44 protein-coding genes and 2 tRNA genes (1 of these 46 running past the window's edge) are annotated in these 57,671 nt (G+C 60.9%); 12 read left to right on the plus strand and 34 right to left on the minus strand.

All coding sequences use genetic code 11. The features are described from left to right. Positions 1-369: 369 nt before the first annotated feature. Genes glgB through ABIB48_RS03385 form a run of 3 tightly spaced genes read right to left on the minus strand, consistent with a single transcriptional unit; the run spans position 370 to position 7,917 of the window. Complete coding sequence (gene glgB / locus ABIB48_RS03375; protein WP_354212059.1) at positions 370-4,071, minus strand: 1,4-alpha-glucan branching protein GlgB; 3,702 nt, start codon at positions 4,069-4,071, stop codon at positions 370-372. Continuing rightward, positions 4,071-5,858, minus strand: a complete 1,788-nt coding sequence (gene treS / locus ABIB48_RS03380; protein WP_315914106.1) for a maltose alpha-D-glucosyltransferase — start codon at positions 5,856-5,858, stop codon at positions 4,071-4,073. Before treS ends, glgB begins: the two co-directional genes overlap by 1 nt. A gap of 4 nt (positions 5,859-5,862) precedes the next feature. Further along, positions 5,863-7,917: an alpha-1,4-glucan--maltose-1-phosphate maltosyltransferase gene (locus ABIB48_RS03385; protein ID WP_354212374.1), complete on the minus strand. Its 2,055-nt coding sequence runs from the start codon at positions 7,915-7,917 to the stop codon at positions 5,863-5,865. A gap of 259 nt (positions 7,918-8,176) precedes the next feature. On the opposite strand from ABIB48_RS03385, the gene glgP reads away from it, so the two are divergent. Then, the gene (glgP, locus tag ABIB48_RS03390) at positions 8,177-10,792 is read left to right on the plus strand and encodes an alpha-glucan family phosphorylase (RefSeq protein WP_354212062.1); all 2,616 of its coding nucleotides are present in this window, start codon (positions 8,177-8,179) and stop codon (positions 10,790-10,792) included. A gap of 83 nt (positions 10,793-10,875) precedes the next feature. On the opposite strand, the gene glgX is transcribed toward glgP, so the two are convergent. From glgX to ABIB48_RS03420, 6 genes are all read right to left on the minus strand, one after another. Beyond that, positions 10,876-13,140, minus strand: a complete 2,265-nt coding sequence (gene glgX, locus ABIB48_RS03395; protein WP_354212064.1) for a glycogen debranching protein GlgX — start codon at positions 13,138-13,140, stop codon at positions 10,876-10,878. Positions 13,141-13,142: 2 nt separating this feature from the next. Further along, positions 13,143-14,138 (minus strand): 23S rRNA (guanosine(2251)-2'-O)-methyltransferase RlmB, encoded by a 996-nt coding sequence (rlmB, locus tag ABIB48_RS03400; RefSeq protein WP_354212066.1) that lies wholly within the window; start codon positions 14,136-14,138, stop codon positions 13,143-13,145. 316 nt (positions 14,139-14,454) lie between these two features. Next, positions 14,455-15,873, minus strand: coding sequence for a cysteine--tRNA ligase (gene cysS, locus ABIB48_RS03405; protein ID WP_354212067.1), 1,419 nt, complete (start codon positions 15,871-15,873; stop codon positions 14,455-14,457). Next, positions 15,870-16,391, minus strand: coding sequence for a 2-C-methyl-D-erythritol 2,4-cyclodiphosphate synthase (gene ispF / locus ABIB48_RS03410; protein ID WP_110104972.1), 522 nt, complete (start codon positions 16,389-16,391; stop codon positions 15,870-15,872). The genes cysS and ispF overlap by 4 nt, the downstream gene beginning before the upstream one ends. A 4-nt stretch (positions 16,392-16,395) precedes the next feature. Continuing rightward, the gene (gene ispD / locus ABIB48_RS03415; protein WP_315914102.1) at positions 16,396-17,175 is read right to left on the minus strand and encodes a 2-C-methyl-D-erythritol 4-phosphate cytidylyltransferase; all 780 of its coding nucleotides are present in this window, start codon (positions 17,173-17,175) and stop codon (positions 16,396-16,398) included. A 122-nt stretch (positions 17,176-17,297) separates the two neighbouring features. Next, positions 17,298-17,780, minus strand: a complete 483-nt coding sequence (locus ABIB48_RS03420) for a CarD family transcriptional regulator (protein WP_062285384.1) — start codon at positions 17,778-17,780, stop codon at positions 17,298-17,300. 276 nt (positions 17,781-18,056) lie between these two features. On the opposite strand from ABIB48_RS03420, the gene ABIB48_RS03425 reads away from it, so the two are divergent. Beyond that, complete coding sequence (locus ABIB48_RS03425) at positions 18,057-18,611, plus strand: hypothetical protein (RefSeq protein ID WP_354212071.1); 555 nt, start codon at positions 18,057-18,059, stop codon at positions 18,609-18,611. Positions 18,612-18,809: 198 nt separating this feature from the next. On the opposite strand, the gene ABIB48_RS03430 is transcribed toward ABIB48_RS03425, so the two are convergent. From ABIB48_RS03430 to ABIB48_RS03440, 3 genes are all read right to left on the minus strand, one after another. Continuing rightward, entirely contained in the window at positions 18,810-23,819 is a 5,010-nt protein-coding gene (locus ABIB48_RS03430) for a beta-galactosidase (protein ID WP_354212073.1), read from the minus strand. A 166-nt stretch (positions 23,820-23,985) separates the two neighbouring features. Then, complete coding sequence (locus tag ABIB48_RS03435) at positions 23,986-24,666, minus strand: response regulator (protein WP_315914099.1); 681 nt, start codon at positions 24,664-24,666, stop codon at positions 23,986-23,988. A 15-nt stretch (positions 24,667-24,681) separates the two neighbouring features. Continuing rightward, the gene (locus ABIB48_RS03440; RefSeq protein ID WP_354212075.1) at positions 24,682-25,989 is read right to left on the minus strand and encodes a sensor histidine kinase; all 1,308 of its coding nucleotides are present in this window, start codon (positions 25,987-25,989) and stop codon (positions 24,682-24,684) included. A gap of 162 nt (positions 25,990-26,151) precedes the next feature. On the opposite strand from ABIB48_RS03440, the gene phoU reads away from it, so the two are divergent. After that, entirely contained in the window at positions 26,152-26,814 is a 663-nt protein-coding gene (gene phoU / locus ABIB48_RS03445) for a phosphate signaling complex protein PhoU (RefSeq protein ID WP_354212077.1), read from the plus strand. A 212-nt stretch (positions 26,815-27,026) separates the two neighbouring features. Here phoU and ABIB48_RS03450 read toward each other — a convergent pair whose 3' ends face one another. Next, positions 27,027-27,773, minus strand: coding sequence for a phosphoglyceromutase (locus tag ABIB48_RS03450; RefSeq protein ID WP_354212080.1), 747 nt, complete (start codon positions 27,771-27,773; stop codon positions 27,027-27,029). A gap of 240 nt (positions 27,774-28,013) precedes the next feature. Between ABIB48_RS03450 and ABIB48_RS03455 the strand changes: the two genes are divergently transcribed. After that, on the plus strand, positions 28,014-28,859 hold the full coding sequence (locus tag ABIB48_RS03455; protein ID WP_110104980.1) for a class I SAM-dependent methyltransferase: 846 nt from the start codon (positions 28,014-28,016) through the stop codon (positions 28,857-28,859). A gap of 132 nt (positions 28,860-28,991) precedes the next feature. Here ABIB48_RS03455 and ABIB48_RS03460 read toward each other — a convergent pair whose 3' ends face one another. Together ABIB48_RS03460 and ABIB48_RS03465 are read right to left on the minus strand one after the other, a co-directional pair. Beyond that, positions 28,992-29,351 (minus strand): DUF2516 family protein, encoded by a 360-nt coding sequence (locus ABIB48_RS03460; protein WP_245932051.1) that lies wholly within the window; start codon positions 29,349-29,351, stop codon positions 28,992-28,994. Positions 29,352-29,360: 9 nt separating this feature from the next. Next, entirely contained in the window at positions 29,361-30,554 is a 1,194-nt protein-coding gene (locus ABIB48_RS03465; RefSeq protein ID WP_354212083.1) for a trans-sulfuration enzyme family protein, read from the minus strand. Positions 30,555-30,781: 227 nt separating this feature from the next. Between ABIB48_RS03465 and tmk the strand changes: the two genes are divergently transcribed. From tmk to ABIB48_RS03485, 4 genes are all read left to right on the plus strand, one after another. Further along, entirely contained in the window at positions 30,782-31,420 is a 639-nt protein-coding gene (tmk, locus tag ABIB48_RS03470; RefSeq protein WP_110105317.1) for a dTMP kinase, read from the plus strand. Next, positions 31,417-32,586 (plus strand): DNA polymerase III subunit delta', encoded by a 1,170-nt coding sequence (locus ABIB48_RS03475; RefSeq protein WP_110104983.1) that lies wholly within the window; start codon positions 31,417-31,419, stop codon positions 32,584-32,586. Before tmk ends, ABIB48_RS03475 begins: the two co-directional genes overlap by 4 nt. Before the next feature lie 18 nt (positions 32,587-32,604). After that, complete coding sequence (locus ABIB48_RS03480) at positions 32,605-34,152, plus strand: alpha/beta hydrolase (protein WP_354212085.1); 1,548 nt, start codon at positions 32,605-32,607, stop codon at positions 34,150-34,152. A gap of 141 nt (positions 34,153-34,293) precedes the next feature. After that, positions 34,294-34,369: transfer RNA gene (locus tag ABIB48_RS03485), tRNA-Thr, on the plus strand. A 94-nt stretch (positions 34,370-34,463) separates the two neighbouring features. Here ABIB48_RS03485 and ABIB48_RS03490 read toward each other — a convergent pair. Then, positions 34,464-34,628: a hypothetical protein gene (locus ABIB48_RS03490; protein ID WP_354212087.1), complete on the minus strand. Its 165-nt coding sequence runs from the start codon at positions 34,626-34,628 to the stop codon at positions 34,464-34,466. Between ABIB48_RS03490 and ABIB48_RS03495 the strand changes: the two genes are divergently transcribed. Then, positions 34,627-35,748: a low temperature requirement protein A gene (locus ABIB48_RS03495; RefSeq protein WP_354212089.1), complete on the plus strand. Its 1,122-nt coding sequence runs from the start codon at positions 34,627-34,629 to the stop codon at positions 35,746-35,748. The two genes, ABIB48_RS03490 and ABIB48_RS03495, sit on opposite strands and share 2 nt — an antisense overlap. A gap of 2 nt (positions 35,749-35,750) precedes the next feature. Here the strand turns inward: ABIB48_RS03495 and ABIB48_RS03500 are convergent, their stop codons facing one another. From ABIB48_RS03500 to ABIB48_RS03545, 10 genes are all read right to left on the minus strand, one after another. Further along, a complete protein-coding gene (locus ABIB48_RS03500; RefSeq protein ID WP_110104986.1) occupies positions 35,751-36,956 on the minus strand; it encodes an ABC transporter ATP-binding protein in 1,206 nt (401 codons plus the stop codon). Next, entirely contained in the window at positions 36,953-38,551 is a 1,599-nt protein-coding gene (locus tag ABIB48_RS03505; protein WP_502914098.1) for an ABC transporter permease, read from the minus strand. Before ABIB48_RS03505 ends, ABIB48_RS03500 begins: the two co-directional genes overlap by 4 nt. A 5-nt stretch (positions 38,552-38,556) precedes the next feature. Next, positions 38,557-39,621 carry an iron ABC transporter substrate-binding protein gene (locus tag ABIB48_RS03510; protein WP_315914091.1) on the minus strand — a complete coding sequence of 355 codons (1,065 nt, stop codon included), beginning with the start codon at positions 39,619-39,621 and terminating at the stop codon, positions 38,557-38,559. Positions 39,622-39,776: 155 nt separating this feature from the next. Next, a complete protein-coding gene (locus ABIB48_RS03515; protein WP_354212092.1) occupies positions 39,777-40,322 on the minus strand; it encodes a hypothetical protein in 546 nt (181 codons plus the stop codon). A 1-nt stretch (position 40,323) separates the two neighbouring features. Next, positions 40,324-40,992 carry a bacterial proteasome activator family protein gene (locus ABIB48_RS03520; protein ID WP_110104988.1) on the minus strand — a complete coding sequence of 223 codons (669 nt, stop codon included), beginning with the start codon at positions 40,990-40,992 and terminating at the stop codon, positions 40,324-40,326. A gap of 148 nt (positions 40,993-41,140) precedes the next feature. Further along, a complete protein-coding gene (locus ABIB48_RS03525; protein ID WP_354212094.1) occupies positions 41,141-41,341 on the minus strand; it encodes a YbdD/YjiX family protein in 201 nt (66 codons plus the stop codon). Between the two features lie 2 nt (positions 41,342-41,343). After that, positions 41,344-43,611: a carbon starvation CstA family protein gene (locus tag ABIB48_RS03530; RefSeq protein WP_110104990.1), complete on the minus strand. Its 2,268-nt coding sequence runs from the start codon at positions 43,609-43,611 to the stop codon at positions 41,344-41,346. 251 nt (positions 43,612-43,862) lie between these two features. Beyond that, a complete protein-coding gene (locus ABIB48_RS03535) occupies positions 43,863-46,787 on the minus strand; it encodes an FtsX-like permease family protein (protein ID WP_354212096.1) in 2,925 nt (974 codons plus the stop codon). Position 46,788: 1 nt separating this feature from the next. Further along, positions 46,789-47,514 (minus strand): ABC transporter ATP-binding protein, encoded by a 726-nt coding sequence (locus tag ABIB48_RS03540; RefSeq protein WP_110104992.1) that lies wholly within the window; start codon positions 47,512-47,514, stop codon positions 46,789-46,791. Further along, positions 47,511-48,167 (minus strand): PadR family transcriptional regulator, encoded by a 657-nt coding sequence (locus tag ABIB48_RS03545; RefSeq protein ID WP_110104993.1) that lies wholly within the window; start codon positions 48,165-48,167, stop codon positions 47,511-47,513. The genes ABIB48_RS03540 and ABIB48_RS03545 overlap by 4 nt, the downstream gene beginning before the upstream one ends. A gap of 176 nt (positions 48,168-48,343) precedes the next feature. Between ABIB48_RS03545 and ABIB48_RS03550 the strand changes: the two genes are divergently transcribed. Both ABIB48_RS03550 and ABIB48_RS03555 read left to right on the plus strand, forming a co-directional pair. Further along, a complete protein-coding gene (locus ABIB48_RS03550; protein ID WP_146212988.1) occupies positions 48,344-48,538 on the plus strand; it encodes a hypothetical protein in 195 nt (64 codons plus the stop codon). 343 nt (positions 48,539-48,881) lie between these two features. Further along, a complete protein-coding gene (locus ABIB48_RS03555; RefSeq protein ID WP_354212098.1) occupies positions 48,882-49,100 on the plus strand; it encodes a hypothetical protein in 219 nt (72 codons plus the stop codon). A 44-nt stretch (positions 49,101-49,144) separates the two neighbouring features. On the opposite strand, the gene ABIB48_RS03560 is transcribed toward ABIB48_RS03555, so the two are convergent. Continuing rightward, positions 49,145-50,128, minus strand: coding sequence for an NAD(P)H-quinone oxidoreductase (locus ABIB48_RS03560; RefSeq protein ID WP_354212100.1), 984 nt, complete (start codon positions 50,126-50,128; stop codon positions 49,145-49,147). Between the two features lie 95 nt (positions 50,129-50,223). On the opposite strand from ABIB48_RS03560, the gene ABIB48_RS03565 reads away from it, so the two are divergent. Further along, positions 50,224-50,311, plus strand: a tRNA-Ser gene (locus tag ABIB48_RS03565). Positions 50,312-50,379: 68 nt separating this feature from the next. On the opposite strand, the gene ABIB48_RS03570 is transcribed toward ABIB48_RS03565, so the two are convergent. The 7 genes from ABIB48_RS03570 to ABIB48_RS03600 all read right to left on the minus strand — a co-directional run. Beyond that, the gene (locus ABIB48_RS03570) at positions 50,380-51,321 is read right to left on the minus strand and encodes a cytochrome b/b6 domain-containing protein (protein WP_110104996.1); all 942 of its coding nucleotides are present in this window, start codon (positions 51,319-51,321) and stop codon (positions 50,380-50,382) included. A gap of 12 nt (positions 51,322-51,333) precedes the next feature. After that, positions 51,334-52,317: an electron transfer flavoprotein subunit alpha/FixB family protein gene (locus tag ABIB48_RS03575; RefSeq protein ID WP_354212102.1), complete on the minus strand. Its 984-nt coding sequence runs from the start codon at positions 52,315-52,317 to the stop codon at positions 51,334-51,336. 14 nt (positions 52,318-52,331) lie between these two features. After that, on the minus strand, positions 52,332-53,114 hold the full coding sequence (locus ABIB48_RS03580; protein ID WP_354212104.1) for an electron transfer flavoprotein subunit beta/FixA family protein: 783 nt from the start codon (positions 53,112-53,114) through the stop codon (positions 52,332-52,334). A 26-nt stretch (positions 53,115-53,140) separates the two neighbouring features. Next, on the minus strand, positions 53,141-54,034 hold the full coding sequence (locus ABIB48_RS03585) for a MaoC family dehydratase (RefSeq protein WP_354212106.1): 894 nt from the start codon (positions 54,032-54,034) through the stop codon (positions 53,141-53,143). Positions 54,035-54,309: 275 nt separating this feature from the next. Further along, the gene (locus tag ABIB48_RS03590) at positions 54,310-55,809 is read right to left on the minus strand and encodes an MFS transporter (RefSeq protein ID WP_354212108.1); all 1,500 of its coding nucleotides are present in this window, start codon (positions 55,807-55,809) and stop codon (positions 54,310-54,312) included. Between the two features lie 266 nt (positions 55,810-56,075). Continuing rightward, complete coding sequence (locus ABIB48_RS03595) at positions 56,076-57,572, minus strand: aldehyde dehydrogenase family protein (RefSeq protein WP_354212110.1); 1,497 nt, start codon at positions 57,570-57,572, stop codon at positions 56,076-56,078. A 1-nt stretch (position 57,573) separates the two neighbouring features. Beyond that, a protein-coding gene (locus ABIB48_RS03600; protein WP_110105001.1) for a Zn-ribbon domain-containing OB-fold protein crosses the window boundary here: on the minus strand, positions 57,574-57,671 show its end. Its footprint extends 334 nt past the window's final position; the window shows 98 of its 432 coding nt (coding positions 335-432); the start codon falls outside the window, past its right edge — the gene reads right to left on this strand; it ends in the stop codon at positions 57,574-57,576.

A 57,671-nucleotide genomic window follows, 5' to 3' on the forward strand; every position in this document is an offset into this window, starting at 1 on the left:
ACAGGGGCGGCAACACACAACCAAATAACCAATTCAATTACAATAAATTGGTATCAATAAAACTTGGCACACTATTGAGTTCTCAAACAACAACCACACCCAACCAACACATCCGAACCATCAAACAATCCGTAACGATCAGCGCCGGGGCAACTTTCTAACCTTACCCGCATGAATTTATGTATGTCAAATCCTTGATTTCGACTGAATTCAAACTTTCATTTGAACACGCACCATTAGGCCTATTTTCGAGGCCACGTGGTTTGGTCTAGTCCGGATCTGAACCATTCGTTCAGCGGAGTACTAACATTAGCACCTGCCCGCCGTGAACACAAAACGACGGGCAGGTGAACTTCGAGAGCCAAGTTCCTAGAGGCCAGAGGGCTCTGCCGGAAGTAGATACACGGCACTTAGCGGTGGAACTCGTAAACGAAGAGAGGCATCCCTTCCATCCCAGGGCAGTTCCTCTGCCTGCAAATCCCCAACATTGCGGACATCGGAGCCACCATAGATGGAAAGATCCGTGTTAAGGGATTCTCTCCACACCCCGGCTGAGGGTAGGCCCACGCGGTAGCCTTCATACGCAACGCCAGCGAAGTTGATGATGCACACCAGCGGATTACCTGCTTTGTCCCATCGGATAAAGGAAAGAACGTTATTTTCCGTATCTCCACCGTTGAGCCAGCTGAAGCCATCAGCAACGTTGTCCAGCTCATACAGTGCCGGGGTGTTCACATAACTGGCGTTTAGATCCTTGACCAACTCTTGGATCCCACTGTGGGCAGGGTTCTCTGCCAGCCACCAGTCAAGACCGTGCTGTTCACTCCACTCTGCTTCCTGGCCGAACTCCGTTCCCATAAAGATCAGCTGCTTACCCGGATGAGCCCATTGGAATGCCAAGTAGGCCCGAAGGTTTGCCAATTGCTGCCATCGATCTCCTGGCATCTTACGCAGCAGGGATCCCTTGCCATGGACCACCTCGTCATGGCTGATGGGCAGCAGGAAGCTTTCCGTAAACGCGTACGCCAGCGAAAAAGTGATCTGGTTGTGATGCCAGCCGCGGTTGATGGGGTCTTCCGCCATATAGGTCAGCGAATCATGCATCCAACCCATGTTCCACTTGATGCCAAATCCCAGTCCGCCTCCGCTAGTGGGTGCCGTAACTCCTGGGAACGCCGTGGACTCCTCAGCAATAGTGACAATACCGGGATTGCGGCGGTAGGCAGTTGCATTCATTTCCTGCAAGAAACTGATGGCTTCCAGATTTTCCCGGCCACCAAAGCGGTTGGGGCTCCATGCCCCGTCGTCGCGGGAATAATCCAAATACAACATGGAGGCAACGGCGTCCACCCGCAGTCCGTCAATGTGGAATTCTTCAAACCAGTAGAGTGCGTTGGCTACGAGGAAGTTGCGAACCTCGTTGCGGCCAAAGTCAAAAATCAGCGTACCCCAGTCAGGATGCTCACCTAGGCGAGGATCCGCGTGCTCGTACTGCGGGCCACCGTTGAATTTGGCCAGCGCCCATTCATCCTTGGGGAAGTGAGCCGGCACCCAATCCATGATGACGCCGATCCCGGCCTGGTGCAGGGCATCCACAAGATGCCGGAACTGGTCCGGGTGGCCAAACCGCGAGGTTGGAGCGAAGTAGGAGGTGACCTGGTATCCCCAGGAACCGCCAAAGGGGTGCTCGGCTACGGGCATGAGCTCAACATGGGTGAAGCCTAGCCACTGCACATACTCAACGAGTTCCTTAGCCAGTTCCACATAGCTCAGCCCTGGCCGCCATGATCCAAGATGAACCTCATAGACGCTCATGGGGGCGTTGTGCGGATCGGTTTTAGCCCGCTGCGCCATCCAATCGCCGTCTTGGAATGCGTACGTGGACTCCACCACGCACGACGCCGTCAGCGGTGGCACTTCGGTGCCATAGGCCATGGGGTCAGCTTTTTGCAGCCACGCTCCGGCCTCGGTGAGGATCTCAAACTTGTAGCACTCCCCCGCCGCAACATCGGGGATGAACAGCTCCCAAATACCGCTGCTGCCCAGGCTCCGCATGGCATGGGCACGGCCATCCCAGCTATTGAACTCACCAATGACGCGCACAGCCTGCACACCGGGAACCCAGACGGCGAAGCTGACGCCGGAAACCTCACCTAGTTCCGAGTGGTAACGCTTCACGTGTGCGCCGAGGACTGTCCACAGCGTCTCGTGCCGGCCCTCCCCAATCAGGTGCATATCCAGCTCGCCCACTGTTGGCATGTAGCGGTAGGGGTCATCGCAACGGTGCACGCCGTCCGCGTACTGTACATCCAGGCGATAATCAGGGACCCTACCTGAATCATCCACGGGAACCACCGCCACCCAGATGCCTCCTTGTTCGTGGCTCATGGGGTAGCTCTCGGTACTTGTGACCACGTGGGCTGACTGTGCCAAGTGGCGCAAGGTGCGGATGGTTGCAAAACCCTCGCTGCCCAGATGGCCACCTAGCACTGAGTGTGGCGCGTAGTACGTGCCTTCAGAAATTCTGGCCAAAACATCTGCATCTACTGCCATCGGGGCGAGTTCATTAAGTCCCACGTCCACACCACTTTCCCTTGATTCAAACAGTTCCCGCACGGCATTTACCGGCACCCAAACCCAAGTGGGCCGGTTTTGTAATTCATACACAACCTCATAAAGAGCTTTGTCTAGCCACAATGCCGTGAAAAGCGCAGAATTCTGGCCAGTTGTTGTGCCAGATCTACTCTCGTAGCCCGCAATGAACGCGGCGGAGGCACTCTTGGCCCATGCTGCTGCTGCAAGCTGGGAGGTCTCTGCGGTACTCGCGGCTTGCGCACCGGCGTATTCGAAGGACCGCAACATGCCCACCACATCCCGCAACACCACATCCGCTTGGCCGCGATCAGCAAGCGGACGCAACGGCTCCCCCTCGAAGTCCAAAACATGCCATTGCCCCGCACCGAGTACTTCCTGGTGAAGCAGTTGACCTAAGTGCAAGTCGCCGTGGATGCGCTGCAGTGGCGGAAGCTGGTTTATTTGATCCAGCTGTGCCAAAACATCCTGGAACTGGCCAGAGTAAGCTCCCACGGCGGAGCCAGCAAGCCCCCAGCCAGCGCGCAACCGCGCCGAAAGCCCGCCGATAAACTCAGTGACGCCCGCCGAATTCTGGCTGTGCGCACCCATACTTTCCGCCAGTCCGCGGTGAACCTCGGCCAAGGCCTCACCCATGGTCTGGGCTTGCTCGGAAAAATCCGCACCCTCGGCGGCAGCGGCCAAAGCGAAGGTCCATCCATCCACGGCGCCTGGCACAAAGTCATGCACCACAAACAACGTAGTGTCATTGCGCACGTTCTCCACCGAAAGCCTCAGCGCAGGAACCTGCGGGACGGCACTGCGTCCAGTCAGACCGGCAAGGGCCCTGCCGATTTCCTGTTCAGGGTGCACGCCCTGTTGCAGAACCCTGAAGAACTTGGCAATGAGGGGCTCTCCCGCCAGCTCAAAGATGACGGACGTGTTTGACTGCTCGGTCCCCACCACCCTGACGTGAGATACGCCGCTACGGGAGACGGAGTTGGTGCCCAGAAGATGGGCGAGCCGGTCATCACTCCAGCCGCGCACTCCCATCCCGGAAGTTCCTGCCCCCAACGTGCCAGACTTAGCCGATCCGCCCAGCAGTTCCAGCCACGCTCGCAGAAAGGCCGGATCAGTGAGTGCGTCGTACACGCGTGCACCTGCCACGTGGCCAATCTCAACACCAGGCACCTCAGCGTCACAGAGCTGTTCTGACACAGCTGAGCTAAAACCAGATGTGTGGTGAAAACTCAAGGGCACTTGCAGTAGGAAGCCACTGCTGGCGTGGTGCTGGGCTGGGGAAAGGTGCTCGCTTGGCGCCACCTCGGAGTCCGCTGGCCCAACCCGCACAAATACCACCCTAAAGGAGACGCCAGGGGTCAAAGACGGTAATTCCAGCTCTGACTCAATGACCATCTGTTCCCCGTCTACATCCTTACGGGGGTACCAACGTTGGTGGGGCAACCATGTTCCCAGCAGGTCAAGCAGTGACGCGGCCATCAGTAGCCTAGATCCGTGCCGTCAATGACCGGCATTGATTGGGTATGCACGGACAAGGCGTTGGACGCTTGTGAGCGCACCCTGAGCCAAAAGAAGTCGTACGAGCCCAGCGTCACGGTGAGTTGGCCGCCGTCGTCAATTCCGGGGAAAATATCGCCGCCAAACACGTCACGCAATCCGCGGTTGGCCAGCTTGGGTGCGCTCACCGTGGCGCAGGCGGGGTGCTGAGACAGGTTGTAAATGCACAAGATAGTTTCAGGCTGCTCCCCCTCCTCGTTGCCCACTGGCAGCACTCGCAGGAAGGCTAGCACCGACTCGTTGGACGTGGTGAGGGATTCGTAACGGCCCAGGCCAAAGGCTGGGTGGACCTTACGGACGCCAAGAATTTGTTTGTTCCAATGCAGGAAGGAACTAAAGTGCGCCACCTGCGCCTCCACGTTCACGTGGTTGTAGTGGTACACGAGCGACTGCACAACCGGCAGGAACAGCTTGCCCGGATCCGCGCTGGAAAAGCCCGCATTCCGGTCAGGGTTCCACTGCATCGGCGTGCGGGAGGCGTCCCTGTCATCGAGCCAGATGTTATCCCCCATGCCGATCTCGTCCCCGTAGTACAGAAACGGACTTCCGGGAAGGGCCAGCAGCAGGGCGTTGATCAGTTCCATCTCTGCCCTGGAGTTGTCCAGCAGGGGCGCCAGCCGCCGCCTGATGCCGACGTTGGCCTGCATGCGCGAGTCAGGTGCGTACCAGCCGAGCATGGCTTCACGCTCGCTAGGTGTCACCATCTCCAGGGTGAGCTCGTCATGGTTGCGCAGGAACGTCCCCCACTGGGCACCAAACGGGATGTCAGGAGTGTTGGCCATGGTTTCAATGATCGGTGCGGCCTTCTGATCCCGCAGCGCATAGTACAGCCGCGGCATGATGGGGAAGTGGAAGGCCATATGGCATTCGGGTTCCTCGGGCGTGCCGAAGTAGTCCACCACCTCATGGGGCATCTGGTTTGCCTCGGCGATGATGATCCGGCCGGGAAACTCCCTGTCCACCATGGCCCGCAGGTCCACCAGGAACTGGTGCGTTGCCGGCAGGTTCTCGCAGTTGGTGCCATCTTCGGCAAACAGGTAGGGAATGGCATCCGCCCGGAAACCATCGATTCCCTGAGCCAGCCAAAACCGCACCACGTCAAAAATGGCCTCGCACACGGCAGGGTTCTTGAAATTCAGATCCGGCTGGTGACTGAAAAACCGGTGCCAAAAATACTGGCGGCGGATGGGGTCAAAGCCCCAGTTGGACTCTTCCGTATCTACGAAGATGATACGTGCGTCTTTGTAGAGATCGGTGGTGTCACTCCACATGTAAAAATCACCGTAGGGCCCCTCCGGATCCTCTCTGGACGCCTTGAACCAGGGGTGCTGGTCAGAGGTGTGATTCAGTGGCAGGTCAATGATGATCCGCATGCCACGTTCGTGCACTTGGGTCACCAGCGACTTGAAGTTGGACATGGTGCCGTACGTCTCCATGACAGCCGTGAAATCACGGACGTCATAACCACCGTCCAACAGGGGCGAATCAAAGAACGGCGGTAGCCAGAGGCAGTCGATACCCAGCCACTGTAGATAGTCCAGCCGTGAAATCAGACCGTCAAAATCTCCCGTCCCGTCACCGTTGGAATCGGCAAAGCTCTGCACAAGTACTTCGTAGAAAACAGCCTTTCGGTACCAGTGCGGATCGTGTGAGACACCGGGGGCGTTCAGGTTGAAGTGCGGTGCGCTGTTGTTGAAGCCAAAAGCCATAGCGTTATCTCCTAACGTGCAGAATATGTGCCGGTTCCATGTGCGCGTCGAGGCGGAAGTAGTTCTTTTTGCCCCAATTCCAGGTGGCCCCGGTGAGCAGGTCGTTTACCAAGAACGTGCCGTCCGGGGACAGTCCATCCAATTCCAGCGCATCAAGATCGAGGGTCACTTGGCCCTCACGCATGCTGTGCGGGTCCACGTTGATGACCACAATGATGGTGTCCTTACGTGCCGGCTCGGTGGCCGTGGCGGCAATGTTTTTGTGCTTGCTAAACACCAAGGTGGCGTCATCCGAGCTCTCGTGCAGGCTCAGATTCTGCAAATCCAGCAAAGCCGGGTGTGCACGCCGAATCTCATTTAGGCGGCTCACAAACGGTGCCAGTGACTTACCATTCGCCTGCGCAGCGGCAAAGTCCCGGTCCTTGTACTCATATTTCTCGTTATCAATGTTTTCTTCGGAGCCGGGGCGTGCCACATGCTCATACAGCTCATAGCCGGCATACATGCCCCACAAGGGGCTGGACATGGCGGCGAGGATTGCACGGATCTTGAACGCTGCGGGCCCACCGTACTGCAGGTACTCAGTGAGAATGTCCGGGGTGTTCACAAAGAAGTTGGGGCGGAAGTAGCCTGCCGATTCGTGGCTCACATGGACTAAGTATTCCTCCAGCTCCTCCTTGGTGTTGCGCCAGGTGAAGTAGCTGTACGACTGCTGGAAACCAGCCCGGCCCAATGCTGCCATCATGGCCGGGCGGGTGAAGGCCTCGGCGAGGAAAACGACGTCGGGCCTCTCTGCATTGATGGTGCCAATGAGCCATTCCCAGAACCAGACGGGCTTGGTGTGCGGGTTATCAACCCGGAAAATCCGTACACCCCGCTCAATCCACAGCCGCACAATCCGCAAAATCTCTGCGCTGAGCCCGGCCGGATCATTATCAAAGTTCAGGGGGTAAATATCCTGGTACTTCTTGGGCGGATTCTCCGCGTAGGCAATGGTCCCGTCCACCCGCGTGGTGAACCATTGCGGATGCTCGGTGGCCCAAGGATGATCAGGGGCGCATTGCAAGGCAAGATCGAGCGCAACTTCCAGCTCCAGCTCTTCCGCGGCTGCAACAAAGGCAGCAAAATCTGCTTCCGTGCCCAAGTCCGGGTGGATGGCATCATGCCCGCCGGCTGCCGAGCCAATGGCCCACGGAGAACCCGGATCCGCCGGTGCCGCCACGAGCGAGTTGTTGGGTCCTTTGCGGTTGATGGTGCCGATGGGGTGGATGGGCGGCAGGTACACAACGTCGAATCCCATGGCTGCCACCGCTGGCAAGCGATGCGCGGCAGTGCGGAAATTCCCACTGGTCCACTCCCCCGTGTCAGGATTGCGGCGGGCACCCTCTGAACGCGGGAAAAATTCGTACCACGCGCCACGCCCGGCGGCATCCCTCTCAACCATCAGCGGATATTCAGCGCTGCGCGTCACGTGATCCCGCAGCGGGAAATGTGCCACGGCGGCACGGACCTCCCTGCCCGTTCCGCCAGCCAGACGGTCATTGGTGTTGAGGGAAGAATCTGCCAAGGTCCGCGCCGACGCCTTGAAAACTTTGGCGGCCTCGGGAGCAGTGGCCTTAGCATCTTTGGCAGCGGTACTCAGTAGCAGCGCCCCTTCTGCCAGCATGACCTCGACATCAACCTCGGCATTGATCTTGACCTGCGCGTTGTGCGCCCACGTGGCGTAGTTATCGGTCCAGCCTTCGATGGCAAAGCTCCACGCACCTTCGAAGGCGGGCGTCAGTACCCCATGCCAGCTATCCGAGCCCTTAGCCCCGGGTTTCATGGCGGTGCGCTGTGCCTCGCTTTTATCCGGCGCCAAGAGAATTGCGGTGGCACCCAAGGCGTCATGCCCTTCACGGAAAATCACTGCGCTGACCTGCACATCAGCACCGCGAATGGCCTTGGCGCTGAAGCTGCCAGCTTCTAAGACGGGCTGGACATTCGTGATGGGAATTCGGCCAAAGCGCAAGCCCTGCCGTGGATCAGCGGGCGCGCTGGAAGGCGCAGCAGCAGGCACCCCTTTGCCTGATTTTGAGAGGGCGGGGCCCGAGGAGGCGACGGGCACATTACGCGAAGGCTTGGAAATACTCACAAAATGAACGTTAGCGACTCGCGGCCCGGATTGCTAAGGTCCCCCGCCATTTTGGCCAGATGGCCGTCACACGAGCACTGATTCGGCAGAACACTTGACGGCGAGGGTGCTGGCGGACGTAACACGGCGCCAATTTCTCACATTTACTCTTCGGCCCCGGCAGGGTTGGGCTAGTGTGACCGGCATGAAGGCAATCCGCAGATTTACTGTCCGCACACTCGTTCCCGCACAAATTTCTGCCTTAACCCGGCTGGCCACCAACCTCCGCTGGTCCTGGCATGTGCCCACGCGTGCCCTGTTCGAATCGTTTAACCCGGAACTTTGGGAAAAATCCCGTCACAACCCGTTGGCCATGCTCGCTTCACTCTCCCGTGAGCAGTTGGCGGATTTGGCAGCTAACCCTGACGTGGTGGCGCGTGTGGCACAGGCGCAGGAAAGTCTTGAAAGCTACCTGACAGAGCCCCGCTGGTACCAGGAACTCGGCGCTGGAACACCTGAATGCATTGCTTACTTCTCCCCCGAATTTGGTATCACCGAGGTCTTGCCACAGTATTCCGGCGGACTGGGTATCTTAGCTGGTGACCATCTAAAATCCGCATCGGACCTAGGGGTGCCGCTGATCGGCGTCGGACTTCTCTACCAGGCCGGTTACTTCAAGCAGTCCCTGTCACGGGACGCCTGGCAGCAGGAAAGCTACCCTCTGCTGGACCCCGATGCTCTTCCGCTGACACTGATGCGCGAGGAGGACGGCACCCCTGTCCAAATTCAGCTTCCCCTGCCGGAGAATCGGGTATTGCGGGCTCACGTGTGGCGTGCAGACGTTGGCCGGGTACCCCTGCTATTGCTCGATTCCAACGTGGCCGAGAACGACGACGCCGCCCGCGGTGTCACCGACCGGCTGTACGGTGGCGGCGGGGAACACCGGCTCACACAAGAACTTCTGCTGGGCATGGGCGGGGTGAAGGCGTTGCGTGTGCACGCCCGGCTGAGCGGCACCGCGGCACCTGAGGTGTTCCATACGAATGAGGGACATGCAGGATTCTTGGGGATCGAGCGCATCCGCGAGCTCATGGACCCAGCCCTCACACCCGAGCCGCTCACGTGGGGCGAGGCCTTGGCTGCCGGCCGTGCCTCGACTGTTTTCACCACCCACACCCCCGTTCCTGCCGGCATTGACCGCTTCCCCCGCAGCATGATCGAAGACTTCTTCGCCGGGCCCTTGGCTCCTGGCGTTCCCGTTGCGGATATTTTGGCCCTGGGCGCGGAAAATTACGACGGCGGCGATGGTGAAATGTTCAACATGGCCGTCATGGGTCTGCGCCTAGCTCAACGCGCGAATGGTGTGGCGAAGCTGCACGGTGTGGTCTCGCGCGGCATGTTTTCCGGTATGTGGCCGGGTTTTGATACGGCCGATGTGCCCATCACCTCCGTCACGAACGGTGTGCACGTGCCCACGTGGGTTGACCCGGCGCTGGCCGAGCTGGCACGGGAACGTTTTGGCGCCGAGGTCCTTGACGGGCCTGACTGGTCCAAGGTGTACGAGGTGAGCGACGAGGAAGTGTGGGCCATGCGCCGCCGCCTGCGGTTGGCTTTGGTGAAGGACGCCCGACGCCGGCTGCGCTCCTCGTGGAAGAAGCGCGGCGCAGCCGATGCGCAGCTGGCCTGGACGGATGCCGCCCTGGACCCGGACGTGCTGACGATCGGTTTCGCCCGGCGCGTGCCCACCTATAAGCGACTGACGCTGATGTTGCGGGACCCCGCCCGGCTGAAGGCGCTCTTGTTGCATCCAGTGCATCCGATCCAGATCATCATTGCCGGAAAGTCGCACCCAGCGGACGACGCCGGCAAGAAAATGATCCAGGATCTGGTCCAATTCACCGACGACCCCGAGGTGCGGCACCGGATTGTGTTCCTGCCCAACTACGACATCGCCATGGCACGCACGCTCTTCCCCGGCTGCGACGTCTGGCTGAACAACCCGCTGCGCCCCCTCGAGGCGTGCGGCACCTCCGGCATGAAGGCCGCCATCAACGGTTCCTTGAACCTCTCCGTCATGGATGGCTGGTGGGATGAGATGTACGACGGCGAAAACGGCTGGGCGATCCCGACGGCAAATACCGGGGCCGGGGATTCCGAACGGGACGACATTGAGGCGTCAGCGCTGTACGAATTGTTGGAAACCCAGGTTGCGCCGCGCTTTTACGGTGAAGTGGTGGCTGCCGCAGCAGGAGCTGCCGGAGCGTCACAACCGCACCAGAGCGCACTTCCCGCACATTGGATCTCCATGATCAAGCACACCCTGGCTCATCTGGGACCCGCCGTCTCAGCGAACCGCATGGTGGCCGAATACGTTCAGCGTTTGTACCAACCGGCAGCTGAGGCCGGGCGGGCAGCCCGGGCAGAGAACTATGCTTCCGTGCGGGAGCTGGCGGCCTGGATTGAGCGGGTTAGGCCAGCATGGCAGGAGATTCATATTGACCATGTGGAATCCCACGGGCTCACTGACGAACCACAAATTGGTGAAACCTTGCAAGTCCGCGCCCACATCACGTTGGGTTCACTGAGCCCGGCCGATGTTCGGGTCAACGTTGTGTATGGCACAGCAGGAGATTCAGATGAGCTGAACAACACTGCGGATCTGGCCCTTGAATCCGTCCAGGACAACGGGGGCGGCAAGTACCAGTTCTCCGCTGATTTGCTGATAGACCGTTCCGGTGACTTCGGTTACTGCGTCCAAGTCCTGCCCCGCCATCCGGCACTGGCTAACCCCGCCGAGCTGGGGCTCATCACTACGGCGTAGGGGCGGGTCTCTAGCAGCGCGGCGGGCTTGGTGTTTCTGCCAGCCCGCCGGGCGTGGTATCAGCCAGCCCGCCAAGCGGGCTGCTACTGGACAATGAGGTCGTTGCGGAAGAGCAGAACCGTGTTGGCGTTGGCTCGTACGGCGTCTCCTGCTTGAACCGGCGGTACCGAACGGGACTGGCGGAAGGTGGGTCCGCCGTCGCGCGAGACAGTTGGTGACTCCGTACTCATGATCAGCCTATAGGGCAGCGATACGACGGTGCTCACGTCAGGGTTGGTACCGTCCGGATTGGCGGTGCCGAGATTAGCACTGTCGAGATTAGCGCTATCCGGGTTGGTGCTGTCCGAATTGGCACTGTCCTGATTGGGACTGTCCTGATTGGTGAAACGCGGGTTTGCAGGTAGCACCACGTCCTCATCGGTGATGCCGGTATTAAAGACGACCAGTCCGTCAACCGCACCATCGGGGGACCCCATCAACATGGTGAGGACCCTTTCGTGCGGATTGCCCCAACGCTCGGCGCTCATGGGCTGGCCGTCAGCACCAAACCAGTGGATGAACGACTGCCCGCCACGAGTAGGGTAGCTGCTGGGCTGGGCGGCCAGAAATTCCTTGCGGATCTGCAACAGATACCGGGTGGCGGCGAGCATGGTCTTGGCATCTTCATCCATGGTCCAGTCAACCCAGGAAATTTCATTGTCCTGACAGTAGACGTTGTTGTTTCCGCCTTGGCTGCGGCCAAGCTCGTCGCCCGCAGTGATCATGGGAACACCCAACGCCAACAGCATGGTGGCCATCAAGTTCCGGCTGCTCCGGGCGCGCTGGGCCTGGGTGTGCGGATTGTTCGTGATGCCTTCAACACCGTGGTTCCAGCTGCGATTATTATTGGTGCCGTCGCGGCTATCTTCCTGGTTGTCCTCGTTGTGCTTGTGGTTATAAGCCGTCAGATCGGCCAGGGTGAAGCCGTCGTGGGCCGTGATCAAGTTGACCGAGGCCAAGCGGCTGCGGCCCGACGGCGCAAAAAGTTCCGCCGATCCGCCCAGGGCATCACCAAATTTTGCCAGCCCATTGTGATGGTATCCAGCCAGCATTGCAGCGCGGTCAGTCAGCCACACTTCGCGGACGCTGTCACGGAAAGAGTCATTCCAGTCAGCCCAGCCTGTGGGGAACTGTCCCGTCTGCCAGCCTCCGTAACCAACATCCCATGGCTCCGAGATCAGTTTCGTGGAGGACAGCACCCCGTCTGTGGCTGCTGCCAGCAGGAACGGATGTTGGTTGTTGAATTCGTGCTCGCCGTTGCGTGCCAATGAAACTGCCAGATCAAAACGGAATCCGTCAATATGGAACTCCTCAACCCAGAAACGCAGAGAATCCATCGCCATCTTAATAACGTGCGGATTGCTGAAGTTCAAGGTGTTGCCACACCCGGTGGTGTCGAAGTAGTGGCCATCACGCATGCGGTAGTACTGCTCTTCCGCCAAGCCCCGCCAGCTGTAGCTTGGCCCGCCCGGGCCCCCCTCGGCCGTGTGGTTGTAGACCACATCAAGGATCACTTCAATGCCTGCCATATGCAGAAGTTTGATCATGCCCTTCAGCTCGGCCTGCACGGCCTGCGGTCCACCCGCCTGCGCCCCCGCACTGGCATATCCAACATGTGGGGCAAAAAACCCCAGGGTGTTGTAACCCCAGTAGTTACTCATCCCAGTGCCGTGAAGATGAGGCTCATCAATGTGAAAATGGACCGGCAAAAGCTCAACGGCCGTCACACCGAGACCCACCAGGTGCTCAATCATGGCTGGGTGGGCCATGCCAGCGTAGCTGCCGCGGATTTCTTCGGGAATATCCGGATGCAACATGGTCTGACCGCGCACATGCGCCTCATAAAACACTGTTTCCCGCCACGGCGTGTTAGGCCGCTTGACAGTGCCCCAGTCAAACTCCTGGTCCATGCGCACTGATAAGTAACGAGTGACGCCATCCACGCCAACATGCTCATCAATGTACTGCCCATAAGGATCCAGCAAGAGCTGAACAGCTTCCGGATCAATGAGGAGCATTTCCTCCTGCGTGGCACCCAAATCGGCGTAAAAACCGTAGCGGGTGCCGGCAGGCATGTTCTCCACTAAGCCGTGGTGGACGCCGTCGGTCTTATCAGGGAGCAGCACAGCCTTCCAGTGTCCACCGGGAGGCTGGAAGCACAACACCACATCGCGGTAAGCCGGGGAATACACCGCCACATTGGCCGCAGCCTGCCCATGCTCCCGGGGAATGTGGCTGACGCCCAAGGGGAAATGGCGTGACAAGGCCGCGCCCAGGGTACTGATGGCTTCAATGACGGTGATGGCCATAATTAGCTTTTAGCCGAGCGCAGCTTCGAGATCTCGTACAAGGTGATTCCCACCGCCATGGAGGCGTTGAGGGATTCCATGGCCGAGTCAATCGGGATGGAGACAATCTGATCGCAATTTTCCCGAACCAGGCGAGACAAACCCTTACCTTCGGAGCCCACCACAATGCACACAGGCTCCTGCGCCAAACCGAGTGCCGGCAGCGAAACGTCGCCGTCGCCGTCAAGCCCCAGAACAAAGAAGCCCATCTTCTGGAACGCACCAATGGCACGGTTCAAGTTGGGTGCCTTGGCAACCGGCACGCGCACGGCGGCACCGGCGCTGGTCTTCCATGCAGCGGCGGTCACACCGGCGCTGCGGCGTTCCGGAATGATGACGGCGTGGCCTGAGAAGGCTGAGACGCTGCGGATGATGGCACCGAGGTTGCGGGTATCAGTGATGCCGTCAAGGGCCACGATGAGCGGGGCGTTGGCAATGTGCCCCTTCTTCCACTTGGCAAGAATTTCACTAGCCTTGTCCACGGCATCTTCATACTCGTAGGGCGGGATCTGCAAAACCAGGCCTTGGTGGATGGCATCTTCGGTGAGGCGGTCCAGCTCAGGCTTGTGCGCTTCCAGCAGCGGGATACCGCGCTCGGTGGCCAGCTTGATGGATTCGCGCACACGCTCGTCCATGTCAACGCGGACGGCGACATAGAGCGCCTTCGCCGGGATTTCCGCACGCAGCGCCTCAAGCACCGAGTTACGGCCCGTCACGAGCTCTTCTGTGGCCTTACCTTTGGGGCCGCTGTTGCGGCGCGGGGAGTTACTGGTGCCGGCGCGCTTGGCAGCGGAGCGATCGGCCAGCTCCGCGTTCTTGTAGGCCTTGTGATAGGTGCGCTCTGCAGCCTTAGGGGTCGGGCCCTTGCCCTCGAGTGCCTTGCGACCGAGCCCACCCGTGCCCTTGACGGGGCCCTTCTTGAGCTTGCGGACGGCGCCGGAACGGGGATTGTTGGCCATGGTAAAACCCTTACGATTGGTGCGGCGCCCTGTGCTGGCCCCGAAGTTCGTCAAACAAATCTCTCAGCGGGCACATTTTTGGCACGCCTCGTAACGGGAAACAACAGACCCGTAGCTAATAGCTTACGGCCTCAACGCAAATCGACAGCGCGACAGACAGGAAAAAGTGCGCAGTCTCACCCACCCCAACCCGACGCTCGGTTACATTCGGGCCGTTTTTACCCGACGGTCCTGCAAGTGCCGAACGGTAAACCGGCCGCCACCCACCGAAGGTGAGGGAGCGCCTGGGCAAAACCCACCGAAGGTGAGGGAGCCTCTACTTTTGCAGGGACCAGGTGGCTCCGGCCGCTGTGTCTGCCACGTCCACGCCGGCTGCTGCCAGCAAATCCCGGATCTTATCCGACTCGGCCCAGTTCTTTTCCGCCCGGGCCAGTGCCCGCGCCTCGAGCTGGGCCTTGACGAGCACGTCCAAGGCACCTAGCGCTGCGGGTGATCCCGCTGCAGTGGCCCATTTTTCATCCAGGGGGTTCATGCCCAAGGCGTCGGCCATGCCCAAGACGGCCAGGAACGCTTCCTGCACGCGGTCTGCATCGCCAGCAGCCAGTGCCGTGTTGCCTGCCCTTACTGTTTCGTGCAGTACTGCCAGCGCCGCAGGAACGTTCAAGTCATCGTCCATGGCGGCAGCGAACGCCTCCGGGCGGGTGCCAATATAGCCGAAGCCATTGCCGGGAAACAGCTGTTTGCGTGCTGCCTCGATGAACGTCTCAATGCGTTCGACGGCGGCGCCGGCCTCGGCGAGCGATGTGGGCCGGTAGTCCAACACGGAGCGGTAGTGTGCCTGGCCCAAGTAGTAGCGCACCACCAGCGGCCGGGCGAGTTCCAGCATTTCACGCGGGTTAATGGTGTTGCCGATGGACTTGGACATTTTTTCGCCCTGATAGGTGACCATGCCGTTGTGCATCCAGAAGTTGGCGAAGCCGTGGCCGGCGGCCTGTGACTGGGCCATCTCGTTCTCATGGTGCGGGAAGCGCAGATCCAACCCGCCGCCATGAATATCAAACTCGGTGCCGAGGTATTTGGTGACCATGGCCGAGCATTCCAGGTGCCAGCCGGGCCGGCCGGCGCCCCACGGTGACTCCCACTTGGCAGTCTCCGGATCTCCGTCTTTATGACCCTTCCACAGCGCAAAGTCGCGAGGATCGCGCTTGCCCCGGGGATCGGCGTCGGGCGCGGCCTGCATGTCATCAATGTTCTGGTGCGTCAAGGATCCGTACGCCTTCCAGGAGCGCACGTCGAAGTACACATCGCCGGAATCATCCAGGGCGGGGTAGGCGTGGCCACGCTCGATCAGGGTCTGGATGAGCGCGTGCATCTCCGGGATGTGGCCGGTGGCGCGGGGCTCGTAGGTGGGCTTGAGGATGCCCAGTGAGTCATAAGCGTTCTCGAAGGCCTGCTCAAAACGGTAGGCGAGGGCCCACCACGGCTCGTTATTTTCGGCAGCCTTGACCAGGATCTTGTCATCAATATCCGTCACATTGCGCACCACGGTGACCTCGTAGCCGCTGGTCTGCAGCCACCGGGTCAGCTGGTCAAAGGCCAGTGCGGAGCGGACGTGGCCAATGTGCGGCTCCCCCTGAACGGTGGCACCGCAGTAGTACAGCGACGCCTTGCCCTTCTGGAGCGGGACGAAGTCGCGGACGGCGGCAGTGGCGGAGTCATGGAATCTCAGGGTCACGGCTCTAGGCTACCGCGTCCATCGAGGCCCTGGTGCTCGCGTTCCATAACCAAGGCGGTGGCAATTGCGGTGATGCCTTCGTTGCGACCCGGGAAACCCAATCCGTCCGACGTGGTTGCGCTCACCGACACTGGTGCTCCGGCAGCGGCGCTGAGCACTTCTTGTGCCTGCGCACGGCGCGGGCTGAACTTAGGCCTGTTGCCAATGAACTGCACGGCGATATTGCCAATCTCAAAACCCGCTTCCCGTACAATCCGGGCGGCTTCACCGAGCAATTTCACCCCAGATGCTCCCGCATATTCGGGGCGGTCGGTACCAAAATGGGCGCCAAGATCGCCAACTCCGGCCGCTGAGAACAGGGCGTCGGCTGCTGCGTGAGCAACGGCGTCGCCGTCGGAATGGCCGCTAAGTCCGCGTTCTCCCTCCCAGAGCAGTCCCGCCAGCCACAGGGGTGCGGGCGCATCATCGGGGGCAAACGCGTGCGTATCAACGCCAATACCAGTACGGGGTAGCTTCATGGGTTCAGCCTTCAATCCAGCGCGGGCGCAGCGGCCCTTCCAAGAGCGCCTCGGCCAACAACAGGTCCGTGGGGGAGGTGATCTTGAGGCTGTGCGTTGAACCTTGCACCACAAACACCTCCTCGCCAAGGGCTTCCACCATCATGGCGTCGTCCGTGATGGCCGCCAGCTCAGACGGGGTGAGCGTCAGCGCGTGGGCATGGGCTTGGCGCAGAGTGGCCAATTTGAATCCTTGGGGTGTTTGAACTGCCCGCAATACCTGCCGTGCTGGCGTGCCAACAACTTTTTCAACCCCGGCCCCCGTGGCTGGCAGCTGTGCCGGCTCCACAGTTTTGATGGTGTCAACCACGGCCAAGGCCGGGATGACTGCCTTCGCTCCGTCACGCAGTGCCCCTGCCACCCGATGAAAAACGCCAGACGGCGTCAGGGGCCGGGCAGCATCATGGATCATGACGGTTTCAACGCCCTGGGCAACAACTGCCAGGGCGGCTGCGACCGAGTCCGAACGTTCGGCCCCGCCGTCAACTACGCTGAAAAGAACTCCGGCGGCCTGAGCTTCTTGTGCTGCGCTTGCGCAAATAACTGCCAGCTCCGGGTCATCAGCGGGAATGGCAACACAGATCTGGGCTGCAACACCGGTCTTGATCACGCCACGGATGGCAAGGAGCAGCATGGGTTGCCCGGCCAATGGCACCCGGGCCTTGGGAACGCCGAAGCCCAGGCGCTGCCCGGATCCGGCGGCAACAATCACTACGGCGCAAGAACCTTCTTCAACCTCATTCATATCCCTAGAATAGTCCGGGCGGCCTCTACTTGGGCTTTGTGCCACGATTTGCCCCACATCGCAAAAAACCCCCACACCGAAGGGTGCGGGGGTTTTCTTGTGTTTTGCTGTGCAGGCAACTGTTACGAGGCCAAGACCTCGTCCAGAACTTCAGCAGCCTTGTCTTCGTCAGTTTTTTCGGCCAAAGCAAGCTCCGAAATCAGGATCTGGCGTGCCTTCGCAAGCATGCGCTTCTCCCCAGCTGACAAGCCGCGGTCATGGTCCCGGCGCCAGAGATCACGCACGACCTCGGCAACCTTGATGACATCACCGGAGGCAAGCTTCTCCAAGTTGGCCTTGTAACGGCGGGACCAGTTAGTGGGCTCCTCCGTAAACTCCGCACGAAGTACTTCAAAAACGTGCGCAAGGCCTTCCTTGCCGACAACATCACGAACACCAACAAGGTCAACGTTTTCCGCAGGGACCTCAATGGTCAGATCCCCCTGCGCAACCTTGAGCTTGAGATACATTTTCTCTTCACCCCGGATGGTGCGCATCTTGATCTCTTCGATCTTTGCCGCACCATGGTGTGGGTAAACTACTGTCTCGCCGACCTCAAAAAGCATGTGGATTCTCCCTTTCCAATGCTTCTAGTTTACCACGGTTAACTTCCCGCTCCCTTGAGTTTCCGCAGGTCAGGGGCAATCGGAGCTACGCCAGCGGCGCAATTGTTCCAACAATTGGAGAATTCTCCAGCCCTTGACTCCTGATCCTCAAAGTGCAGGCAGGAATCTACCTCCTGTTCCGGCTTCTCCGGCACTCATTGCCGGAAGCGTGCATTTGGCCTGTTTGCGGATAAGCTGAACAAAGATATTTTGTCTTTTCCATGAGGAGTTACTGACGTGAGAATCGCTGCCGGCATTCGCAGTACCAAACGAGCGCAACGCTTTAGCCTGATTGCCGCCATCGGCATTGGCGCCATGGCCTTCACCGGTTGCAGTGCCATCAACCAGCAAAGCACCGCCATGGAGGTCACCGTCACTGATGGTGTGCAATTGGATATGGGCCAGCTGGAACTGCGCAACGTCCTGATCGTCTCTGAAGCAGCAGGGGATCCAGGCCGCGTTATAGGCACTTTCTACAACCACGCTGATTCGCAGATGGTCCTGACCATCAGTGGCGCTCAGGGCTCCCAGACAGAAATCACTGTCCAGCCCGGCGTTCCCCTGGTGCTCAACAGCAAGTCCGATCAGGCAATCCTGAGCACTATGGCCCAGCCGCCGGGCAGCATTGAGTCCATTGAACTGCGCCAGTCAGGTGCCGGCTCTGAAACGGCTACTTTGAACGTGCCTGTTCTGGACGGCTCCTTAGCTGAGTACAAGAAACTTGTTCCCACACCGGCCGCCAGTGTTCCGGCCACCATGGAAGCCACACCAGAAGCTACGGCAACCCCGTAACAGCACCGCTCGTCTGCGGCTGTCTACAAGCGGTACCAGTGGGGCCAGTTGTCCAAGACAACTGGCCCCACTTTTTTGTGCTCACCTGGCAGTAAACACCATAGGCTTTGGACATCCCCGAGGCCTCAAACATTGAGAATTAAACACTGAGGGCGGGTGCCAGAAAATATTCTGGCACCCGCCCTCAGTTTCTACAGCTTAGTGTGTTGCGCTCCTGCGGCGGTTGAGCAGGAACACCGTTGCACCGGCAGCCAGCAGCAATGCTGCCAAGCCTCCGATCCAGACGTTGCTGGCACCCGTACTGGCCAGGCCATCCCCACCAGTGGCGGCAGCCGTAGTACTGGCCGCCGTGGTGGCATCCGATGCATCCGTTGAAGCATCCGTTGCAGGGGTGCTGTCAGTGGAGGCTGTGATGATCAACGGTGCACTGACCTGCTGCGGCTCACCATCAAGACCAATACCGTCAATGATGATCCGGTGCGTACCCGCCGGAACATTCGCAGGCAGCGTTACGCTCAGGCGCACGGTACCGTTTTTATCGGCTTTGGCTGTCCCCAACACCAACGGCTCGGAACGCAGCGTGAACGTTGCGCTGCTACCGGGCAAGAAGCTCTCACCGGTAATGACGAGCGCACCACCGGCGGCAACAGTGCCCGCACTGAGTTCAATCCCCGGAGTTGCCGGTTCTTGCGACGGGCCCTGGCTAGCCGTGGGGCTGACAGAGGCTGTTGCACTCTCACTCGGCGTAGCCGAAGCACTCGGACTTGCACTCGGCGTAGCCGAAGCACTCGGACTTGCACTCGGCGTAGCCGAAGCACTCGGACTTGCACTCGGTGTAGCCGAAGCACTCGGTGTAGCCGAAGCACTCGGCGTAGCCGAGGCACTCGGCGTAGCCGAGGCACTCGGGCTTGCCGATACCGTGGGTTCCACGGTGCCCTCAACCTTGATCGCCACTGTTTTGCTGCCCAAAACGGAGCCGGAGATGGCGTCCTTGATGGTCACCTTCGCCGAATAGTCGCCTGCCTGCGTAAAGGTGTGCGCCGCAGTGTACTGACCGCCAACAACGGGGACGCTCACGTCTGCACTGCCATCACCAAAGCCGACAACAGCGTTAGTCAAAGCTCCGTCACCGATGGCCGCCAATGCGGAGGTGCCGCTGATGAGCGCCGATGCTCCGACGTCGAGCGTTGACTTGGCTGCGGCAGCGGTGACCGCCGGAAGGGTGTAGTCCGGTGCCGTGTTCAGCTTGGTCGTGACCCCGCCGAGGCTGGTGCCACGGTCTACCAAGGTGAAGGAGTCCGGGCCTTGGGCATCGCGCTCGGTACTGAGCACAATGGCCAGGGTGTTGTCCCCGTTCTTGTTCAAGAACCCGCTGGGGATGGTGAAGGTGCTCTGCGGGCCCACATTGCCAACCCAGGTTCCCGTGTTCCAACCGTTGACGTAGATGACGGCGCGAGCGAAGGACTGGCGTCCATTCTCGAATTTGGCATCGTTGATCTTCAAGCCAAGGGCTGTATCAGTTCCTGCCGGCACAGCCAGCTTAAAGTTGGTGCGGTACCAGGTCACGCCGGCCTTAGCTGGCTTGAACGAGGTGGCATCAGCCCATTCGCTGTCCGGGTATCCGGGCAGGTACCAGCCAGCACGCTCACCGTAAAGACCACCGGTGTTGTACATGGTCCTGTCGGTATCGACCGGGGCGGCTTTGTCCTTGGCGCCTTGCAGCTTCCACGTCACAGCACCGGTGTTGGGCAAAATGGCATCAAAGAGGCCACGGTTCTGACGGGACAGTCCATCATCAGACCAGTCAAGGTTCTGGCCGTGGTTACGGACCACTGCCGAAACCACAGTCTTTTCACCATTTTTGATGACCCCGGCCGGAACCGTGATTGTCTTCATGCTGCCATCTGCTGCTGCGGATCCGGCGAAGGTGCCATTGACCCAGACCAGCATGTTAGCCGCAGATCCGCCCTGACCGCGCAGCTGGATGCTGGTGGCCGCCGAGGATGCGGTGAAGTGTGCCCGGTACCAGGTGTCACCTTCGTAGAAGCCATAAAATGCCGTATCAAGGACCTTGCCCTGGTTGGTGCCTGGGCCCTGGCGGTTGTTTGGTGAGGACGTGGCGTTGGCTACCTGCCATGCGCCATCATCGAAATCCTTGGCGGACTCCGGGTTCTCCCCGGAAACCTTCCAATTGCTCAGTGCTGGCAGGACAGCGGCACCCGGACCGGCAAGGTTTGTAACAAGCTGACCATTAGCACCCACCGTGGCGGTCAGTGCAACACCGTTCCAGGTGGCCTTGGTGATTCCTGCCGGAACGTAAATGTTGATGGCGCGTGCAGCCTTGGTATCGCCGACCAGGTGCACGGTGTCGCCGTCGAACTCTGCTGAACGGAGCAGGTCAACACCTGTGACCATGACGGTCTTGTTCGAGGTGCCGCCCTTGACGATTCCCTCAATGCTCCACTGCTGGGCCGTGGCCGAGCGGTCCGTGGTGACAACAGTCAAGGTCGGGGCGCCGCCACCTGTGATCTTGAACGAGGTGTTGGTGCCATGAATGTAGTTCAAGCGCAACTGCTTTGTGGCGCCATTCCATACGGATTCGACGGCGGTGCCAGCCAGCGTGGTCACAGTGGGTTCTGAGGCGTACTGCAGGACAGTTTCGCCGTCGTCGCCCTTGGCTCCGTTGAGCGCCAGCAGGGTACCGTTGGCCACAGGCATCTTCGTGAACAACTCGGAGGTGCTGTAAAGCATTTTCTGGCCGTCGAAGGCGTAATCGGCGATGACCATGTTCGCATCACGGCCGTGGAGCTTCAAGAAAGTGCCAGCCTTCTGCGGGACACGGGCAAAGCTGATGGAATCCGCCGGCGTCTCCGGGGTGGTTGCGGCCGGGGCGGAGGTTTCAATGGCGTCGATGGAGATGAACGTCCCCACCGCGGCGGGCGCGCCCTTCACACCCGTGTTGACCACCTTGATGGTGTGCTCAACCGTGGGATCCAGACCCTTTTTCTCAAACGCAGTCTGGCCGGGGGTGCTGGCAACGGCGACTTGGTACGTGTTGGTTTGGCCCACCTTGACACCGTCGATGAAGACGTCACCAATGGCGTGGTTGTAGGCTGTGGCGGAAATCAGCTTCACCTCGGCGGCCGTGAACTTGTACTCATAGTACGCGCCGGTCTTGGCGCTGTTGCTTTCGGTGCCCATATAGTCATTAGCGGTCCAATTTTTGCCGGTGTCATGGCTCCAGTCGGAAACGGTTCCAGTCTTGGAGTAGACGATGGCGGGATCGACGTCGTCGACCTTCTTGGTGATCGGGGCGGCGGGAGCTTCTGGTGCTGTTGCTGCCGGAATGACATCAAAGGCGTCGATGGTGACGTTGGCACCTTGGCTTGCAGCGTCCTTCTGCCCGGTGACCACAATCTTGATGGTGTGTGGAACGTTCGGGTCCAGCCCGTCCTTCTGGAAAGCTACGTACTGGAAGTTGGCATTCTGGCCGCGGTAGGTGTTTGTCTGACCCACCTTGACACCGTCAATGTAAACATCGCCGTAACCGTGGTTGATGGACTGGGCGGAAATGACGCGGATACCTGCCCCGGTGAACGTGTAGGAGACGGAATCACCCGTCTTGTCGCTGAAGGTTTCGGTGCCCTTGTAGTTTCCTGCGGCCCAGCCTTCACCGTTGGACTTGCCCCACGTGCCTGCATAGGTGATGGAGGGGTCCCTGTCATCAACGGTGTAGCTGGCGGCCACAACCTCTTCACGCGGGGAAAGAGTCAAGGGGATGGAGTAGTTCAGTTCCGTTGTGCTGTTGCTATCACCCTGACGGAAGCCCAGGTAGCGGGCTCCGTTGCCGGAGACGGAATCACTCTCCAGGCTCTCGGTGGCAATGCGCTGGTACGACTTGATGTTTCCGGTACCGCCATCGATTGTGACGGGGGCGCCGGGCTGCGGAACCATATTGGAGATCGGGGTGAAGTCCTTCTGGAAGTAACCCAGTTCCTTCTGCACGGATGCCTTGGGGGTGAGCTGGCGATCCTCATTGATGGCAGCACCGTAGTCATAGGATGTGAATCCAGAAGACGGGGATCCAGTCCAGCCCCAGTTGGTGCCACCGTACTGCATGTAGTAATTGAACATGTTGATACCGTTGTTCAGGTTGTTAACCCCGTACTGGCGGGTGAACGCTGAATCAACAAAATCGGCGCATTTTTCGGTATTAAAGCTTGCCCCCCACGGGGTGAAGGCTCCGCCCTGACCCTCTGCAATGAACATGGGACTGGTTTGGGTTCGTGCGCGGAAGCGGTCTTCCATGTCGGGGATCTGACCCCGGGTGTTGGAACAAGTGAAGCCCAGTGGGTACTGGTCGAAGGCGTAATAGTCTAGGCCCACGTTGCCACCGGCACTCGTACTGCCCGGGACGTAGGCACCGTTGAAGCCCCAGTCGTTGTGGAACACCGGGACGGTGATGCCGTCTGCCTTGATGCCCTTGACGAGTTCTTTCATGAAGGCGGGGCGGTTACCACCTTCGTTCAGGAGCTCGTTTTCAGCTTGGTATGTGACGATTGAGCCGCCACCGTCGGTTACCTGGTGTTTAACGGCGATCTGATTAAAAGCGTGAATCCAGCTCAGGGACTCGCGCAGCGCTTCCGGATCGGTGCTGCGTAAGGATCCCGCACCACTTTTGGTCAGGTAGGCTGGCAATCCGCCCATGGAGATTTCGGCGTTGACGTAGGGGCCGGGGCGGGCAATGACATAGAGGCCCTCTTCCTCCGCCATGGTCAGCAAGAGGTCAATGTCTTTGATGCCGGTGAAGTCAAACTTGCCGGATTCAGTGGAGTGCAGTCCCCAGAAAAAGTAGAGGGAGACGGCGTTGAAGCCGCTGGCGCGCATCTTCTGGAACATGTCGCGCCAGTCGTCCGTACCGGGCAGACGCCAGTGGTGGAACTCCCCGCTCCAGACGTTGAGGCGTTCCCCGTCAACCATGAAGGACTTGGAATCAAAGGTGACGGTGTGTGATTTGCCGTCATTGCCCGGGAAGATGACCTTCTCGCCACTCATAGCTGAGGTTGCAACACTCTCCACTGTGACGTTGGAGCCCTCGGCCAGCGCTGGAGAGGAAATGCTCATGAGGCCCAGCGCCGCCGTAGCCATAATGGCAGCCGCCTTGAGCCTTCGGGAGCGCCCAGGCGCTCTAGAGGAGTACGCAGTCATAGTTTGATTCCCTTGAACCTAGAGGCAACCGTCAGGGCCGCCCGGATTGTTATCCATCACAGCATATGACGCACACCACACCGAGGCAATCAAAATTCAACTTATACGCACATATGACACAGTTTTCCCCACACTTTTTGACGAATTGGCCAGGATCAGGCGTGCTTTAGGGTTCGAATTTGTAACCCAGCCCACGCACCGTCACTAGGTGCAGGGGCACGGCTGGATCCGTTTCAATTTTGCTGCGCAGCCTCTTCACATGCACGTCAAGAGTCTTGGTGTCACCAACATAGTCCGATCCCCACACGCGATCGATCAGCTGGCCTCGGGTAAGCACCTTCCCTGCGTTGCGCAGGAGCATTTCCAACAGTTCAAATTCTTTCAACGGAAAACTCACCGATTCCCCACGCACACTCACAACATGCCGGTCCACATCCATGCGTACCGGTCCTGCCTGGACCGCGGAGTCCATGAGCTCCTCCGGCTCGGCCTGACGGCGCAGAACCGCCCGAATCCGGGCAATCAGTTCACGGGAGGAGTAGGGCTTGGTGACATAGTCATCGGCCCCCAACTCCAGGCCAACCACCTTGTCAATCTCTGAATCCTTAGCCGTCAGCATGATAATGGGGACGCTTGAACGCTGGCGCAAATGCTTGCAAACCTCGGTTCCACTCATGCCCGGTAATTGCAGATCCAACAGAACCAAATCGGCGCCGCTGCGTTCAAACTCCACCAAGGCGTCCAGCCCGTTATCCGCTACCGAAACTTCATAGCCTTCCTTGGACAACAAGAATGACAACGGGTCGCTAATGGAATCTTCGTCTTCAACGATCAATATTCTGCTCACGCTCGGTGCGCTCCTTTAGGTCAAGCCTGGGTGCCGCTCGGCGCGGTGGTGCGTTCCGCCGTCGGACGTTTGGTTGGAAAGTTGGGGCAGGCGCACGGTGAACGTGGAGCCCAGCTTCGGGGCCGACCACACTGTCACCTCGCCACCATGGTTGCTGATGATGTGTTTGACTATGCTCAGGCCCAGCCCAGTACCGCCAGTATGGCGCGAACGCGCAGTGTCAACCCGGTAAAACCGCTCAAAAATGCGGTCCTGCTCGGTGGGGCTGAGTCCGTCACCTTGATCGGAAATGCTGACGGAGACCACCTCATCCGTCACCGAAAGCCCGATCCCGACCTGCGTATTTTCCGGGGAATACCGCACAGCATTATCAATCAGATTGCGCAGAGCGGTCACGAGCTGGGAGCGGTCGCCATAGACCTGCGCCGGCTGGCCGGGCCCCACGGCGATGGTGATGTTCCGGCTCTGCGCTGGGAGCCTTGTCCTGTCCACGGCCTCGGCAATAACCCCGTTGATATCCACCTCGGTGCCCACCCGCACCACATCTTTGCCCTGCACGCGCGAGAGTTCGATGATGTCCTGGACCAGGGCGGCCAGCCGCGCAGATTCTGTCATCATGCGTGAGGCGAAGCGGCGGACAGTTGCTTGATCTTCCGGCGCCGATTCAAGCGCCTCAGCCAGAAGCGAGATGGCCCCCACGGGTGTTTTCAGCTCGTGTGAAACGTTGGCCACGAAATCGTTGCGCACGGCTTCCGTTCGGGCAATTTCGGTGCGGTCATCCGCCAACAGCAAGATGTACTCCTCACCCAGAGGGGCAACGCGCACCTGGATCACCAAGGTGCCCTGACCCGAAGTCGCCGGGAACAGGTCAGCGGGTGGCGCTGTGGCGTGGGTTGCTGTGGCGTGGGTTGCTGCGGCGTGGGTTGCTGCGGTCGGTGGGACTTCGGTGGGCGGCGTTGGCGCAGCCGCTCCGCCAGGCAGGACGACACGTGGCAAAATAAGGTCACGTTCTTCAATAACACCGTCGCGACGTACCCGGTGGGCAAGTTCAATGAGTTCGTGATGGACCACCGTATGGCCGCGCACCAGGCCGAAGGCGTACGCACCCGGGCTGGCGCGGACAACGCCGTCGACCGTGTCAATGACAATGTAGGCCTTGCCCACCACGGAAAGAACCTCGGCGGAACCATCTGGCAACAGGGGTTCACCAATGTCTACAGTGCGTTGGCGTGAACGTTCGCTCAGACTAAATGCGAGCATGCCAAACACACCCAGGGCCAAGCCAATAAGCCCGGCCACCACTCCTACCAGCAAGGGATCCACAGCTCAAGCCTATGTGCTGATGACACGGATTTTCACCAACTGGCTCCCCTAAACCGTGCGTTCAGCTAACGTTCACCTTTAGGTGCCCAGCCGTTCATATGCAGGTGACATATTGGAGGGCAGGACAGGCCCGTTGTGGGCTACCCGTGAAAGGAAGCATCTGTGCGCAAAGTATTCCAGGCCGAGCTCCACCAAATTGGTGAGGGCCTGATTGAGATCTCTGATCTAGTTCTCGAAGCTATCGCGAAGGCAACGGCCTCTTTCGCTGCGGCCGATCTTCCCAGCGCGCAAGAAGTCATTGCCGCCGATGCCCGGATCGATTTTCTGCAAAACGATCTCGACGAACGAGCCATTGACGTCCTTGCTTTGCAGGGCCCCGTGGCCAGTGACCTCCGCATGATTGTGGGCTCCCTGCGTATGAGCGCATCTTTGGAACGCATGGGCGATCTGGCCCGGCACATTGCCCAATTGACGCGGCTACGCTTCCCTAACCCAGTGATCCCGGCATCTCTAACGGAAACTTTTGCCGAGTTGGCCCGGCTGGACATCTTCATTGCGGGGAAGGTCACGGAGCTCTTGGAGAGCCGGGATCTTGAACTGGTGGCCGAGATCTCTGCGGCTAAGTCCCAGATCAACAAGCTGCATAAAACCGTATTCGCCACCATGGCCGCTCCTGAATGGCAGGAAACCGCCGCCACCACTGTCGATGTCACGCTGGCCAGCAGGTATTTTGAACGTTTTGGCGATCACGGAGTGTCAGTGGCCCGCAAAGTCTCCTACCTGGTGACGGGCGAATGGCAGCCCGAGGAGTTCTTGGCCGTCTAAATTCCGGCCGCGCTGCAACTTACGCGCCCGCCTCCCACTAATGCGCCCGGTCTACAGGGCGCATTAGTGGGAGGCGGGCGCATTTTTTATGGGGGCACGTGCCCGAGGGCCGGGCGGGGAAAATGTGTAGGGAACGGCTGCGGGGCGGCACCTTTCGTGTGAAAGGTACCGCCCCGCAGTGCTGCATTAAAGTCGCGTGCGTTTAAGAGGTGTTACTTCTTGCCCTGGTTCGCTACAGCCTGGATAGCAGCAGATGCGGCTTCGGGGTCCAGGTACGTGCCACCGGGGGTGATGGGAGCGAAGTTCTCATCCAGTTCGTAGACGAGCGGGATGCCCGTGGGAATGTTCAGCGAGGCAATGGCGTCATCTGAGATGCCGTCCAGGTGCTTGACCAAGGCGCGCAGCGAGTTGCCGTGGGCCGTAACCAGAACAGTCTTGCCGGCCTTGAGATCTTCCTTGATATCCGATTCCCAGTAGGGCAGCAGACGGATCAGGACGTCCTTGAGGCACTCGGTTCGCGGCAGGGCCTCACCCAAATCCGCGTATCGGGGATCGTGAGCCTGGGAGAATTCACTGTCATCGGACAAGGCAGGCGGCGCGGTGTCGTAGCTGCGGCGCCATTCCATAAACTGCTCTTCGCCAAACTCGGCCAATGTCTGGGCCTTATCCTTACCCTGGAGCGCACCGTAGTGACGTTCGTTCAGACGCCAGTCACGCTTGACGTCAATCCAGCCGCGATCGGCCGCTTCCAGGGCCAGATTCGTGGTGTTGATGGCACGCTTGAGTCGCGAGGTGTAGACAATATCCGGCAGAAGGTTCTTCTCCACCAGCATCTCACCACCGCGTACGGCCTCGGTGCGGCCCTGATCATTCAAATCAACATCCACCCAGCCGGTGAACAGGTTCTTGGCGTTCCACTCACTGTGGCCATGGCGAAGCAAAATCAACGTATAAGTCATACTTTCATCTTACCGGGCGTATTCGTTGGGCCAGAATTACTACGTAGATTTGCACTTTGGGCTGTTGCTCGCCATCTCTGCTCTATCCGCCAGCACCCCTTTGAAGCACTGGTTGAACCCACCCAAAAACTGGGGTATCGAAGAGAGCGCCGGCAACAGGCACGTGATTGTGACTGGCAACACAGGGCGAAAAGGTCAAAAACGGCGGTTCCACCGCTGTGCACAAAATAAAATTCTTAAGTGGTTCAACGTGCGCAGCGAGTGGGAAACTCTTCAGCCGACCCCTCAAACCGCGTAGTTCGCCAACGCAACAAGCCCTTTGGCAATGCGACCCGTGGCACCACAAATCCGAACCGGCTGCGCCGTGTTGACCGCTGGCTGGCAGGTCCCCAAGCCTGGCGGCTGAAATGCGAAAGCAACCCTCTTGTGGTTGACCTGGGATATGGCGGCTCCCCTGCAACGGCTGTTGAACTGTATTCGCGCATTCATGCCGTGTGCCCAGCGGCCCATGTGACGGGGATCGAAATTGAGCCAGAACGCGTTCGCATCGCGAAGAAACTCGAGCACGATGGCCTGGATTTCCGGGTAGGCGGCTTTGAAATCCCGGTCTCCGGCAAGGCCACCATGGTGCGGGCGTTCAATGTCCTGCGTCAATATGATGAGGCAGATGTCCGGCTGATCTGGGACACCGTCTGCTCACGCTTGGCCCCACAGGGAATCTTTGTGGATGGCACCTGCGATGAGATTGGCAGGCGCAGTACCTGGGTGGCACTCGATAGCACGGGCCCACTCTCGCTCACCATTTCGCTGCGTTTTGGTGGTTTTGAACTGCCGTCCGACGTTGCCGAACGCCTGCCCAAGGCCCTCATCCACCACAACATGCCCGGCGAGCGGATCCACACATTCCTTCAGGCTCTGGACAAGCATTGGCTGGCCGGCTCAGCGCTGGCGCCCTTCGGCAACCGGCAGCGTTGGCTGGCTATGTGCCAAAAAATGTACGACGACGGCTGGCCAGTGGTGCGTTCACCCTCACGGTGGCGCTTGGGTGAACTGACCGTGGCCTGGTCCGCAGTGGATCCCAACTAAGTTCAGTGGAGCATAGCCAAGAGTTGAGCCCAGCTAAGGGTTACGCAGGCACCTGCCAAAGCGGGCACGTGCCTAGGGCAGCGGTTAGCTAAAGGGCACGTACCTGAGGGCAACGGTTAACAGGGACAACAATTACCAGGAAGAGCCGCGGTTTTGGCCGCCGCGCTTGCGTGCGCGAACCTCAACGAGGGCCGGGCGCACGTCTGCCAAGTAGACCCCTGCAGCGGTAGCGCCGCCCAAGGTCAGCAGCAACATCATGCCAAGCGGCGGCACCGTCAAGGTCATGATGGGGCCAATGATGTACAGGAACCCAAAGAAACTAGCGCCACCTGTCAGGGCAGCCCAAAACGTCTTAGTCCGCTTGTACACGCGTTCGAAGTCACTGGGCGGGGTGCGCAAGCAATCGGCAAGTGCCCACACTTGAACGCCGAAGGCCAGCAGTCCCAGTGCCACCAGGATGAGGAACTCTAGAAAGTGCATAATGTTTACCACAGACTCAGCTTACAGTCCCGCACCGGGTATTGGCTGTGAGAGCTGGGCCAGCGCCTGATCTAGATCGGCCCAGAGGTCTTCCACATTCTCAATACCAACGCTTAAGCGCAAGAGATTCTGGGGAACAGTATCCGGCTCATTGGCGTGGCGCCGGCGCCTTTCAATGAGCGATTCAACTCCGCCCAGCGAGGTGGCGGGAGTCCACAAGTCCAGCGCCTCCACAACGGCGGTTGCGGCCTCTGCTCCCCCAGCCACTTGAATGCACAAAACAGAACCAAAACCACGCATTTGTGCTTTGGCCCTGACATGACCCGGGTCCGACTCCAGGCCTGGGAACAAAACCTTCTCAACGCCGCTATGCGTGTCCAGACGGCGGGCCAGCTCAAGGGCGCTGGCCTGGGAACGTTCCACCCGCAGCGCCAGAGTCCGCAGGCCCCGCAGCGCCAACCACGCCTCAAAAGGTCCGGCGATGGCTCCATGGATGGAACGGTGATGCAGCAGAGCCTCGCGCAGATCCGGGCGGGAGGTGGCAAGGGCGCCGAGGATGACATCAGAATGGCCGGCCAAGTACTTCGTCACTGAATGCAGAACAATGTCAGAGCCCAGCTCGAGAGGCTTTTGCACCAGCGGAGTGGAGAAGGTGTTATCGGTGACAATGATGGCCCCCACCGCCTGGGCCGAACGGCATAGCAACTCCATATCAGCCACCTCCAGCATGGGGTTGGTGGGGCTCTCCAGCCACAGCATGTCAGCTGCCTTCTCCCCCGCCCCCGTCAACGCCGCGATGACCTCATCATTGTTGGCGATGTCCACGGTACGCAACGTAAACAAGCCCTTCGCAGCCTGTTCCTGCGCCATGACCAGCGCACCCTGGTAGGAGTGGATGGGCATAACGAGAGTGCCGCCTGTGGGGATCAGCGAAAGCGCGGCAGAAGCCGCAGCCAGACCGGAACTGAAAATGAGGGCCGGCAGCGTGGCACCTTCTAGCTGGGACAGTGCCTCCTCCAACGGATCCCAGGTGGGGTTGGAATAGCGCCCGTACGCCCGATCGCCATCGACAACGGTCCCGGTTCCCACATAGGTAGAGGAGAGCATGATCGGCGGATTGACGGGGGCGTCGTGAACGCGTGGGGGGCGCCCTGCCGCCACAACAAGGGTGTCGGGGCGTAGGTGTTCGGGATGGCTGGCAGGCTGGTGCGTCATACTTTCCACACTAGACCGCCTGCGTCACGCTCGCGCACATTGTGACATTAGCCGGGCGGGCCACCTGGCGTGGTGGGCGTGGCGGCTGGCACCGAGCAGGCGGGTGGCGGGCCACCGCCCTGGCGTGGCGGCTGGAGCCGCTGTCCTTGTGGATAAGCTTCCGGTGCCGCAAGGAATCATTCAGCTTGGGCCGGTAGGCTGGTGGGGTGACTGATTCTGCTGCCCCGATGCCGGGCTTATTCATTGCTTTTGAGGGCGGCGACGGTGCTGGAAAATCCACTCAGGCTGCATTGTTAGCCAAGACCCTCTCCCACGCCGGACACACAGTTTTGCGCACCCGTGAGCCAGGCGGCACCCCGGTGGGCGAAAAGCTGCGTTCCCTAGTCCTGGATCACGGCCAAGGTGAAATCGATGCCCGGACCGAGGCATTGATCTTCGCAGCAGCCCGGGCAGCGCACGCGGCTCAAGTCATCATTCCAGCTGTGGCCCGTGGAGAGATAGTACTTAGCGACAGGTATGCGGATTCCTCGATCGCTTACCAAGGTTCCGGGCGCGGACTCGGCACGGCAGCCATCAAGGATCTCAACGATTGGGCTACCGGTGGTCTGTGGCCGGATCTGACCGTCCTGCTGGATGTCTCCCCGACTGCCGGGCGGGAACGGCGCACGGCCGGTGACGCTACTGAAGACCGGATGGAATCAGAACCGGATCATTTCCACGCCGCCATCCGTACCGCCTTTCTTGACTTAGCCGCGGCCAGCCCCGAGCGTTATGTGGTGCTTCCCGCCGGTGGCAGCGTGGATGAGCTTGCCGCATCTGTGGCCCGGCATGTGCAAGATCTGTTGCACAAACGGTCCCGGGCATGAGCGTCTGGGTTGATCTGCAGGGCCAGGACAGTGTGGTCTCGCAGCTGCGGCGTGCCGCCCAGTCTGGCAGCCCCACGCACGCGTGGCTTTTGACGGGCCCGCCGGGCTCAGGGCGCTCAAATGCGGCGCTGGCCTTTGCCGCCGCCCTGGTCTGTGAGCAGTCCGAACTCAACGCCCGCGGCTGCGGTGTGTGCAAGGCCTGCCACACCACCATGGCCGGAACCAACGCCGACGTCACCTTCATCGCCACCGAGAAAACCACGATCACCATTGAGGAAGCCCGCTCGCTGGTCCGCAAGGCCTATGACAGCCCCTCCTCCGCACGGTGGCGGGTCATGATTGTTGGTGACGCCGACCGCATGGCCGAACGCACCACGAACGTCTTGCTCAAGGCCATCGAGGAACCGCCTCCGCGGACCATCTGGATCCTGTGCGCTCCGAGCCCGGCCGATGTCCTTGTGACGATCCGGTCCCGCTGCCGCACCCTGACCTTGCGCCTGCCCCCCGTTGAGGATGTGGCCGCGCTGCTGGTGCGCCGCGACGGTATTGATCCTGCGCTTGCGTTGATCTCCGCCCGCGCCGCGCAAAGCCACATTGGGATTGCTCGGCGCCTCGCCAGAGATCCCGGTGCCCGTGAACGTCGCGATGCCACGGTCCGGCTGCCGCTGAATCTGCGTGACGTCACCACGGCTGTCATGGCGGCCGCTTCTCTGCTGGCGCTGGCCCAGGAAGAAGCCTCTTCCTCCAATGAAGAGCGCGACGCCGGCGAAAAAGCCACGCTGTTGCGCAACCTCGGCGCCCCCGAGACTGGGACGCTGCCACCTCCTTTGCGCGCCCAGGTGCGTGCCTTGGAAGAGGACCAGAAGCGGCGCGCCAAGCGCTCGGTGACGGATCATTTGGACCGGGCGCTGACAGATCTGCTCTCTTTCTACCGGGATGTGCTGGTTCTGCAGCTAGCCGCCCGCGGCGGGAACGGCGCGCTGGCCCAAGGCGTTGAACTCGTCAATGAAGGTCTCAGGGGAGACCTGTTCGCCTTTGCCCAAAACTCCCGTGCGGAAGCCACCCTTGCCCGTATGGATGCCATCAATGCCGTGCGCCACCGGCTCACCACCACCAATGTTGCCCCGCTGCTGGCTCTTGAAGCCATGGCAGTAAGCCTGCTCTAAAACGTGAAGGACTCCCATATGCCTGCCGGAAACCAACGACGGCGACCCCGCCTCCGCCTGTCCCTCACCGCCGCTGCGGCTCTTCTTGGGCTGCTCTTGAGCTCGTGCTCCGTACTGGCGCCAGAACAACCCTCGGTCAGCTCCGCGGATCCGTCAACAGTGGGCGAGGTGCCTGCGGACCTGTTGACCTTTTACGGCCAAACGGTGACCTGGACCTCGTGCAGCGGGGGGTTCCAGTGTGCCGAGGTGAGCGTTCCGATGAATTATGCGGCCCCGAAGAAGGAGGCCATCAACTTATCGGTGATTCGCCTTCCCGCCTCCGGGAAGCGCCAAGGCGCCATGCTGATCAACCCTGGCGGGCCGGGGGGATCCGGTGTGGACATGGTCAAGAACGGCGCCAGTTCCTATTTTTCCGCCAAACTGCGCGGCGCCTATGACGTGGTGGGTTTTGACCCGCGCGGGGTACAACGTTCGGCTCCGGTCAAGTGCCTAAACGATGCTCAGATGGACTCGGCGCGGCAGGAGGAGTTCAACACCAACTCCCCGGCCGGAATCGCCGCGGTGGAGGCGGAGGCGAAACGGCAGAGCAAGCTGTGCCAGCAAAACTCCGGGCCGAGCCTGCCCTACCTGGACACCGTCAGCTCCGCCCGTGACATGGATATCCTCCGTGCCCTGGTGGGAGATACAAAGCTGAACTACATGGGTTTCTCCTACGGCACCAAATTGGGCGCCACCTACGCCGGGTTGTTTCCTTCTCGAGTAGGGCGGCTCTCACTAGACGGCGCCATGGACCCCTCACTAAACATTGATCAGGTCTCGATGGGCCAGGCTGTTGGCTTTGAAAACGCCCTGCGGGCCTGGGCCGCGGAATGCCTGAGCAGCAACGAGTGCCCCGTATCCGGGACTGTGGATGAGGCAATGGCCCAAATTCGGGAGCTCAACGACGTCTACACCGCCACACCCCAACAAACCCCGGAGGGCCGCGTTGTGACCGGAACCGAATTCACCGGGGCCATCGCCTTCGGCATGTACTCAACCGATTTGTGGGCACCTTTGACGGGCGCCTTGAAACAAGCCTTTGCCGGGGACGCCTCGGGCATGCTCATGCTGGCGGACTTCTCTGCGGATAGAGACTCCGATGGCAAGTACAATTCCAACACCGCCGCCGCCTTCACCGCGATCAACTGCCTTGACTACCCCATGAACTCGGATCTGACACACATGCGTGAACAGGCAGAGCTTTTGAAGAAGGCCGCCCCCACCTTTGGGGACTTGCTGAGCTATTCGGGAATGAGTTGCAAATACTGGCCCTTCCCGGCCACGGGTGCGCCCGCGCCGATCACCGCAGCAGGCGCCGGACCCATCTTGGTGGTCGGCACAACGGGCGATCCTGCTACTCCCTATACCTGGGCAGAAGCGTTGGCCAAGCAGCTGGATTCCGGGGTCTTGGTGACGTGGAAAGGCCAAGGCCACACCGCCTACGGCCGTGCCAACGCCTGCCTGACGTCCGTAGTAGATGACTACTTTGTGGACGGCAAGGTACCGAACGCGGGAACGCGCTGCTAACTTTTGCCGCCCGCACCGGCGCGGGCAATCGGGCGGGCGGCGGGACGGGCGGCAGCGCCGATTTTGTACATCCGGCCCGCACCGATTAGAGTAGTTTCTTGTGTTCGGTACTTGATCCCGCAAGGGCCCAAACCAGCACAGGCCTCCATAGCTCAGTTGGTAGAGCGTTTCACTCGTAATGAAAAGGTCAACAGTTCGATTCTGTTTGGAGGCTCCACTAAAACCCCCGGATTCTAAGGAATCTGGGGGTTTTCTGGTTGTGTCCCCACAAATCCCGGGTTTGGACTGTAAACCATGGCTTGAGCCAACCGCTATTCCTTCGCTCCGAGTCCGAGTGCCTGCCGGTAAGAATCGATCCGTGAGAAATGGTCGCTAAGGACATACCTAAACCACCATTTCTCCCGGATGGATGAGGATGCGCCCGGGAAAAGTCCCGTACCCAGCACGCCGGAACCCCGGGCATAAAATGTGCCCATGAGCAGAAAACCTCAACCTCGCCCAACCGCACCCCGGCAGCCGGCGCGTGAACCCGGGCGGGTTCACTGGATGGAATTGTTCTTCGATTTAGTGTTCGTGGCCTTCGTGGGACAGCTGGCCCACGGCATCCACGGCGATCCCGGCTGGGCGGAATTTGGCACCTACGTGCTGCTGTTCTTCCCCGCCTGGTGGGCGTGGGCCAACATTGTCTCGGTAGTGAATCTGCTCCCCGGCCTGACAGCCCGGGTGCTTGGGGTGGCCATGCTGGCTGCCATGGCCGCAGCAGCACTTATGGCGGCAGCCGCCCCGGAAGCCTTTGGCGAGCGGGCATGGGCCTTCTCGCTGGCAAACGCCGCCATGCGCATAGTCCTACTCATTCTGTGGCTGTACCAGCACCGCACATTCTCCACCGATTCGCCGTGGCGGATCTGGGTCTATAACGGCGGAACCGCGGCCCTGTGGCTCATTGCCGCGTTCTTGCCTCTGCCCGCCGCCGTGAGCCTCTGGGCGGTTTCGATCGCCCTTGAAATTCTCATGGTGGCCAACAGCAACCGGATCGGGGCCAACCGGAGCATGGCCGCCATCAACATTGAGCACGCAGGGGAACGGTTGGGCCTGTTTGTGATCATAGTTCTGGGGGAATCGGTGTTTAGCATTGTCAACGAGGCAGCCACCGATTGGAGCCCCAGTACCGGCCTCGTGGCATCCTTGGGTTTCATCATCGTGGCCTTGCTTGGCTGGGCTTTCTTCCAATACGGCATGGGCACGCTGTCCAGCGGCTTGGAACACCTGCGCGAACGGGGCGATCTCATCGGGATCCTGCAAACCACACTGTTCATGCCGTTCGCGCTGGTTCTGGGGGTGACCTCACTCGCCGCAGGCATTGCCACCGCCATCCCGGAACCGTTCAAGCCGCTGCCGCTAGGCGCAACCATCGCCTTGGGCGGCGGGATCGCCCTCTTTTATGCCACCAACGCGGCCGCCTCGCTGCGCTATGGACAACCTCCGCGCACGGTCCTGATCTGGGGCATCCCCGCCGTGGTGCTTGCTCTGGTGGCGGGCCTTCTGGTGGCGCTCACCGGCTACGTTGAAATCACGGCACGGCTTCGGCACAACTGACGTTAGTCCCAGGGAAAGACCACGCCCTCGCCCACCACTTTCAGTGATAGTTCGGTACCAGGACGGGCCAGCATGGCGTTCCAGTGCCTGATGTTGATAATCTCCCCACCAACAGGCTGGTGCGGGTCCGCAGGGTGTTCGGCGTCCACCAAAATGGGTTCCAGCTGTATTCGGACAGTGGTTTCGGGGCCAAAGTAATCGGTGTCCACTACGCGTCCACGGATGGGCCCATTGCTGGAAATGCGGATTTGTTCGGGCCGCAACATCAAATAAACCTTGCCCTGTACCGGTGGGCGGCGCACTGGGATTCCTCCCAGCGAGCACAGCGCCAAGGAACCTTCCATCCATGCCTCAATGATGACGGCGTCGCCAAGAAACTCTGCGGTGGCCCTGTCCGAGGGGCGGGTGTACACCACAAAAGGGCTCCCAATTTGAGCCAACTTGCCATCACGCATCACGGCCACCTGATCGGCGAAACTGAGGGCCTCTGATTGGTCATGGGTGACGAGGATGGTGGTCACCCCGGCCTGTTTGAGCGTTTGTGAGACAGCGCGCCTGGTGGCAACGCGCAATCCCGCGTCGAGGGCACTAAATGGCTCATCCAAGAGCATCAGCTGGGGCTGCCGGGCCAGTGCACGCGCCAAGGCGACACGCTGTTGCTGCCCACCGGAAAGCTGGTGGGGCCGGCGTTTTGCATAGGAGGTGTCCATGGAAACCATCTCCAGCAACTCCCCCACCCGAAGCGCCGCCGCTTTGCCGCGCAAAGGCAGGCCGAAGGCTATATTTGCCCCCACGCTCAAGTGCGGGAACAACGCGCCATCCTGAGCCACATAGCCAACACTTCGCTTATGGGCCGGAAGCCAGGTGGATGGCCCGGCTACTTCTTCCCCGCCCAAGGCTATCCGGCCCGCACTGGGAGAGGCAAAGCCGGCAATGAGCCGAAGAAGTGTGGTTTTGCCAGAGCCCGAAGGTCCCACAATGGCCGTGCTGCGCCCCTGGGCAACATCCAGATTGACCCCTTTGAGGACTTCCGCACCGCCAAAGTTCTTGCGCAGATTAGTGATCTGCAAGTGGTCTGGAGCGTCACTGGCAGCATCAACAAAAGTCAAGCTTTCAGGTGTCCCCGGGGGAGGACCGCCGCGCACATGACGGGCACCGGAGGATTCATTGGGGCGCGGAGTGTTGAAACCGTGGGGGTGGGTGGTCATTGACCGGCCGCCTTCTTGGATTGCACGAACAGTAAATACGTCATGGGTGCTGAAAGCAAGATCATCAATAACGCATACGGGGCAGCACCCACGTAATCGATCTCGCTACTCAATGACCAGAATTGGGTGGCCAATGTGCGGGTACCGTTGGGCGCCAACAGCAGCGTTGCTGTCAGCTCATTGACGATTCCAAGAAATACCAGGGCGGCCCCGCCGGCGGCAGCCGGGGCTGCCAGGCGTAGCGTCACCCGCAAGAAGGCGATCAGCGGCGGTTTCCCCAACGCTTGCGCGGCTTCATCGAGTTCATACGGTGCCTGGGCCAGCCCCGCCCGCAGGTTCACCAACGCCCGCGGCATGAACAGCAGCGCGTAGGCGCCCACAAGCACCAGAGAACTTTGGTAAATGGCAGGCACGTTGTGGACGGTGATGGTCACCAGCGCCAGCGCCACCACAATCCCTGGCATGGAACTGGAAATGTAGTTTGCACCCTCCAAGATCTTACTCATTGGTCCGGGATGACGGACCACCAAATATGCCAGCGGAAAGGCCAACACAATGGTTACCAAGGCGCCCACCGCACCGTACCCCAGGGTGTGCAGCAATGTTGGTAGGAGATCGGGGCGCTGCCAAATAACGGCTCCGCCAGCCACCAGCCACCGTCCCACATGCCACAAGGGGACGCCCAGAGCCAACGCTGTCACACCGGCCAGCAGCAATTGCCCCAGCCCTTGGTAACGCCCTAGTGGCACACGGTGCGGAGTGGATTGCGCGCCTGCGCCCACCCGCGCGTAGCGGGCACGGCCGCGCGTCTTGGATTCTCCTAGTAGCAGCAGGAGGCAAAATATGACCAGTACGCTGGCAAGCATGTTTGCAGCTGCACCGTTGAAGGTTGATTGGAACTGGTCATAGATGGCGGTGGTGAAGGTATCAAAGGCGATCATCGCGAAAGCGCCGTACTCGGCCAGCAAGTGCAGGGACACCAACAGTGCCCCACCCGCCGCGGCTAACCGAAGCTGTGGGAGGATCACACGGAAAAATACTTTCCAGGGGCTAAGTCCCAGAGACGCTGCGGACTGTTCCAACGCTGGATCAAGCCGGCTCAGCACTGCTGCCACAGGAATATAAACCAACGGGAAATAGGACAGTACTGAGATCAGCACACCCCCAAAGATCCCACCCAGCGAGGGAATGGCACTGACCCAGGCATAACTATTGACGAATGCGGGGATGGCCAAAGGCGCTGCCAGAAGCACCGCCCACGCCTTATGTCCGGCCAGGCTGGTACGTTCCACCAACCAGGCCCCGCCCACACCAATGACAACGCACAGCGGCACAGTGATGAGCACCAACAACAGGGTGTTTATTACCAATTCGCCCACCCGTGGGCGGAACACTAGGGCAACAATCGAATCCCACCCAGTGTTGGCGGTGGCAACCACAACAAACCCCAGCGGCAGCAAAGAGAATGCGGCAATCAAAAAACAAAGTACAACAACGGGCCAGGGACCCAGGTGTGAACCCCGGCCCCTGGCCATCTTCGGTGAGATCGTGGCACCCAAGGTGGGTGACGGCGTCGTACTTTGCGCAGAATCCATTGAAACTACAGTAGACCCGCCTGGGTCATCAGATCGCTAACCTTCGCAGAATTCAGTTTCGCCGGGTCGATCTTGGGTGCCTGCAGATCTGCTAGCGGGATCAGCTTGGGGTTGGCCGGGACATCGCTGCCAACCGGGTACTCGAAGCTGGTGCCAGTCTGTAATACCGTTTGGCCGGCCTTGCCCGTGACGAACTCCAAGAATTTCTGAGCACTGTCCTGGTGCTTGCTGGACGCGAGGACGCCACCACCGGAGATGGAGACAAACGCGCCCGGATCTTCGTTCTTGAAGTAGTGCAGAGCCACGTTCTTGGAGTTCTCGCCGGTCTTGGCCTGATCGCCAAACCAGTAGTAGTGGTAGATGACGGCGCCTTCAACCTCTCCTGCGTTGACGGCCTTCATGGCGGTGCTATTGCCCTTGTAAGCCTTGAAGTTTTCCTTCATGGACTTCAACCAGGACAGTGTTGCGTCCTCACCCTTGAGCTCCAGCATGGCGGAGACAATGGCCTGGAAGTCAGCGCCAGACGGCGATGCCGCCCACCGACCCTTCCACGCAGGATCGGCTAAGTCCATGATGGATTTGGGCAGCTGCGCCTCGCTGAGCTTTGTTTTATCGTACGCAAAGACGGTGCTGCGGGCAGCAATTCCTGTCCACTTGTTGGTGGAGGGACGGAACTGCTCCGGAACCTGACCCTGTACGGTCTTGCTGATGTCAGTGAACAACCCTGCGTTTTCCACCTGCGTCATGGCGGGCGAGTTCTCCGTCAGGAAAACATCAGCCGGGGACTTGGCCCCCTCGGCGATGATCTGGTTGCTGAGCTCAAGATCGCTGCCCTGACGCAACGTGACCTTGATACCGGTTTCCTGGGTGAACTGATCAACCCAAGCCTGCGTCAATGATTCGTGCTGGGCGTTGTACACGGTGATGGCATCATCCGCGCCACCGGCTGCTCCGCTGCTTTGCGCCGGAGACGTGGTGCCGCCGCAGGCGGCAAGGGCGAGGATGGATGCTCCCGCAACGGCCGTGAGGGCGGATTTGCGCAGCATGGTCAGGGTGGGCCAAGTCTTCATAGGGCAGCCTTTCGGCGGTTGAAATAAATAGCTTAGATAACTCGATCGTAATCCACCAGAGGGCAGGCTATCCTCACTTCACCCCAATTATGACGCAGCTCATACATTTTTTATAACTTCTTCCGGGACAGCGCGTAGGATTCCCGAAGCTATGGCTAGGACGTTGCCTGCTTGTGCAACAGCTCCCCGGCCCGCTCCACGTGCCGGGCCACAATTGCCGCCTTAAGTTCCACGCCGGACGCCTCCCCCACACCCAGCCGCACCAGAGCAAGAGCCTCGGCAGCGGCCGCCAGGGCATTTCCGGAGCGGGAGAGCTCGCGGTGCACATCATTGAGGTAGCCGCCAGTGCCGAGCGGGACTTCCATGCCATCACTGGGAGCCGTGCGCTGGGCTTCCATGACGATCCCATGGACTATGGGCAGCAAATCCGCAAGATTGTTGGCCACCACAACCATGGCCTGATACGTGCCCTCGGAGCACACCGGGGATGGCGCAGGGCCGCTGGCCGGACCACTGGCTTTGGCAGCTCCTTCAGCACCAGCGGCACCAGCAGCACCAGCGGCTTCTAAGCCTTCAAGCATTTGGTGAAAACGGTCCAGCCCGCGCCGGAAGCGGTCGTGGTCGCGGCGCCAGACGCCTTTGCCGAGCTCGGCGTCGTCGCGCTTGGCCTGGCGGGAGGCACCAAAGAGTCCTTTGAGCATGCTAGAGGTACTGCCCCGGCCCGCCTGCGTCGGGGCCTCCCAAAGCGGCGCCTTCCGGCCGGGCACTGGCCGGCATGCCACGGCCCGCTGGTGCACGCTGGGGCTCACCGTTCTCGCCCACAATGACACCGGGGGCGATCATGGTACCCGGCGGCAGCTGGTGCATGGCAAGGCGGGCAGCCGTTTGCTGGTTCGCCATGGCTTGGGCTGCCAGCGCGGTCTGAATGCCGTGGAACACCCCTTCCAGCCAGCCAACTAGCTGTGCTTGGGCAATGCGCAGCTCAGCGTCAGATGGCGTGACGTTGTCCGTAAAAGGCAGGCTCAGCCGGTGCAGTTCCGCGATGAGTTCCGGGGCCATGCCATCTTCCAGCTCGGCAATGGACGCTTGGTGAATTTCTGCCAGACGGACCCGCGCGGCGTCATCAAGCGGGGCACTCTTGACTTCATCCAGGAGCTGTTTGACCATGGTGCCAATACGCATGACCTTGGCTGGCTGGTCCACCAGCTCCGCTATATTGCTCTGATTCTTGGCTGCCTTGGATTCCTGCTCCGCAGGGCTGTCCACTCCAGGGCCATTTGCTCCCTGGCTGCCACCGGCATCCGCGGTGTTCACCAAAACTGTGCCTTCGGCCGCGTCGTCAGGGGCCGGGATCTGCGCCTTTTCACTCATAGTGCCAGTCTCTCACGGCCGCACAAGGGCCTCACCCGTGGAGGGCGTGCCAAAGTCAGAGCCACCCACCGGCGAGGGCGGGCCAACGTGGCGAGGGCGGGTGAAATTTCACCCGACCTCGCCACGTTGGCACACTCTCACAGAGCGCTTAGCAGCAGCGGCCCTCCGGGTTGGTGTCCTGGCGCTGGTTCTTATCTCGCCAGAATTCCTTCACGCTCAGGGCAGGGGCCTCGCAGCGTGTGGCGCGGTGGTGCTCAAGGTAGCGCTCGTAGGCGTCCGCCCCGAGAACTCCCGTGAAGTACTTGTTCACGGCTGCCAACATTTCCGCCGCCCGGCGCAGGGTTTCCATGCCTAGTGTCCCTGCCGTGCCGGCTGCTTACCGGACTCAGACCACTCCTTGAGCAGTGCCTTCTCTGCCGCGGTGGGCACCATGCCCGCCGGTGCGAAGATCTTTGAAGCAATGGCTGGGTCCTCCATGCTGGGACCGCCACCAGCACGGACGGAACGGACGGTGATCAGGACGGCTGTGGTGATCACGATGATGGAAAGCAACACAAAAATGATGGACAGCGTGCCCTGGACCGCGGTGTTGCGGACCACGGCTTCCATGGCTTCCACAGTTTTCGCATTTCCTAGGCTCGTCTTGCCAGCTGCCAGTGCTTCCTTGTACGCCTGGTGCTGAGCCCAGTAGCCTACGCCCGGAACAGTGGAGAAGATCTTTTGGTAGGACGCCACAACTGTCACAACGGTCACAAATGCCAAGGGGGCGATGATAATCCACAGGTACTTCATGCGGGTGTTCTTGGCGACAATGGTCAAACAGACGGCCAGGGCTATGGCTGCCAGCAACTGGTTGGCGATGCCGAATAGCGGGAACAAGGTGTTGATGCCGCCGAGTGGGTCCGAGACGCCCATGATCAAGATGGCTCCCCAGCCTGCCACCATGATGGCGGTGGTGATCCAGATACCCGGACGCCACGAGTTGTCCTTGAACTTCGGGGCAAAGTTGCCAATGGAGTCCTGCAGCATGAAGCGGGCCACGCGGGTTCCGGCGTCCACTGCGGTAAGGATGAACAAAGCCTCAAACATGATGGCGAAGTGGTACCAGAAGCTCATCATGGCCTGCCCGCCGGCCACCTGCTGCATGATGTGCGCCAAGCCCACAGCCAAGGTGGGTGCACCGCCGGTGCGCGAAACGATCGACTCTTCACCGACGTCGGCCGCGGTTTGTGCAAGCAGAGCCGGGTCAAGGCTCACACCGGTCAGGCCCAGCGAGTTCACAAAAGCTGCCGCGCCCTCAATGGTGCCACCGGTGGCACCTGCGGAGGCGTTCATGGCGAAGTAAATACCGCGGTCAATGGACAGTGCGGCCACAAGTGCCATGATGGCCACGAAGGATTCCATGAGCATGCCGCCGTAACCGATGAAGCGGGCCTGGCGTTCCTTCTCGATCAGCTTAGGGGTGGTGCCGGAGGCGATCAGTGCATGGAAACCGGAGAGGGCACCACAGGCGATGGTGACAAAGAGGAACGGGAACAGCGAGCCGGAGAACACCGGGCCGTCGGAGCGGGAAGCAAATTCGCTAAAGGCAGGGACGTTGATGGTGGGACGGACCAGCACAATGGAGCCGGCCAGCATCACAATGGTGCCGATCTTCATGAACGTGGAGAGGTAGTCGCGAGGAGCCAGCAACAGCCAGACAGGCAGGATGGCAGCGATGAAACCGTAAATGATGATTGCCCAGGCCAAGGTGGTGCGGTCCAGACTGAAGGTCTCGGCACCCCATTCAGTGGCTGCCACCATGCCGCCGCCAATAATGGCGGCCATCAACAAAACGAAGCCGATGAGGGAAACTTCCATGATTTTCCCCGGGCGCAGGTAGCGCAGGTAAACACCCATGAACAGGGCGATCGGGATGGTCATGGAGACCGAGAACACGCCCCACGGGGATTCGCCCAGGGCGTTGACAACCACCAATGCCAGAATCGCAACAATGATGATCATGATCAACAAGGTGGCGATCAGTGCGGCCGTGCCGCCAATGAGACCCAGCTCTTCCCGAGCCATCTGGCCCAAGGAGCGTCCGCCACGGCGCATGGAGAAGAACAAGACAACATAATCCTGGACGGCGCCGGCAAAAACCACGCCGAGGATGATCCAGATGGTGCCCGGCAGGTAGCCCATTTGGGCGGCCAGAATGGGTCCCACCAGAGGCCCTGCTCCGGCGATCGCGGCAAAGTGGTGGCCGAACAGAACGTTACGGTCGGTAGCAACGTAGTCCTTGCCATCGGCCTTGTATTCGGCCGGGGTTGCCCGCTTGTCATTGGGCCGCAGCAGATACTTCTCAATGACCTTGGAGTAGAAGCGGTACGCAATCAGGTAGGTGGACACTGCGGCGAACACGAACCAGATGGCGTTGACAGTTTCCCCGCGCACCACGGCCAGAACCACCCAAGCCACCCCGCCCAGCAGCGCAATCGCGGACCAGATGGCGATCTTCAGCGGTGTCCACTTGTGGGCTTGCGCATCCTTGACCAAATCCACCGCCACGGGTGGAAGCTGTGGATCTTGGACTAAAAGATCCCCTGGATCGGCTGGTGCGTTTGGCGATACTGGCATGCTGCTCTCCTTTGAGTCTGTCTAAAACCTTCAATAAGTTACCAATAGCTTGCGGCCCTTACCCTCCTGTGAGGGAAAACACCACCTTTTATCGACGAACGGTGGCTCTGCTGCGGTGAACGGACGCCACAGCGCGTTTCTGCGTGATCCAATAGTTCGTCCCGCAGGCATTGAAGTACAGGAATTAAAGTACGACGCCGGGAGGCCCCTACCAGCGTTGGGCGGCTCCCGGCCTGGTGCTGTCAGGGTATTTAGGCCAGGGTCTGCCGCCGTGTCAGGGGCAGTTTCCCCTTGGTCAGCACCCAGGCAGCACCCGCACCGAAGAGCGGAACCAGCACAGCCAGTGCGCCAAGCTGCAGCCACGGCACCACAATGGCTGCGCCGCGCTGTTGCGAGAGCACCACCACGGTGGGAATGGCCCCGGCAATCACGCCCAACACGGTGCCTAGCAGCGCCGTCATGAGCGTCTGCGAGCCGGAGATGGCCTTGCGCAGCTTGGTGTCCGCACCAACACTGGCCAAGGTGGCGTGGTCGTTGCGGCCGTCGGCGAGCGCCAAGCCTGCCGTGATGCCAGCGGCACTGAGTGTGATGAGCGCCCCGCCAATGACGATGACCCACAAAATGATGGCCATGTTGGTGGCCGGTCCCGTCTCAAAGTAGAGCGAACTGTGCTGGCCAAGCACGGGCGTCATGGCCGATTGCAGTTGGTCCCGTTCAGCTGGCGCCAGCGGCTCCGGGATGGTGGCCAGCAAAGCCTGGTCGCTCACGGGCATCCCTGCGGCCGCTGCAGCGTCCGGGGACATGACGCCGAAGTAGGGTAACGGCTTCTCCGGTGCATCCACTACGGCCGGGATGCTGTGTGAGGTGAGCGCCTTCCACTGGTGGCGCATGTAGTTCGTGTCCGTACTTGTTGGATCGTAGCCCTGGAAGTTCTCCTCATCGGACGGGTCGTAGCTGATGACCGTGGCCGTGTCATCGGGTTGCAAGTACACCTTGTTGGCGAGGACCATGCCACCGGTGGCGAGGGTTTTCCTCGCCTCCGCACTGGGCGCACGGCCCAGCAGCGCAGCCAGTTCAGCTTCCCCACCCACCACGAAGGTGGGCAGGTTCCTGGTAAGTCCGCTATCCGCCAAGGCTCCGGTGCAGCGCCAGTCGTCCAGGTTCACTGGTTTCCAGTCCTTGCCTAGCTCACAACTATTCCCCACTGGTTCTGCCAACAACCAGCGCGGACACGCCACGGTAGGTTTCAGTTCCTGACCCGGACTTTTCATTTGTTCGTTTTGCTGGTCGATCTCACACTTGCTGGTGTCCGGCACTCCGCGCAACAGCTGGGTGCTGACTCCGGCGCCCAGCGCTTCCTTGAGCAGTGTATTGGCATCCTCGGCGTCCACCGTGACCATCGTGGCCGCATTGCTGCTCATGGCACCGCCACCAACGTCCACATAGTTGTAGTCAACGTAATTGAGCAACAGCACGCTCTGATTCAGGTTGGCCTGCCAGGTGTACTTGTCGCTGGCGTCCGCCATGGTGCTAGCCGTGCCTACCATCAGCGCGCCCGAGAGCGTTGCTGCGGCCAGGACTGCCGCCACCGCCGGCACTGTCCGCCCCCTGTTGCGGGCAGCATCGCGGGCCGCCAACCGCAACGGCAACGGCAGCCAGGAAGTCCTGGTGGTCAACAGTTCAATGAGCCGCCCCGTCATGAAGATCAGCGCGAATACGAGCAGTACAGCACCCGCCACCACGGCGCCTGCCAGCCATGGCGCCCATAGGTATTGGGTGTCATTGCCGCGCAGGAACACGGTGGCAATGCTAGAGGCGGCCATAAGAGTTGCTGAAAGCAGCAGCAACCCTCCCCCGATGCGCGTACCCCATTTAGACGGGGCGTCGGCAGTGCGGCCGGACTTCAGCGCGGACAACGTGGCTTGTTTGGCCACAGCCCGGGCCGGCACCATGGCAGCCACAAGCCCTGCCGCCACGCCCACCAGGATCAGCCCCAGGGCGGGAAGCCACATCAGGTGCAGCCCCGTGAAGATGGTCAACCCTTGATTCCGGACAACCAACACGGTGATGACGGCGGCAATGGTGCCAAGCACGGCACCAATGACGCCGCCGGCCAGACCGAGCCACAACCCGCTGGCCGTGACGGTGGTGCGCACCATGGAACTTTCAGCTCCGGATGCTGCCAGCAGGGCGAGATCGCGTTGCTGCTTGCGTGCGCCTACGGCAAAGGCGGCTCCTGCCAGCAGCCCCACTTCCAGCAGGGCCAGCACACCGATGAGCCCGCCCATGAGGAACATTTGGACCATGGCAGAACTGCGCCAGTCGTTCTGCAGGATCTCTGCATCCGCCCCGAGTTCGGCCTTGCTGGGCGGGTCCAAGATCAAGCTGCGGGAGGACAGCACCACACCTTGGGCGTTGAGTGCCTTCGCATCATCCCAGCGCAGGGCCCGCTCCCCCACCAAATACACGGCGGCCGGGCCAAGGTTCTGCGTCAGCGAGGCTGGAAGCTGTTCCGGAGTGAGGAACAGGTACGACTCCCCGTCCCCCTGGCCCTCCGGACGGATGGTGCCGACAATGGCGAAAGTGCCGGCCGACGTCGTCAATTCATCGCCGAGGGCCAGATCAAAACGTTCCAGCAAGCCTCGGGTGGCAAGAGCCTGGAAGGCAGTGGCCGGAGCGCCGCCGTCGCGCAGCGTGTACTTGCCCTTGAACGCCGGGTTCAGCACGTCCGTCACGGTGGTGTTCACTTCCACCTGCGCCTTACCCACCGCGGTGTGGACCGTGGTGGAATGCCAGGGGAGCACGGTGAAACCGGCCGGGACAGCGTCCATGGGTGCGGTGGGCACAAAGTTAGGGTCGGGTTCCCCGCCGCCATGCCAACCCCCGTAGCCAGTGTCGCCGCCGATGGACTGGATGGCCTTCGCATTCTGCGCGCCCAGGGTGCCAAGCCGGCCCTGGGTTTGGCCCAGTTGCGTGGCAACAGTCTCAGCATTCGTGGGCATGGTGCTCATGCCCGCCGTTGCGGCGAAGGACATGGCGAAGATGGGCAGCGCAATCAGCGCAACGATCAGTGCAGAACGCCCCCTGTGGCAGCGGATGTCCCGCCACGCCATTTTCAGGGCAACTTTGAGCCGGTGCTGGCCGCCGCCCTTGACAGGGCTCAGGTCAAGCGCCACCTCAGTGCGCTAAACCGGAGAGCAGTACGGAAGGATCGTGCTGCGAGGCTGCCTCATCCACAATGCGCCCGTCCTTTAGGAACACCACACGGTCTGCCCAGCCTGCATGGCGGGCCTCATGCGTGACCATGACGACGGCGGCCCCGGCTTCTGCGCGGTTGCGCAGCACCTCGAGGATGCCGTCGCCGGTGGCAGAATCCAGCGCCCCTGTGGGCTCATCAGCCAGGATCAAACGGCGCTGGCCCACAATGGCACGGGCAATGGCCACGCGCTGCTGCTGGCCGCCGGACATCTGGTCCATGAACCTGTCTGCGAGATCTTCGATGCCCACCAGACGCAGGGCGTCCTTGGCTTGACGGCGGGCCTTGCGTGCGGGGGTGCCGTCAAGCTCACGCGGCAGGGCCACGTTTTCGGACGCCGTCAGGGTGGGCACCAGGTTGAAGTCTTGGAAAACGTAGCCCACGGCGCGGCGGCGCAGCCGGGCAAGCTCGTTGATGCTCAGCCCGCCCAGCGGCGTGCCTTCAACGTAAACCTCACCGCTGGTGGCCTTGTCCAGTCCCCCGGCGAGGGTCAGCAGGGAGGATTTGCCCGAGCCCGAGGGGCCCATAACAGCCACGAATTCGCCAGCATGAATGGTCAGATTCACGTTGCGCAACGCGGCAACGGACGTGGCGCCTTCGCCATACGTTCGGCTGACGGACTCAAGCTGCAGAATTTCATTGCTCATTTGCTGGCCGCCTTCGTGGTGGATGTGAGTGTTGGGGTGCTGACGTCCGCCGGTATTGCACGCTCGGCCCGCCTGGTGGCTGCAGATTTGCCGGCTGAGGCTGCGCGTTTGGCCATCCAACCTTCACAGTGATCCAGCCAGCGCACTTCGGCCTCTGTACTGAAGATCAGGGAGTCAAGGACCAGCAGCCACGCGGCGTCGTTGGGATCACCGGCTTCTTCGCTGGACAGCTGAACGCCGGCAGTCGTAGCGGCGGTGCGGCGCTGCCGCGTGTAGTCCTGCAGCAACCTCATCGAGGCCGTGCGTTGGGCCTGAACCACGGCGGAAACGTCAACGTCCTCCAGGGTCAGGGCCAACGCCAGCTTGATGGCCAGCTCATTGCGCGGCGGGTTGGCCTGAGCCACGGGTTGGGCGAACCAATCCATCACCTCGGTGCGTCCGGCGGCAGTGATGCTGTAGATGACGTGACCTTCGCCGTCGTCCCCATCTTTCGCCACCAGCTCATCCCGTTCCAGCCGGTCAAGGGTGGTGTAGACCTGACCAATATTCAGTGGCCAGGTGGAGCCGGTGCGCTCCTCGAACTCGCCGCGCAGCTGGTAGCCGTAGCGCGGGCTTTCCTGTAACAAGGCCAATAAAGAATGCTTGATGGACACTGGTGCTCCCTGAGTTGGCGCGAAAGCCCCCAATGAACCCTCGCCGCAACGGTATGCATACCGCGTATAGCAAACATAGCTACTGAGTATGGTGGGTGCAACTGTGACGTTCTGCTTTTGCTACAGTTAAGCCCTTGGAAAGGACAGTTCTGCACGTGATTCCCGATTTTTCTGCCATGAGCAATTGGCCACTGCGGTCCGCCGCGGGAGGTCTTTTTACTCTGATCCTGGGGGCCGAAACCACCTTCAAGTACACGGACCATCCTGGCCCCCGGACCCAAAAGCAGCGTCACATGGCGGACATCGACAAATCCCAGCACGCCCTCTGGGCATTTAAGCAGGCTGATTCAGCTCGGATAAAAGACGTCTAAATACGTAGCAATTTACTGGTAAGGCCCTTCTGCCACGATCAAGAGGTTCTTCTACCTCGAGCCGGGCATGCAACTTTGCATCATCGTGCTTGCGCTGGCCGCTCTCTGCCTGGTCTACATCGCGTGGCGTGGTCTGCGCGGTGACCGGCGCGCGTGGAGAGTCACGTACTACTTCAGTGGGAGCACGAACACATTAGGCCCCCAGCTCAACCTTCCCTTGCGGGCAACAGCGTCCGCCATTTTTTCCTCGTTGTTGCGGTGAAAGTGACGCAGGCCCAGGGAATCTCAGCGAGCCAAGCCAGAGAAAGCGCGTCCACTTACGCACTTTTAGGGTCCATTCTGGATGGCTGGATTTTGGTGGACATCATTTCTAGGACCGCGCTCGTCCCGGCACTGGCGGGCCCGCGGTCGCCGCGGCCTTGCCCTGCCCTACTTAGATACTGAGATCCGTGCGGCAGAGGCATTGCCAGCCGGGCCGGAGCAGGACCTCCTGCTGCAAGACATCCAAGAGAATAGAGACGCACTGGCCATCCTGAAGAGAAAATACCGGCTCAAGGACTAGCTGCCAGCCCGATATTATGAGCCAGCCTGCGCCGGCCGACCAGGCTAAAGCGTCAACAGCACCTTGCCCACATGCGTACCCGAATCGAAGTACTCGTGCGCAGCACCAACCTGTTCTAACGGGAAGGTCTTATCCACCATGGGCTTGACGGCACCACTGGCCACCAGCGGCCAAACATGCTCGCGCACTCCGTCCATGATGGTGGTCTTTTCCTCGATTGGCCGGCCGCGCAGTGTGGTGCCAATAATGGCCGCACGCTTGGTGAGCAGGGCACCCAAGTTCAGCTCCGCACTCGCACCTCCTTGCAAGCCAATGACCACCAGCCGGCCGTAGGTGGCCAGTGCGGCGACGTTGCGGGCCAGGTATTTGGCCCCCACGACGTCGAGAATCACGTTCGCTCCCTGCCCGTCGGTGAACTCATTGAGCCGCTCCACGAAGTCCTCGCTGCGGTAATTGACGGCTAGGTCCGCGCCGAGATAACTGGTGAGCATGGCAACTTTTTCATCGCTTCCAGCCGTGGCAACCACGTGAGCGCCAGCCGCCTTGGCGAGCTGGATGGCCATGGCACCAATTCCGCCGGCACCGCCGTGGATGAGGACGGTCTCGCCCGCCTGCAATTGTGCCGTCATGAACAGATTTGAATAAACAGTGGCGGCAACCTCTGGCAATCCCGCAGCAGAGATCACATCAATACCATCCGGCAAAGGCAGCACCTGACCCGCTGGAACCGCCACTTGCGCGGCATATCCACCACCTGTGAGCAATGCCACAACTTTCTGGCCCAGGCTAAACGGCTTCGTCACATTTGCGCCAAAACCGGCAATTCGACCCGAGACCTCAAGGCCTAAAATCTCTGACGCTCCGGCTGGCGGCGGGTAGAAACCACGGCGCTGCTGCACGTCCGCCCGGTTGATTCCGGCGGCAACAACGTCAATAAGGACCTCTCCGGGGCCCGTTACCGGGGCGCAGGCCTCACTTACTGCCAAAACCTCTGGGCCACCCGCACCTGTTGCTATAACTGCCTTCATGACGTTCTCCATTGCCGTTTCATTCCTTTAAACCTTCACAGGCCCCGTACTCATTTTGGTGGCACGGCCCTGCTTATGAAACACTACTAGGGTAAGGAAGGTTGTCCGAGCGGCCGATGGAGCTGGTCTTGAAAACCAGTGTGCGGTAACCCCGTACCAAGAGTTCGAATCTCTTACCTTCCGCGCATAAACAAAAGAAGCGGCCCCGTCACTGGGGCCGCTTTTTTGTGGTTATGGACTTCCAGGCCTTGCTACTTGGAAATCTTGCCCATCACGCCTGCAATGGGCCGCAGGAAGAGGGGCCGGGCCAGGAACACCGCCCCGACCATGAGCACCAGTGAGGCTGCGAAGATGCCAAAGCCGAGCCACCCGGCGTCCTGGCGCGCGGCGAACATGTGGTTCAGGTTCCCCAGCGCTCCCGTGCACAGCACCAGCGCCACGTGCATGATGACGAAGCCGGTGAAGAACAACATGACGGGGAAGTGGATTTTGCGGGCCGCTTCAATGGGGAAGGCCTTCGAGAGCGCCGCCTTGTCCTTGGGCCAGGCCGGGCTCATGCGGACGCCCGTGATGGCGGCCAACGGGGCAGCAATGAAGACGACGGCAAAGTAGGCCAGGACCTGCAGGGCGTTGTAGTTGACCCAGCCATTTTCTACTGGCCAGCTCAGCGACGCATATTGCAGCCCGGCGCTGAGCGCGTTGGGAAAAATGTCCCAGCTTGTGGGCACAATGCGCATCCAGGCGCCGGTGACAAACAGCAGCACCACAAACACGGCGCCGTTGAGCAGCCACAGCACGTCCACGCTCAGGTGGAACCACAGTTCCAGGCTGATCTTGGCCGGCTTGCCTTTTGTTTTCAGCAGCCCCGTGTTCTTGCGTGTCCAATACGCCTTGGGCCTGGCGGTGGTGCGCACCTGCCAGCCGGAACGGATGATCAGCACCAGGAAAAAGGCGTTGAGGAAGTGCTGCCAGCCAAGCCACGCGGGAATCCCGACGGGCGCATTGTCCGGCAGTTCGCTGTGGCCGGGGAACTGGAGCAGGAAGTCCTGGACCGGAGCCAGCTCGCGGGCCCAACGGGCCAAAATTACGACGGCCGCCAGGGCCACCACGGCGGCGGCAGCCCACACGGCCGGACGGACCCAACGGCTGCCCCCGTCCGAGGCTTGTTGTTTCGATTTAGTTTGCAGCGACATCCGGCAACCTCTCTAGACGCCCGCGGGAACGCCGCTGCGTGCTGCAATGGCCTCCCGCAACTGGGGCAGGACGGTAAAGAGGTCCCCGACAATGCCAAAGTCGGCAACATCGAAGATGGGGGCGTCGGCGTCCTCATTGATGGCCACAATACGCTTGGCCGTCTGCATACCGGCCCGGTGCTGGATGGCACCGGAAATGCCCACGGCCAGGTACAGTTCGGGGGAAACGCTGACACCAGTCTGGCCCACCTGGCAGCTCTGCGGAACATACCCGGCGTCGACTGCTGCCCGGGACGCCCCCAACCCCGCCCCGAGCATGTCGGCCAGTTCCTCAACCAGCACAAAGTTCTCCTTCGAGCCCAGTCCGCGGCCGCCCGAGACGACGATGCGGGCCGAGCGGAGCTCGGGCCGGCCAAAGCCTGCCGAAGCCGTCTCGGCGGCCGTGATGGTGGCGGCCTGCGTGGAAACATCCAGTTGGCGCACCTCCACCACGGGTGAAGCAACGGCCGGGGCTGGTTCGGAACTGCTAGAGGAGACGGTGACCAGCGCAACACCCGCGCCAACTCCGGATTCATTCGTGTAGCTTCCGCCGAAGATCGAATGGCTTGCCACGATCCGGCCGCCGTCATTGGTAACGTCCACGGCGTCGACCATGACGGCGTTGCCGGTGCGGGCAGCCAGACGGCCAATGACCTCGCGTGCCGTAGGGCTTGTAGAGGCCAGCACCGCAGCCGGTGCGTGGCGGGTGATGGCATCGGCCAGCGCAGCCACGGCTCCGGCGGCAACCAGGCCACTCGACGCCGGGCACTGACCGTCAACGACCACCGCCGCACCCAGTCCGCCCAGTTCCTTAGCGAGTTCCTCCGAAGCACCCGAAGGAGTGGCTACGACGGCGACCGGCGTGCCCAGGCGTGCGGCCAGACCCAGTAGGTGGGCCGTGCAAGAACGCAGTGTTCCGTTAGCTGCAAGTTCAATGTTGACGAGAATGTTGCTCATGATGGGCAGCCCTTTCAGATCAGGTTTTCGGCGCTGAGGAAGTCAGCGAGCTGTGTGGCGGCGGTTCCGTCGTCCACGAGCTTCAGACCCGCCGTCCGGGCCGGGCGCAGGGTCGTGGACAGGACCACGTTGCCGTTGGCGTGGGTGACGGCAGTGCCAAACCCAGCAGCGCCAACCACGGCAGCGCCAACCACGGCCACGGGCTTGCGCTTGGCTGTCATGATGCCCTTGAACTTGGGGAAACGCGCCTCGGCGGAACTTTCCGTGATCGAGATGACGGCAGGGAGTGCGCCGGTCAGTTGCTGGACGCTTTCGGCGTCCTGCCGCTGCCCGGACACAGTACCTGGCTTGATCACCACGGTGTCCAACGAGCCAAGGAAGGGCCGTCCCAAAAGTTCGGCCACCATGGCCGGCACAACGCCGCCGCGGCCGTCGGTGGATTCGTTGCCGGCCACGATCAGATCAAAGCCTGCGCCCTGCATGGCACCGGCCAATTCCCTGGCCGTGGTGAGTGCGTCTGCGCCTGCCAGCGCGTCGTCAACCACGTGGATGGCCGAGTCCGCACCCATTGAGAGTGCCTTGCGCAGCGCTTCCAGGGCCGTGCCAGGGCCCATCGTGACGGCCACAATCTCCACTGATTTGTCAGCGTCCTTTTCCCGCAGCGCGATTTCCAGGGCGCGTTCGGTGATTTCGTCGGCAACCCGGTCACTGGCGGACCTGTCGACGGCGCCGGAGGAAGTGAGCTTCCTGTCGTCGGCGGTGTCGGGGACCTGCTTGATGAGAACTGCAATTTTCATGATTTTTTCTTCCCGTCCGGACGGCATTAGGCCGTGGCCGCTGCTAGGTGGTCAGTGCTTTCTCCCGCGACCGCGCGGCGGTGTGCGTAGCTTCCGCGGTCCAGCACTACGGTCTCCCCTACCCGGACCTGGAACACAGCACCGGTCTCGGTCTTCCAGATGCTGGTAGCTAGTTCGTCGCCGGGAACCACGGGTGCGGCGAAGCGGACACTGAGGGTGCCGAAGGTCTCCACGTCGGAACCGCAGACCTGCTCCAGGACCGCCCGTCCGGCGAAGCCCATGGTGCACAGGCCGTGGAGGATCGGCTGGTCGAAGCCGACCATCTTTGCCAGTTGCGGGTCCGAGTGCAGCGGGTTCCTGTCGCCATTGAGCCGGTAGATAAGGGCCTGGTCAAGGGAGGTCTTCTCCACAACGATCACGTCGGCGGGACGGTCCGGAACTTTCCACTGCTCGGAGGGTCCCGCGTGCCCGCCAAAGCCACCCTCGCCGCGGATGATCATAGTGGTCACGCTCGTCGCTACGAGTTCGCGGGTCGCCGCGTCCAGCAGTTCCGTGCTCAGCTCGATGACCGCATTTTTGCCCTTGTCATAGGCGGCGCTCATGCCGCTGACGGGTATCACGGTGCCGCTGGTAGCCAGCTCCCGGTGCAGAGTGATCTGCTGGCCGCCGTGCAGGATCTGCGATAGTTTGAAGTCGCCCAGCCCGTCCATGGATCCGGACGTTGAGCCAAGCACAACCGCGAATGTGGGCAGGACCTTTTGGTCCACGCCGCGTGAATTTTCGGTGGTGAAGGCCAGATTCTTCGCCGGACCCCCGGCCCCGGCCCCCACGCTTAGCGCATACAACAGCGCATCCTTCGACGTCCAGGAGAAGGGTTCACCCTCACTCATCTTCCCAATGTTGTGCATGTGGATCGCCACAGTCCTGCTCCTTTCATGGGGATTCTCCCCAACGATTCAGACGGCCACCCAAAGGTGGCGTGGATCACTCTATATGAAATACTATAACGAGATTCTAGTTCTTGTCTATGGTTGTGCCGGTATCATTTGTCCACCCCGCTCCCCGGGCTGGGCCCCGGCACATACAACAAGGGGCCCTGCCGCTTCCCAGATAGGGATGCGCAGGGCGCCCGATTGTGTGCAGTGGTTGTTAATGGTGCGGCGTTTAGGGCACCTTCTAGGCTGCGCGGCCCAACTCAGTTGGCAGCCGGCACGGGATCCTTGGCCAGAGTTCCGCGCCGCGTGGAACGTTCTTGGGTGGTTTCCGGGACCCACTGCACCGGACGGCGTTTCAGGAACAGGGCAACGAGCACGGCCAGGATGGCGAACACCAGCACAAAGACAAAGCTTGCGCTGATGCCGCCCTGGGCCACGATGGTGGTTTCCGGGTTCTGGTAGCTGGCAAGGATCATGGCCCCGATGGCAGTGGCGGCGGACTGGCCAATGTTGCGGACCATCGTGTTGGTGCCGGCAGTTTCCGAGGTGTGGGTTTCTGGGATCGCCTCAATGAGAACGTTCGGCAGGGCGCCGAAGGTCAGGGAGACGCCAATGCCGTTCAATGCCATGGCCAGGCAGAATGCCACCACGTTGCCATAGGTGAGCAAGATGATGGGAATGGCCGCCGCCATGAGGCACAGTCCACCAATGAAAACGGAGCGTGCACCGAAGCGGAAGGCCAGCTTGCCACCCAGCGGAGAGAACAGGTAGCCGACAACGGCCGTCAGCGCACTGAAAATGCCGGCGAGTGCAGGGGCGAAACCGAGGCCAAAGCCCAACGTCGTCGGGTATTGGAGGACCATTTGGGTGGGGACGGACATGCCGCCGATGGGTCCGAGGGCAGCGAGCATGGTGGCCGTCATGACGAGCGCGACCTGGCGGTTCTTGAACATCCTCAAATTCACAATGGGAGACTCAACGCGCAGCTCCCACCACACCCAGATGGCCGTAACGACGATGCCTGCGGTGATCAGGCCTAGGAACTGCACTGAACCAAACCCCGTCTTCGAGGCCCCGGAAAGTGCTAGCAGGATGGCGCTGACTGCGATCGGCAGCAGCACGGCACCTAGGTAGTCGGGCTTTTCCTTGCTGGGAATCAGGGTGTCGCGGGGAATGACGGCCAGGATGGCGACGGCGGCAACCACGGCAAGTATCGCGGAGAAGATGAAGATCAGGTGCCAGGAGAAGACCTGGATCATGATGCCGGCAATGAGCGCACCTCCTGCACCTGCAATCAAGGCCGAGGCTCCGATCATGGAGACACCCACGGGGATCCGTTCTTTGGCCATGTGTTCACGTGCCAGGCCAAAGGCGAGCCCCATCAAGGCACCGGCCGTGCCCTGAATGGCACGGCCCAGGATGATCATGCCCAGGCTGCCTCCAATCAGGGAGATCAGCGAGCCGGCAAAGGCGATCATCAACACGATGATCATGACCTTACGCCGGCCGTACATGTCACCGAAGCGTCCGCCCATGACACCGGCTGAGGCGGAGACCAGCAGGTAGGCCGTGACAACCCAGGCAACCGTGCTGGCATCCACATTGAATTCTTTGATCAGCGTGGGCAGTGTTACGTACATCATGGATAATTCAAAGGCCGAGACAACTTCGGCCAGGATGAGAACTGTCACGACGGCGGCGAATCCGGGCCGTTTGAGGGTGTTCAGGGTTCCGGGTTTCCGGAGATTAGCGAAGGACATCTTCGTCCAGCCTTTCGTGGGTGTGCTGAAAAGAAAGTGGTTGTGCCCTGAAGGAATTGGTGGGCAATGTAACGAACATTCCTTGGAACGGCGGACGAACACGAAGATGACGTGCCGGCCATTCCCGGCCCACACCACCTCATGCGGCGGTGACGACGGTTTTTGACACGCTTGCCTGCGGCACACCGTCAGGGGTGCGCCGCAGGGCAAAGGGGACATGCAGAAAGGGCACATGCAGGGTGGAACAGGAGCGCCAGGCAGGGCGCCTAGTTGGTGCCGTAGGCGACGGACTTAGTCCAGAAGAACTCCTCTAGCCCCTCCAACCCGCCTTCGTTGCCGGTGCCCGAGTGGCCAATACCGCCGAAGGGGCGCTCGGCCACCGCGTTGGGTGCGCCATTGACCACCACTTCACCAGTTTCCAGCTGCTCCACGACCCTCATGGCGCACTTGGCATCCGAGGTCCATACATAGCCTGAGAGTCCGTAGTCGGTGCTGTTGGCCAGGGCCACGGCGTCGGCTTCGTCGCTAAAGCGCATAACGGCCAGGACGGGGCCAAAGACTTCCTGCCGGGCCAGCTCACTGTCCCGGTCAACGTCCGCCACCACCGTTGGCGGATAGTAGTAGCCATCTGCCAGCTCACCGCCTAGGCGGGTGCCGCCGGTGAGGATGCGGGCGCCGTCGTTCCGGGCCTGGGCCACCATGGCCTCAATGCGATCGATGGCACCCTGGTTGATGACAGGTCCGCAGATGGTGTCCAGTTCCAGTGGGCTGCCCACCTTGAAGGATCCGGCGATGGCCGCCACCTTGGCCACGAACTCATCGTGGATGGAATCCTGCACCAGCAGCCGCGTGGGCAGGGCACAGGCCTGGCCGGTCATGATGCCAAACGCCATGAAGGCCGCATGCAGGGCCGCGGCGTCCAGATCCGCGTCGGCAAACACCAGGTTCGCCGACTTGCCGCCCAGTTCCAACACGACGGGCTTGAACGTCTGGGCGCAGGCCGCGGTGATCTTCCGTGCAGTGTCGGGGCCGCCCGTGAACGTCACCTTCTTGACCAGGTGATGCGAGACAAGCGCAGCACCGGCCTCGGCGCCGCCGGTGAGCACGTTGAACACGCCGTCGGGAATGCCGGCCTCGCGGACCAGATCGGCGAAGAGCATGGCGCTGAACGGCGTCAATTCACTCGGCTTGACCACCACGGTATTCCCTGCCGCCAACGCGGCCGGGACCTTCATGGCCAAGGACATCAGTGGTGCGTTCCAGGTGATGACCACCCCAATCACGCCGTAGGGCTGGCGCAGCGTGTGCCCGAAGGAACCGCCGGCACCGGCCACGGAGGTGACGCGGCCCAGGGGCAGCTTGTCCGCCCAGCCGCCGTAGTAGCGGATCCATTCCGCCGCGGCACCCACCATCGCCGCCGCGGTGGCCTGTGGTGTGCCGTTATCGGCGGTGGCGAGTGCGGCAAATTCCGCGGTGTGCTCCTCTACCAGCCGGGCGAGTGTAAGCAGTGCACGGGCACGTGTCCCGGCTGGTGTTGCCTTCCACACCGCAAATGCCTCGTGTGCGCTTCGAACGGCTTCGTCAACATCGGCGGCGCCAGCCAGCGGCACAACAGCGTCGGGAACTCCCGTGGCAGGGTTGATGTGGTGGTAGGTGCCGGCACCTGTGCTGCGCGTGGTGGAGCCAATACGCAGCGTCACCTCCGGCAGTGTCACCTCCGGCAGCACAATTGCGGGGCGCTGCTCTTCCGTTGCGATACCCATCTCAGGCCTCCGGCTCGTAGCGGAGCATGGTGACGTCCGCTTCGGGGTAGTCGCAGAACACGGGCTTAACCCGCATGCCGATCTGGATGTCCTCATGGG

Source organism: Arthrobacter sp. UYCu511, from assembly GCF_040547105.1.
In the GTDB taxonomy this organism is placed as follows: Bacteria; Actinomycetota; Actinomycetes; order Actinomycetales; family Micrococcaceae; genus Specibacter; species Specibacter psychrochitiniphilus.

Excerpts from the sequence above, each read along its gene's own strand:
- glgB (WP_354212059.1), bottom strand. The coding sequence starts at position 4,071 with ATGGCCGCGTCACTGCTTGACCTGCTGGGAACATGGTTGCCCCACCAA.
- treS (WP_315914106.1), bottom strand. The coding sequence starts at position 5,858 with ATGGCTTTTGGCTTCAACAACAGCGCACCGCACTTCAACCTGAACGCC.
- glgP (WP_354212062.1), top strand. The coding sequence starts at position 8,177 with ATGAAGGCAATCCGCAGATTTACTGTCCGCACACTCGTTCCCGCACAA.
- glgX (WP_354212064.1), bottom strand. The coding sequence starts at position 13,140 with ATGGCCATCACCGTCATTGAAGCCATCAGTACCCTGGGCGCGGCCTTG.
- rlmB (WP_354212066.1), bottom strand. The coding sequence starts at position 14,138 with ATGGCCAACAATCCCCGTTCCGGCGCCGTCCGCAAGCTCAAGAAGGGC.
- ispF (WP_110104972.1), bottom strand. The coding sequence starts at position 16,391 with ATGAAGCTACCCCGTACTGGTATTGGCGTTGATACGCACGCGTTTGCC.
- ispD (WP_315914102.1), bottom strand. The coding sequence starts at position 17,175 with ATGAATGAGGTTGAAGAAGGTTCTTGCGCCGTAGTGATTGTTGCCGCC.
- ABIB48_RS03420 (WP_062285384.1), bottom strand. The coding sequence starts at position 17,780 with ATGCTTTTTGAGGTCGGCGAGACAGTAGTTTACCCACACCATGGTGCG.
- ABIB48_RS03430 (WP_354212073.1), bottom strand. The coding sequence starts at position 23,819 with ATGACTGCGTACTCCTCTAGAGCGCCTGGGCGCTCCCGAAGGCTCAAG.
- ABIB48_RS03450 (WP_354212080.1), bottom strand. The coding sequence starts at position 27,773 with ATGACTTATACGTTGATTTTGCTTCGCCATGGCCACAGTGAGTGGAAC.
- ABIB48_RS03465 (WP_354212083.1), bottom strand. The coding sequence starts at position 30,554 with ATGACGCACCAGCCTGCCAGCCATCCCGAACACCTACGCCCCGACACC.
- tmk (WP_110105317.1), top strand. The coding sequence starts at position 30,782 with ATGCCGGGCTTATTCATTGCTTTTGAGGGCGGCGACGGTGCTGGAAAA.
- ABIB48_RS03475 (WP_110104983.1), top strand. The coding sequence starts at position 31,417 with ATGAGCGTCTGGGTTGATCTGCAGGGCCAGGACAGTGTGGTCTCGCAG.
- ABIB48_RS03480 (WP_354212085.1), top strand. The coding sequence starts at position 32,605 with ATGCCTGCCGGAAACCAACGACGGCGACCCCGCCTCCGCCTGTCCCTC.
- ABIB48_RS03495 (WP_354212089.1), top strand. The coding sequence starts at position 34,627 with ATGAGCAGAAAACCTCAACCTCGCCCAACCGCACCCCGGCAGCCGGCG.
- ABIB48_RS03490 (WP_354212087.1), bottom strand. The coding sequence starts at position 34,628 with ATGGGCACATTTTATGCCCGGGGTTCCGGCGTGCTGGGTACGGGACTT.
- ABIB48_RS03500 (WP_110104986.1), bottom strand. The coding sequence starts at position 36,956 with ATGACCACCCACCCCCACGGTTTCAACACTCCGCGCCCCAATGAATCC.
- ABIB48_RS03505 (WP_502914098.1), bottom strand. The coding sequence starts at position 38,551 with ATGGATTCTGCGCAAAGTACGACGCCGTCACCCACCTTGGGTGCCACG.
- ABIB48_RS03510 (WP_315914091.1), bottom strand. The coding sequence starts at position 39,621 with ATGAAGACTTGGCCCACCCTGACCATGCTGCGCAAATCCGCCCTCACG.
- ABIB48_RS03515 (WP_354212092.1), bottom strand. The coding sequence starts at position 40,322 with ATGCTCAAAGGACTCTTTGGTGCCTCCCGCCAGGCCAAGCGCGACGAC.
- ABIB48_RS03520 (WP_110104988.1), bottom strand. The coding sequence starts at position 40,992 with ATGAGTGAAAAGGCGCAGATCCCGGCCCCTGACGACGCGGCCGAAGGC.
- ABIB48_RS03525 (WP_354212094.1), bottom strand. The coding sequence starts at position 41,341 with ATGGAAACCCTGCGCCGGGCGGCGGAAATGTTGGCAGCCGTGAACAAG.
- ABIB48_RS03530 (WP_110104990.1), bottom strand. The coding sequence starts at position 43,611 with ATGCCAGTATCGCCAAACGCACCAGCCGATCCAGGGGATCTTTTAGTC.
- ABIB48_RS03540 (WP_110104992.1), bottom strand. The coding sequence starts at position 47,514 with ATGAGCAATGAAATTCTGCAGCTTGAGTCCGTCAGCCGAACGTATGGC.
- ABIB48_RS03550 (WP_146212988.1), top strand. The coding sequence starts at position 48,344 with ATGAGCAATTGGCCACTGCGGTCCGCCGCGGGAGGTCTTTTTACTCTG.
- ABIB48_RS03555 (WP_354212098.1), top strand. The coding sequence starts at position 48,882 with ATGGCTGGATTTTGGTGGACATCATTTCTAGGACCGCGCTCGTCCCGG.
- ABIB48_RS03560 (WP_354212100.1), bottom strand. The coding sequence starts at position 50,128 with ATGAAGGCAGTTATAGCAACAGGTGCGGGTGGCCCAGAGGTTTTGGCA.
- ABIB48_RS03570 (WP_110104996.1), bottom strand. The coding sequence starts at position 51,321 with ATGTCGCTGCAAACTAAATCGAAACAACAAGCCTCGGACGGGGGCAGC.
- ABIB48_RS03575 (WP_354212102.1), bottom strand. The coding sequence starts at position 52,317 with ATGAGCAACATTCTCGTCAACATTGAACTTGCAGCTAACGGAACACTG.
- ABIB48_RS03580 (WP_354212104.1), bottom strand. The coding sequence starts at position 53,114 with ATGAAAATTGCAGTTCTCATCAAGCAGGTCCCCGACACCGCCGACGAC.
- ABIB48_RS03590 (WP_354212108.1), bottom strand. The coding sequence starts at position 55,809 with ATGTCCTTCGCTAATCTCCGGAAACCCGGAACCCTGAACACCCTCAAA.
- ABIB48_RS03595 (WP_354212110.1), bottom strand. The coding sequence starts at position 57,572 with ATGGGTATCGCAACGGAAGAGCAGCGCCCCGCAATTGTGCTGCCGGAG.